Annotated in this window: 53 protein-coding genes and 2 tRNA genes (2 of these 55 only partly in view); 39 read left to right on the plus strand and 16 right to left on the minus strand. The window is 71.3% G+C overall.

Annotated elements, in window-relative coordinates; translation table 11 throughout:
• The 8 genes from ACIQMR_RS21930 to ACIQMR_RS21965 all read left to right on the plus strand — a co-directional run.
• Positions 1–207 carry the 3' end of a hydroxymethylglutaryl-CoA lyase gene (locus ACIQMR_RS21930; protein WP_401390299.1) on the plus strand. Its footprint begins 729 nt before the window's first position, so only the last 207 of its 936 coding nucleotides appear in the window; its start codon lies off the left edge, out of view; its stop codon occupies positions 205–207.
• Between the two features lie 2 nt (positions 208–209).
• Positions 210–1,376, plus strand: coding sequence for an acyl-CoA dehydrogenase family protein (locus ACIQMR_RS21935; protein ID WP_358669550.1), 1,167 nt, complete (start codon positions 210–212; stop codon positions 1,374–1,376).
• A 168-nt stretch (positions 1,377–1,544) separates the two neighbouring features.
• Complete coding sequence (locus ACIQMR_RS21940; RefSeq protein ID WP_401389736.1) at positions 1,545–2,585, plus strand: ABC transporter substrate-binding protein; 1,041 nt, start codon at positions 1,545–1,547, stop codon at positions 2,583–2,585.
• A gap of 2 nt (positions 2,586–2,587) precedes the next feature.
• Positions 2,588–3,433 (plus strand): siderophore-interacting protein, encoded by an 846-nt coding sequence (locus ACIQMR_RS21945; RefSeq protein WP_401389739.1) that lies wholly within the window; start codon positions 2,588–2,590, stop codon positions 3,431–3,433.
• A 275-nt stretch (positions 3,434–3,708) separates the two neighbouring features.
• Positions 3,709–5,151, plus strand: coding sequence for a pyridoxal phosphate-dependent decarboxylase family protein (locus tag ACIQMR_RS21950; protein WP_401389742.1), 1,443 nt, complete (start codon positions 3,709–3,711; stop codon positions 5,149–5,151).
• Positions 5,135–6,415, plus strand: a complete 1,281-nt coding sequence (locus ACIQMR_RS21955; RefSeq protein ID WP_401389745.1) for a lysine N(6)-hydroxylase/L-ornithine N(5)-oxygenase family protein — start codon at positions 5,135–5,137, stop codon at positions 6,413–6,415. Before ACIQMR_RS21950 ends, ACIQMR_RS21955 begins: the two co-directional genes overlap by 17 nt.
• Positions 6,412–6,969, plus strand: a complete 558-nt coding sequence (locus ACIQMR_RS21960) for a GNAT family N-acetyltransferase (RefSeq protein ID WP_401389748.1) — start codon at positions 6,412–6,414, stop codon at positions 6,967–6,969. The genes ACIQMR_RS21955 and ACIQMR_RS21960 overlap by 4 nt, the downstream gene beginning before the upstream one ends.
• On the plus strand, positions 6,966–8,744 hold the full coding sequence (locus tag ACIQMR_RS21965; protein ID WP_401389751.1) for an IucA/IucC family protein: 1,779 nt from the start codon (positions 6,966–6,968) through the stop codon (positions 8,742–8,744). Before ACIQMR_RS21960 ends, ACIQMR_RS21965 begins: the two co-directional genes overlap by 4 nt.
• Before the next feature lie 75 nt (positions 8,745–8,819).
• Here the strand turns inward: ACIQMR_RS21965 and ACIQMR_RS21970 are convergent, their stop codons facing one another.
• Entirely contained in the window at positions 8,820–10,424 is a 1,605-nt protein-coding gene (locus ACIQMR_RS21970) for a beta-N-acetylhexosaminidase (RefSeq protein ID WP_401389754.1), read from the minus strand.
• A gap of 161 nt (positions 10,425–10,585) precedes the next feature.
• Between ACIQMR_RS21970 and ACIQMR_RS21975 the strand changes: the two genes are divergently transcribed.
• From ACIQMR_RS21975 to glmS, 3 genes are all read left to right on the plus strand, one after another.
• Positions 10,586–11,506, plus strand: coding sequence for a DUF4429 domain-containing protein (locus tag ACIQMR_RS21975; protein WP_401389757.1), 921 nt, complete (start codon positions 10,586–10,588; stop codon positions 11,504–11,506).
• Between the two features lie 113 nt (positions 11,507–11,619).
• Positions 11,620–11,895, plus strand: a complete 276-nt coding sequence (locus tag ACIQMR_RS21980) for a hypothetical protein (RefSeq protein ID WP_385477926.1) — start codon at positions 11,620–11,622, stop codon at positions 11,893–11,895.
• A gap of 37 nt (positions 11,896–11,932) precedes the next feature.
• Complete coding sequence (glmS, locus tag ACIQMR_RS21985; RefSeq protein WP_401389760.1) at positions 11,933–13,750, plus strand: glutamine--fructose-6-phosphate transaminase (isomerizing); 1,818 nt, start codon at positions 11,933–11,935, stop codon at positions 13,748–13,750.
• 137 nt (positions 13,751–13,887) lie between these two features.
• Here the strand turns inward: glmS and ACIQMR_RS21990 are convergent, their stop codons facing one another.
• Together ACIQMR_RS21990 and ACIQMR_RS21995 are read right to left on the minus strand one after the other, a co-directional pair.
• Positions 13,888–14,457: an acetate uptake transporter gene (locus ACIQMR_RS21990; protein WP_266373989.1), complete on the minus strand. Its 570-nt coding sequence runs from the start codon at positions 14,455–14,457 to the stop codon at positions 13,888–13,890.
• Positions 14,458–14,636: 179 nt separating this feature from the next.
• Positions 14,637–15,158, minus strand: coding sequence for a universal stress protein (locus ACIQMR_RS21995; RefSeq protein ID WP_266373987.1), 522 nt, complete (start codon positions 15,156–15,158; stop codon positions 14,637–14,639).
• A gap of 340 nt (positions 15,159–15,498) precedes the next feature.
• On the opposite strand from ACIQMR_RS21995, the gene ACIQMR_RS22000 reads away from it, so the two are divergent.
• From ACIQMR_RS22000 to ACIQMR_RS22020, 5 genes are all read left to right on the plus strand, one after another.
• A complete protein-coding gene (locus ACIQMR_RS22000; protein ID WP_401389764.1) occupies positions 15,499–15,987 on the plus strand; it encodes a hypothetical protein in 489 nt (162 codons plus the stop codon).
• Positions 15,988–16,373: 386 nt separating this feature from the next.
• Positions 16,374–17,573 (plus strand): GlxA family transcriptional regulator, encoded by a 1,200-nt coding sequence (locus ACIQMR_RS22005; protein WP_401389767.1) that lies wholly within the window; start codon positions 16,374–16,376, stop codon positions 17,571–17,573.
• A 10-nt stretch (positions 17,574–17,583) separates the two neighbouring features.
• Positions 17,584–18,189 carry an oligoribonuclease gene (gene orn / locus ACIQMR_RS22010; protein ID WP_358669529.1) on the plus strand — a complete coding sequence of 202 codons (606 nt, stop codon included), beginning with the start codon at positions 17,584–17,586 and terminating at the stop codon, positions 18,187–18,189.
• 114 nt (positions 18,190–18,303) lie between these two features.
• Positions 18,304–18,376: transfer RNA gene (locus tag ACIQMR_RS22015), tRNA-His, on the plus strand.
• Between the two features lie 297 nt (positions 18,377–18,673).
• On the plus strand, positions 18,674–19,336 hold the full coding sequence (locus ACIQMR_RS22020; RefSeq protein ID WP_401389770.1) for an HAD family hydrolase: 663 nt from the start codon (positions 18,674–18,676) through the stop codon (positions 19,334–19,336).
• Here the strand turns inward: ACIQMR_RS22020 and ACIQMR_RS22025 are convergent.
• Positions 19,317–20,561, minus strand: a complete 1,245-nt coding sequence (locus ACIQMR_RS22025) for a transcriptional regulator (RefSeq protein WP_401389773.1) — start codon at positions 20,559–20,561, stop codon at positions 19,317–19,319. The genes ACIQMR_RS22020 and ACIQMR_RS22025 overlap by 20 nt on opposite strands.
• A gap of 195 nt (positions 20,562–20,756) precedes the next feature.
• Here ACIQMR_RS22025 and ACIQMR_RS22030 point away from each other — a divergent pair, with 195 nt between their 5' ends.
• From ACIQMR_RS22030 to ACIQMR_RS22055, 6 genes are all read left to right on the plus strand, one after another.
• Positions 20,757–21,146: a hypothetical protein gene (locus tag ACIQMR_RS22030; protein WP_401389775.1), complete on the plus strand. Its 390-nt coding sequence runs from the start codon at positions 20,757–20,759 to the stop codon at positions 21,144–21,146.
• The gene (locus ACIQMR_RS22035; protein WP_401389778.1) at positions 21,143–21,352 is read left to right on the plus strand and encodes a hypothetical protein; all 210 of its coding nucleotides are present in this window, start codon (positions 21,143–21,145) and stop codon (positions 21,350–21,352) included. The genes ACIQMR_RS22030 and ACIQMR_RS22035 overlap by 4 nt, the downstream gene beginning before the upstream one ends.
• Positions 21,349–21,525 (plus strand): hypothetical protein, encoded by a 177-nt coding sequence (locus tag ACIQMR_RS22040; protein WP_401389781.1) that lies wholly within the window; start codon positions 21,349–21,351, stop codon positions 21,523–21,525. The genes ACIQMR_RS22035 and ACIQMR_RS22040 overlap by 4 nt, the downstream gene beginning before the upstream one ends.
• A gap of 172 nt (positions 21,526–21,697) precedes the next feature.
• Entirely contained in the window at positions 21,698–22,132 is a 435-nt protein-coding gene (locus tag ACIQMR_RS22045; RefSeq protein ID WP_401389784.1) for a hypothetical protein, read from the plus strand.
• A gap of 72 nt (positions 22,133–22,204) precedes the next feature.
• On the plus strand, positions 22,205–22,603 hold the full coding sequence (locus ACIQMR_RS22050; RefSeq protein ID WP_401389787.1) for a hypothetical protein: 399 nt from the start codon (positions 22,205–22,207) through the stop codon (positions 22,601–22,603).
• Positions 22,604–23,158: 555 nt separating this feature from the next.
• The gene (locus ACIQMR_RS22055; protein WP_401389790.1) at positions 23,159–24,772 is read left to right on the plus strand and encodes a TROVE domain-containing protein; all 1,614 of its coding nucleotides are present in this window, start codon (positions 23,159–23,161) and stop codon (positions 24,770–24,772) included.
• A gap of 161 nt (positions 24,773–24,933) precedes the next feature.
• Here ACIQMR_RS22055 and ACIQMR_RS22060 read toward each other — a convergent pair whose 3' ends face one another.
• A complete protein-coding gene (locus tag ACIQMR_RS22060) occupies positions 24,934–26,010 on the minus strand; it encodes a LacI family DNA-binding transcriptional regulator (RefSeq protein WP_401389793.1) in 1,077 nt (358 codons plus the stop codon).
• Between the two features lie 223 nt (positions 26,011–26,233).
• On the opposite strand from ACIQMR_RS22060, the gene ACIQMR_RS22065 reads away from it, so the two are divergent.
• The 4 genes from ACIQMR_RS22065 (at position 26,234) to ACIQMR_RS22080 (ending at position 31,029) form a co-directional block, all read left to right on the plus strand.
• Entirely contained in the window at positions 26,234–27,547 is a 1,314-nt protein-coding gene (locus tag ACIQMR_RS22065) for an extracellular solute-binding protein (protein ID WP_401389796.1), read from the plus strand.
• Positions 27,548–27,576: 29 nt separating this feature from the next.
• Positions 27,577–28,590: a carbohydrate ABC transporter permease gene (locus tag ACIQMR_RS22070; protein WP_401389799.1), complete on the plus strand. Its 1,014-nt coding sequence runs from the start codon at positions 27,577–27,579 to the stop codon at positions 28,588–28,590.
• A gap of 12 nt (positions 28,591–28,602) precedes the next feature.
• The gene (locus ACIQMR_RS22075; protein ID WP_401390302.1) at positions 28,603–29,502 is read left to right on the plus strand and encodes a carbohydrate ABC transporter permease; all 900 of its coding nucleotides are present in this window, start codon (positions 28,603–28,605) and stop codon (positions 29,500–29,502) included.
• 117 nt (positions 29,503–29,619) lie between these two features.
• On the plus strand, positions 29,620–31,029 hold the full coding sequence (locus tag ACIQMR_RS22080) for a GH1 family beta-glucosidase (protein WP_401389802.1): 1,410 nt from the start codon (positions 29,620–29,622) through the stop codon (positions 31,027–31,029).
• Between the two features lie 142 nt (positions 31,030–31,171).
• On the opposite strand, the gene ACIQMR_RS22085 is transcribed toward ACIQMR_RS22080, so the two are convergent.
• The 3 genes from ACIQMR_RS22085 to ACIQMR_RS22095 all read right to left on the minus strand — a co-directional run bounded on the left by ACIQMR_RS22085 (position 31,172) and on the right by ACIQMR_RS22095 (position 34,895).
• Positions 31,172–32,665, minus strand: a complete 1,494-nt coding sequence (locus tag ACIQMR_RS22085; RefSeq protein WP_401389805.1) for a cellulose binding domain-containing protein — start codon at positions 32,663–32,665, stop codon at positions 31,172–31,174.
• Between the two features lie 107 nt (positions 32,666–32,772).
• Positions 32,773–34,209 carry a sensor histidine kinase gene (locus tag ACIQMR_RS22090; protein WP_401389808.1) on the minus strand — a complete coding sequence of 479 codons (1,437 nt, stop codon included), beginning with the start codon at positions 34,207–34,209 and terminating at the stop codon, positions 32,773–32,775.
• Entirely contained in the window at positions 34,206–34,895 is a 690-nt protein-coding gene (locus ACIQMR_RS22095) for a response regulator transcription factor (RefSeq protein WP_358669505.1), read from the minus strand. Before ACIQMR_RS22095 ends, ACIQMR_RS22090 begins: the two co-directional genes overlap by 4 nt.
• Before the next feature lie 69 nt (positions 34,896–34,964).
• On the opposite strand from ACIQMR_RS22095, the gene ACIQMR_RS22100 reads away from it, so the two are divergent.
• Complete coding sequence (locus tag ACIQMR_RS22100; RefSeq protein ID WP_401389811.1) at positions 34,965–35,522, plus strand: hypothetical protein; 558 nt, start codon at positions 34,965–34,967, stop codon at positions 35,520–35,522.
• A gap of 52 nt (positions 35,523–35,574) precedes the next feature.
• On the opposite strand, the gene ACIQMR_RS22105 is transcribed toward ACIQMR_RS22100, so the two are convergent.
• Complete coding sequence (locus ACIQMR_RS22105; RefSeq protein ID WP_401389814.1) at positions 35,575–36,441, minus strand: spermidine synthase; 867 nt, start codon at positions 36,439–36,441, stop codon at positions 35,575–35,577.
• Between the two features lie 196 nt (positions 36,442–36,637).
• Positions 36,638–37,099, minus strand: coding sequence for a hypothetical protein (locus ACIQMR_RS22110; RefSeq protein ID WP_401389817.1), 462 nt, complete (start codon positions 37,097–37,099; stop codon positions 36,638–36,640).
• Positions 37,100–37,415: 316 nt separating this feature from the next.
• Here ACIQMR_RS22110 and ACIQMR_RS22115 point away from each other — a divergent pair, with 316 nt between their 5' ends.
• Positions 37,416–38,795 (plus strand): tetratricopeptide repeat protein, encoded by a 1,380-nt coding sequence (locus ACIQMR_RS22115; RefSeq protein WP_401389820.1) that lies wholly within the window; start codon positions 37,416–37,418, stop codon positions 38,793–38,795.
• Between the two features lie 7 nt (positions 38,796–38,802).
• Here ACIQMR_RS22115 and ACIQMR_RS22120 read toward each other — a convergent pair whose 3' ends face one another.
• Positions 38,803–39,423, minus strand: coding sequence for a histidine phosphatase family protein (locus ACIQMR_RS22120; protein WP_401389823.1), 621 nt, complete (start codon positions 39,421–39,423; stop codon positions 38,803–38,805).
• A 752-nt stretch (positions 39,424–40,175) separates the two neighbouring features.
• Here ACIQMR_RS22120 and ACIQMR_RS22125 point away from each other — a divergent pair.
• The 6 genes from ACIQMR_RS22125 (at position 40,176) to ACIQMR_RS22150 (ending at position 45,755) form a co-directional block, all read left to right on the plus strand.
• A complete protein-coding gene (locus tag ACIQMR_RS22125; protein ID WP_401389826.1) occupies positions 40,176–41,312 on the plus strand; it encodes a hypothetical protein in 1,137 nt (378 codons plus the stop codon).
• Positions 41,313–41,451: 139 nt separating this feature from the next.
• Complete coding sequence (locus tag ACIQMR_RS22130) at positions 41,452–43,041, plus strand: hypothetical protein (protein ID WP_401389829.1); 1,590 nt, start codon at positions 41,452–41,454, stop codon at positions 43,039–43,041.
• A gap of 8 nt (positions 43,042–43,049) precedes the next feature.
• The gene (locus ACIQMR_RS22135) at positions 43,050–44,384 is read left to right on the plus strand and encodes an AAA family ATPase (protein WP_401390304.1); all 1,335 of its coding nucleotides are present in this window, start codon (positions 43,050–43,052) and stop codon (positions 44,382–44,384) included.
• Between the two features lie 95 nt (positions 44,385–44,479).
• The gene (locus tag ACIQMR_RS22140) at positions 44,480–44,848 is read left to right on the plus strand and encodes a hypothetical protein (protein WP_401389832.1); all 369 of its coding nucleotides are present in this window, start codon (positions 44,480–44,482) and stop codon (positions 44,846–44,848) included.
• A gap of 180 nt (positions 44,849–45,028) precedes the next feature.
• Positions 45,029–45,691, plus strand: a complete 663-nt coding sequence (locus ACIQMR_RS22145) for a bifunctional DNA primase/polymerase (protein WP_401389835.1) — start codon at positions 45,029–45,031, stop codon at positions 45,689–45,691.
• Positions 45,682–45,755, plus strand: a tRNA-Lys gene (locus tag ACIQMR_RS22150). Before ACIQMR_RS22145 ends, ACIQMR_RS22150 begins: the two co-directional genes overlap by 10 nt.
• Before the next feature lie 120 nt (positions 45,756–45,875).
• Here ACIQMR_RS22150 and ACIQMR_RS22155 read toward each other — a convergent pair.
• Positions 45,876–47,093, minus strand: coding sequence for a M6 family metalloprotease domain-containing protein (locus ACIQMR_RS22155; protein WP_401389838.1), 1,218 nt, complete (start codon positions 47,091–47,093; stop codon positions 45,876–45,878).
• Positions 47,094–47,773: 680 nt separating this feature from the next.
• On the opposite strand from ACIQMR_RS22155, the gene ACIQMR_RS22160 reads away from it, so the two are divergent.
• A complete protein-coding gene (locus ACIQMR_RS22160; RefSeq protein ID WP_401390307.1) occupies positions 47,774–49,447 on the plus strand; it encodes a putative bifunctional diguanylate cyclase/phosphodiesterase in 1,674 nt (557 codons plus the stop codon).
• 21 nt (positions 49,448–49,468) lie between these two features.
• Here the strand turns inward: ACIQMR_RS22160 and ACIQMR_RS22165 are convergent, their stop codons facing one another.
• Positions 49,469–50,587, minus strand: coding sequence for an LLM class flavin-dependent oxidoreductase (locus tag ACIQMR_RS22165; protein WP_401389841.1), 1,119 nt, complete (start codon positions 50,585–50,587; stop codon positions 49,469–49,471).
• Between the two features lie 129 nt (positions 50,588–50,716).
• Between ACIQMR_RS22165 and ACIQMR_RS22170 the strand changes: the two genes are divergently transcribed.
• Complete coding sequence (locus ACIQMR_RS22170) at positions 50,717–51,124, plus strand: MazG nucleotide pyrophosphohydrolase domain-containing protein (RefSeq protein WP_401389844.1); 408 nt, start codon at positions 50,717–50,719, stop codon at positions 51,122–51,124.
• A gap of 174 nt (positions 51,125–51,298) precedes the next feature.
• Here the strand turns inward: ACIQMR_RS22170 and ACIQMR_RS22175 are convergent, their stop codons facing one another.
• Together ACIQMR_RS22175 and ACIQMR_RS22180 are read right to left on the minus strand one after the other, a co-directional pair.
• Entirely contained in the window at positions 51,299–52,036 is a 738-nt protein-coding gene (locus ACIQMR_RS22175; protein WP_401389847.1) for a decarboxylase, read from the minus strand.
• The gene (locus ACIQMR_RS22180) at positions 52,033–52,890 is read right to left on the minus strand and encodes a decarboxylase (RefSeq protein WP_266373928.1); all 858 of its coding nucleotides are present in this window, start codon (positions 52,888–52,890) and stop codon (positions 52,033–52,035) included. The genes ACIQMR_RS22175 and ACIQMR_RS22180 overlap by 4 nt, the downstream gene beginning before the upstream one ends.
• A gap of 98 nt (positions 52,891–52,988) precedes the next feature.
• Here ACIQMR_RS22180 and ACIQMR_RS22185 point away from each other — a divergent pair, with 98 nt between their 5' ends.
• Positions 52,989–53,942, plus strand: a complete 954-nt coding sequence (locus tag ACIQMR_RS22185; protein WP_401389850.1) for a D-2-hydroxyacid dehydrogenase — start codon at positions 52,989–52,991, stop codon at positions 53,940–53,942.
• Positions 53,932–55,347 carry an amidase gene (locus ACIQMR_RS22190; protein WP_401389853.1) on the plus strand — a complete coding sequence of 472 codons (1,416 nt, stop codon included), beginning with the start codon at positions 53,932–53,934 and terminating at the stop codon, positions 55,345–55,347. Before ACIQMR_RS22185 ends, ACIQMR_RS22190 begins: the two co-directional genes overlap by 11 nt.
• Positions 55,348–55,420: 73 nt before the next feature.
• Here ACIQMR_RS22190 and ACIQMR_RS22195 read toward each other — a convergent pair whose 3' ends face one another.
• Positions 55,421–55,912: a DUF3830 family protein gene (locus tag ACIQMR_RS22195; protein ID WP_328725342.1), complete on the minus strand. Its 492-nt coding sequence runs from the start codon at positions 55,910–55,912 to the stop codon at positions 55,421–55,423.
• Positions 55,913–55,954: 42 nt separating this feature from the next.
• On the opposite strand from ACIQMR_RS22195, the gene ehuB reads away from it, so the two are divergent.
• Positions 55,955–56,002 carry the beginning of an ectoine/hydroxyectoine ABC transporter substrate-binding protein EhuB gene (gene ehuB, locus ACIQMR_RS22200; RefSeq protein WP_401389858.1) on the plus strand. The gene runs 846 nt beyond the window's last position, so only the first 48 of its 894 coding nucleotides appear in the window; it begins with the start codon at positions 55,955–55,957; the stop codon falls past the right edge of the window.

The following is a 56,002-nucleotide window of genomic DNA, read 5'->3' on the forward strand; positions in this document are numbered from 1 at the left end:
GGCGGCTGCCCGTACGCGAAGAGCGCCACCGGAAACCTCGCCACCGAAGACCTCGTGTGGATGCTCCACGGCCTCGGCATCGAAACCGGGGTCGACCTCGGCCGGCTCACCGCCACCAGCGTGTGGATGGCCGAGCAGCTGGGCCGTCCCAGCCCCTCCCGCACCGTTCGCGCCCTTGCGGGCACGGCTTCCCACAAGGAGTCCTAGCCATGTCGCTCGACCACCGCCTCACCCCTGAGCACGAGGAACTCCGCCGCACCGTCGAGGAGTTCGCCCACGACGTGGTCGCCCCGAAGATCGGCGACTTCTACGAGCGGCACGAGTTCCCGTACGAAATCGTCCGCGAGATGGGCCGGATGGGCCTGTTCGGCCTGCCCTTCCCCGAGGAGTACGGCGGCATGGGCGGCGACTACCTCGCCCTCGGTATCGCCCTGGAGGAGCTGGCCCGTGTCGACTCCTCGGTCGCGATCACCCTGGAGGCCGGGGTGTCGCTGGGCGCCATGCCCCTCCACCTCTTCGGCACCGAGGAGCAGAAGCGCGAGTGGCTGCCCCGGCTGTGCTCCGGTGAGATGCTCGGCGCCTTCGGGCTGACCGAGCCGGACGCCGGTTCCGACGCGGGCGGCACGAAGACCACGGCCGTGCGCGACGAGAAGACCGGCGAGTGGGTGATCAACGGCTCCAAGTGCTTCATCACCAACTCCGGTACGGACATCACGGGCCTGGTCACGGTCACCGCGGTCACCGGCCGCACCCCCGAGGGCAAGCCGCTCATCTCCTCGATCATCGTCCCGTCCGGCACCCCCGGCTTCACCGTCGCCGCCCCGTACTCGAAGGTCGGGTGGAACGCGTCGGACACCCGGGAGTTGTCGTTCTCCGACGTCCGTGTGCCCTTCGCGAACCTGCTGGGCGAGGAGGGCCGTGGCTACGCCCAGTTCCTGCGCATCCTCGACGAGGGCCGGATCGCGATCGCCGCGCTCGCCACGGGCCTGGCCCAGGGCTGTGTGGACGAGTCCGTGAAGTACGCGAAGGAGCGCCACGCCTTCGGCCGCCCGATCGCCGGCAACCAGGCCATCCAGTTCAAGATCGCCGACATGGAGATGCGGGCGCACATGGCGAGGATCGGCTGGCGGGACGCGGCGTCCCGGCTCGTCCTCGGTGAGCCCTTCAAGAAGGAGGCGGCGGTGGCGAAGCTGTACTCCTCGACGGTCGCCGTCGACAACGCGCGCGAGGCCACCCAGATCCACGGCGGGTACGGCTTCATGAACGAGTACCCGGTGGCCAGGATGTGGCGGGACTCCAAGATCCTGGAGATCGGCGAGGGCACGAGCGAGGTCCAGCGCATGCTGATCGCAAGGGAGTTGGGCCTGACCGGGTAGTCCGCACCCGGACGCCGCGGCGGCGATCGCCCGGGGACGGTCCCGACCGTCCCCGGGCGGTGATCAGCGTCACGGGGGGCCGCCCATGGACATGATCTGAGGTTAGGCTAACCTACCTTCGACTTGCCCAGAGGCCGCCACACGGCACGCACCGAAAGCGAAACCCTCATGCCCAATGCCCGTGCTTCCCACCTCACCCGCCGCGGCCTGCTCGCCGCGGGCGGCGCCATCGGCCTCGGCGCCGCACTCACCGCCTGCGGCTCCGACAACAAGAGCGACTCGGCTTCCGACGCGAAGAAGAGCGGCCCCTGGGAGTTCAAGGACGACCGCGGGCAGGTCGCCAAGACGAAGGCCGCCCCCAAGAACATCGTCGCCTTCACCGGCATGGCGGCCGCGCTCCACGACTTCGGCATCGAGGTGAAGGGCGTCTTCGGCCCGACGTACGTCGAGGACAAGGCGAAGGGCACCAAGACGCCGGACGTCCAGGCGGGCGACCTCGACATCAACAAGGTCAAGGTCCTCGGCAACGTGTGGGGCGAGTTCAACGTCGAGCAGTACGCGGCGCTCGCGCCGGACGTGCTGATCACCGACATGTGGGAGAAGAACGCCCTCTGGTACGTGCCGGACCAGTCCAAGGACAAGATCCTCAAGCTGGCCCCGAGCGTCGCCCTGTGGGCCTCGGACTACTCGATGCCGAAGGTCCTGCAGCGCCACGTCGACCTGGCCGAGTCCCTCGGCGCCGACGTCAAGGCCAAGAAGGTCACCGACGCCAAGGCCGCCTTCGAGAAGGCCGCCGCCCGGCTGCGCGCCGCCGCGAAGGCCAAGCCCGAGATCAAGGTGCTCATCGGCTCCGCGAGCGCCGACCTGTTCTACATCTCCACCCCGGCCCGGCCGACCGACACGCTCTACTTCAAGGAGCTCGGCGTCAACTTCGTGACGCCCACCAAGCTCGACGCCGGCGGCTGGTTCGAGGGCCTCAGCTGGGAGAACGTCGACAAGTACAAGGCCGACATCATCATGATGGACAACCGCGCCTCGGCCCTTCAGCCCGACGCCCTGAAGTCCAAGCCGACCTGGGCCCAGCTGCCCGCCGTCAAGGCCGGCCAGGTCATCCCTCGCGTCACCGAGCCGATCTACTCGTACGAGAAGTGCACGCCGATCCTCGAGGACCTGGCGAAGGCCATCGAGACCGCGAAGAAGGTCGCCTGACCATGTCGACAGCCGTGGCCGCCCCGTTCCGTTTCTTCCCCCTTCAGGTCGTACGGACGCGGCGGCTCGGCCCGTCGCTGGTACGCGTCACGTTCGGAGGGGAAGCCCTGAAGGACTTCGCATCCGGAGGGCGCGATCAGTCCCTGTCGCTCTTCCTGCCGCACCCCGGCCAGGACGAACCGGTCGTGCCGGTCGCCGAGGACGGGGACATGTACGCCACGCTCGGCGCCTGGCGGGCGCTGCCCGACGACGTACGGGCCGTGATGCGCTCGTACTCCGTTCGCGAGCAGCGCCCCGATGCCGGTGAACACGGCGAGGTCGACATCGACTTCGCCGTCCACGAGGACGGCGGCCCGGCCTGCCGGTGGGCGCAGAAAGCTTCCTGCGGAGACCGGGTCACCGTTCTCGGCCCCGCGGTCGCCGACAACACCGCCGTGCGCTTCCGGCTGCCCGAGGACGCCGACTCGGTGCTGATCTGGGCGGACGAGACGGCGCTCCCCGCCGCTTCGGCGATCCTGGAGTCGCTGCCCGCCGGTCTGCGCGCACAGGTCTGGCTCGAGGTCCCGACGGCCGGCGACCCGCTGGAGCCCGCGACGGCCGCCGACGCCACCCTCACCTGGCTCGTGCGGGACGAGGGAGCGCCGTCGGCGGTCGAGGCGGTGCGCGCCGCCGAGTTCACCGGCTCGACGCCGTACGCCTGGATCGCGGGCGAGTCCGGCTCCGTCAAGGCGCTGCGGCGGCACCTCGTGAACGAGCGCGAACTCGACCGCCGGCGCGTCACGTTCGTCGGCTACTGGCGCAAGGGCGTCAGCGAGGACGCCCTGCGCGAGACTCCCGACGACGCATAGCGTCCCTCTGCCGGGCCGGGGCCTCGCCGAGCCGAGCCCGGCCGACCGGGCCGGATCGGCATGCGGGGTCCGGCCCTCAACTGCGCCGCCCCGCACGGCAGTCGCACTCCGCCCCGCCGTGCCCCGAAATGTGATCCACCTCGCTGTGCCCCCTGGGAAGCAGGGGGCGAGTGGTGTCTGAAATTAGGTTAGGCTAACCTAAGTTCGAACTCGCCCCCACCCCTCACCTGTCCCCGGGGGGCGACCCCGTCCCCGTACCCGGGAGGACCCTCGCCATGCGCTCGCACCTGCTCAACGACACAACGGCGGAGCACTATCGGCGCTCCGTGACCGAAGGAGTCGAGCGGGTGGCGAACAAACTCGCCACGACCCGGCGGCCGTTCACCGGAGTGACCCCCGACGAACTCGCCCCCACGATCGCCGCCGTCGACCTCGACCAGCCGCTCGGGAACGCGACCGCCGCGCTCGACGAGCTGGAGGAGGTCTATCTGCGCGACGCGGTCTACTTCCACCACCCCCGCTACCTCGGCCACCTCAACTGCCCGGTCGTCATCCCCGCCGTCCTGGGCGAGGCCGTTCTCTCCGCCGTCAACTCCTCGCTCGACACCTGGGACCAGAGCGCCGGCGGCACCCTGATCGAGCGCCGGCTCGTCGACTGGACGACCGGCCGGATCGGCCTCGGCCCCGCCGCCGACGGCGTGTTCACCAGCGGTGGCACCCAGTCCAACCTCCAGGCGATGCTGCTGGCCCGTGAGGAGGCCAAGACCGACGACCTGTCGAAACTGCGCATCTTCTCCTCCGAGTGCAGCCACTTCAGCGTCCAGAAGTCCGCGACCCTCCTCGGCCTCGGCCGCGACGCCGTCGTCTCCGTCCCGGCCGACCGTGACCGCCGCATGCAGACCGTGGCCCTCGCCGCCGAGCTGGAGAAGTGCAAGCGCGCCGGGCTGGTCCCGATGGCGGTCGTCGCCACCGCCGGCACCACCGACTTCGGCTCCATCGACCCGCTGCCCGAGATCGCCGGGCTGTGCGAGGAGTACGGGGCCTGGATGCACGTCGACGCGGCCTACGGCTGCGGCCTGCTCGCCTCCCCCACCCGCCGCCACCGTCTGGACGGCATCGAGCACGCCGACTCGGTCACCGTCGACTACCACAAGTCCTTCTTCCAGCCGGTGAGTTCCTCGGCCCTGCTGGTCCGGGACGGGGTCACGCTGCGGCACGCCACGTACCACGCGGACTACCTCAACCCCCGGCGCACCATCGAGGAGCGCATCCCCAACCAGGTCGACAAGTCCCTGCAGACCACCCGCCGCTTCGACGCGCTGAAGCTGTGGATGACGCTGCGCGTGATGGGCGCCGACGGCGTCGGCAGCCTCTTCGACGAGGTGTGCGACCTGGCCGCCGAGGGCTGGCAGCTGCTCGCGGGCGACCCGCGCTACGACGTCGTGGTGGAGCCCCAGCTGTCCACCCTGGTCTTCCGCTACATCCCGGCCCAGGTCACCTCGCCCGCCGAGATCGACCGCGCCAACCTCTACGCCCGCAAGGCCCTGTTCGCCTCCGGCGAGGCCGTCGTCGCCGGAACCAAGGTCGACGGCCGCCAGTACCTCAAATTCACCCTGCTGAACCCCGAGACGACCGTGCACGACATCGCCGCCGTCCTCGACCTGATAGCCGGCCACGCCGAGCAGTACCTTGGAGAGAACCTTGTCCACGCCTCCTGAGCACCGTGACATCCACGATTTCATCGGTATCGGACTCGGTCCGTTCAACCTCGGCCTCGCCTGCCTCACCGAGCCCATCGACGAACTGAACGGTGTCTTCCTGGAGTCCAAGCCGGACTTCGAATGGCACTCGGGCATGTTCCTCGACGGCGCGCATCTGCAGACGCCCTTCATGTCGGACCTGGTCACCCTCGCCGACCCGACCTCCCCGTACTCCTTCCTCAACTATCTGAAGGAGAAGGGGCGGCTCTACTCGTTCTACATCCGCGAGAACTTCTATCCGCTGCGCACCGAGTACAACGACTACTGCCGCTGGGCCGCCGCCAAGCTGAGCAGCATCCGCTTCAGCACCACGGTGACCAAGGTCGAGTACGAGGCCGAGGGCGAGCTGTACGCCGTGCACACCACCGGCGGCGAGACGTTCCGCGCCCGCCGGCTCGTCCTGGGCACCGGCACCCCGCCGTTCGTCCCGGACGCCTGCCAGGGCCTCGGCGGCGACTTCGTCCACAACTCCCGCTACCTCCAGTCCAAGGAGGAGCTGCAGAAGAAGAAGTCGATCACGCTGGTGGGCAGCGGCCAGAGCGCCGCCGAGATCTACTACGACCTCCTCGCCGAGATCGACGTGCACGGCTACCGGCTCAACTGGGTCACCCGCTCCCCGCGGTTCTTCCCGCTGGAGTACACCAAGCTGACCCTGGAGATGACCTCTCCCGAGTACATCGACTACTTCCACGCGCTGCCGGAGACCACCCGCTACCGGCTGGAGTCGGAGCAGAAGAACCTCTTCAAGGGCATCGACGGCGAACTCATCAACGAGATCTTCGACCTGCTCTACCAGAAGAACCTCGGCGGCCCGGTCCCGACGCGGCTGCTCACCAACACCGCGCTCCACTCGGCCTCGTACGAGGACGGCACGTACACCCTGGGGCTGCGCCAGGAGGAGCAGGAGAAGGACTTCGCGCTCGACACCGAGGGCCTGATCCTGGCCACCGGCTACAAGTACGTCACTCCTGAGTTCCTGGAGCCGGTGCGCGACCGGATCCGCTGGGACGGCCAGGGCCGCTTCGACGTCGCCCGCAACTACGCGGTCGACACCACCGGGCGCGGCATCTTCCTGCAGAACGCCGGGGTGCACACGCACTCGATCACCTCGCCCGACCTGGGCATGGGCGCGTACCGCAACGCGTACATCATCGGTGAGCTGCTCGGCAGCGAGTACTACCCCGTAGAGAAGACGATCGCGTTCCAGGAGTTCTCCGTATGAGCACCACCGCCCCCGCCCTGGGGACGTTCTCCGTCCGTCCCCTCGACCCGATGGCCGACGCCGAGCTGCTGCACGGCTGGGTCACCCACCCCAAGGCCGCGTTCTGGATGATGCAGGACGCCAAACTCCACGACGTCGAGCGGGAGTACATGGCGATCGCGGCCGCCGAGCACCACGACGCGTTCATCGGCCTGCATGACGGCGAGCCCGCGTTCCTGATGGAGCGGTACGACCCGAAGTACGTCGAGCTGGTCGGGCTGTACGAGCCCGAGCCCGGCGATGTCGGCATGCACTTCCTGGTCGCTCCGACCGAGAACCCGGTGCACGGATTCACCCGTGCCGTGATCACGGCGGTGATGCGGGAGCTGTTCGCGGACCCGGCGACCCGGCGCGTCGTCGTCGAGCCCGACGTCTCGAACAAGGCCGTGCACGCGCTCAACGAGGCCGTCGGCTTCGTGCCCGAGCGTGAGATCGACAAGCCCGAGAAGAGGGCGCTGCTCAGCTTCTGCACCCGGGAGCAGTTCGAGGCCGCGGTGGGAGGCGAGGTCCGGTGAACCCCGTCGAGAGCGTCTCCCACCTCACCCCCGAGCTGTGGGCCGAGGCCAACCGCCTGCTGATCCGCAAGGGCCTCGCCGAGTTCACCCACGAGCGGCTGCTCACGCCCGGTGACCTGGGCGAGGGCCGGTACGTGGTGTCGAGCGACGACGGCAGGACCGAGTACCGGTTCACCGCCGGCCGGCTCGCGCTCGACCACTGGCAGGTCGACGCCGGCTCCATATCCCGCCACCGCGACGGTGCGGAGCTGCCGCTGGACGCCCTGGAGTTCTTCACCGAACTGCGCGGCGCGCTCGGCCTGTCCGACGCGATCCTGCCGGTCTACCTGGAGGAGATCTCCTCCACGCTGTCGGGTACGGCGTACAAGCTCACCAAGCCCGAGGTGTCCGCCGCCTCGCTCGCCGCGGCGGACTTCCAGGCCATCGAGACGGGGATGACCGAGGGGCACCCGTGCTTCGTCGCCAACAACGGACGGCTCGGCTTCGGCATCCACGAGTACCACCGCTACGCCCCGGAGGCCGCGGCCCCGGTCCGGCTGCTGTGGGTCGCCGCGCACCGCTCCCGCGCGACCTTCACCTCCTGCACGGACCTCGGCTACGAGAACCTGATGCGGGCCGAGCTGGGCCAGGAGACCCTGGACCGCTTCGACGCCCGGCTGCGCGGCCTCGGTCTGGATCCGGACGACTATCTGCTGATGCCGGTCCACCCCTGGCAGTGGTGGAACAAGCTCTCCGTCACCTTCGCCGCCGAGGTGGCCCAGCGCCGGCTGGTCGCGCTCGGCGAGGGCGAGGACGCGTACCTGGCCCAGCAGTCGATCCGTACGTTCTTCAACACCAGCGACCCGGCCAAGCACTATGTGAAGACGGCCATGTCCGTCATCAACATGGGCTTCATGCGCGGCCTTTCGGCCGCGTACATGGAGGCCACGCCCGCCATCAACGACTGGCTGGCCTCGCTCATCGCGAGCGACGACGTCCTGCGGGCGGCCCGCTTCTCGATCATCCGCGAGCGCGCGGCGGTGGGCTACCGGCACCTGGAGTACGAGGCGGCCACGGACCGCTTCTCGCCCTACCGCAAGATGCTCGCCGCGCTCTGGCGCGAGAGCCCGGTGAACACGATCCAGGACGGTGAGCGGCTGGCCACGATGGCCTCGCTGCTGCACACCGACCGGTCGGGCAAGTCGTTGGCGGGTGCGCTGATCACCGAGTCGGGGCAGGCGCCCGAGGTGTGGCTGCGCCGCTATCTGGACGCCTATCTGCTGCCGGTGCTGCACTGCTTCTACGCGTACGACCTCGTCTACATGCCGCACGGCGAGAACGTCATCCTCGTCCTCGACGAGGACGGCTCGGTGCAGCGCGCGATCTTCAAGGACATCGCCGAGGAGATCTGTGTGATGGACCCGGACGCGGTCCTTCCGCCGATGGTGGAGCGGGTCCGCGCCGAGGTCCCCGAGGACATGAAGCTGCTGTCGGTCTTCACGGACGTCTTCGACTGCTTCTTCCGGTTCCTCGGCGCCACGCTGGCGACGGAGGGCGTACTGGACGAGGACGCGTTCTGGCGGACGGTCGCCGAGTGCGTCACCGCGTACCAGGAGTCGATGCCGCATCTGGCCGACAAGTTCGCCCAGTACGACATGTTCACCGAGGAGTTCGCGCTGTCCTGCCTCAACAGGCTGCAGCTGCGGGACAACAAGCAGATGGTGGATCTGGCGGACCCGTCGGGCGCGCTCCAGCTGGTGGGCACCCTGGAGAACCCGATCGCACGGTTCCGGTAGTCGGGACGACAAGCCGGCGGGCGCCCTGCGGAGTACGGTCCTCCGCGGGGCGCCCGCTTCGTCGTTCCCCGTGACCTATCCGGCGGGCCAGGGCACCTGCGGCGAGCGGTAGTAGTCGATGCCGAGCGCCTCCATCCGCGGCCCCTGCGCCGCGAGCCGCACCTTGTAGGCGTCCCAGTCGTGCGTGGACGCCGGGGACCAGCCGAGTTCCGCGACCCCGGGCAGCCTCGGGAAGGCCATGAACTCGATGTGGTCGCTGGTCGAGATCGTCTCGGACCACAGCGGCGCCTCGACCCCGGCGATCGACGACGCGGGAGCGCCGGGCAGATACGCGCCCGGGTCCCAGTCGTAGGAGCGCTGCACCTCGACGTAGCCGGCCCAGGCCAGGCCCAGCGGGGTGTCCTTGTCGTACTTCATGTCGAGGTAGAGCCGGTCGGCGGGCGACAGGACCAGCTTGGTGCCGCTCTGCGCGGCCTTGACGACCTGGGCCTTCTCCGCGGCGCTGGTGCCGTCCAGACCCCAGTACTGGGCGACCGCGCCCTCGACGGGCTTCGCGCCGGTCAGCTGGTGCCAGCCGACCACGGTCTTGCCGTACCTGGCGACGACGGCCTGTGCCTTGTCCATGAACGCCACATAGTCCTCGTGGCTGGTGGAGTGGGCCTCGTCACCGCCGATGTGGAGGTACTTGCCGGGGGTGAGCGCGGCCAGTTCGCGGACGACGTCGTCCACGAAGTCGTACGTCACGGCCTTCGGCACGCACAGCGAGCTGAAGCCGACGGCCGTGCCGGTGTAGAGCGGCGGGGCGACGCCGTCGCAGTTCAGCTCCGCGTACGAGGACAGCGCGGCGTTGGTGTGGCCGGGCATGTCGATCTCCGGGATCACCTCCAGATAGCGGGAGGCGGCGTGGGCGAGGATCTCCTTGTACTGGGCCTTGGTGTAGTACCCGCCGGGGCCGCCGCCGACCTGGGTGGAACCGCCGTGGGTGGCGAGCCGCGGCCAGGAGTCGATGGCGATGCGCCAGCCCTGGTCGTCGGAGAGGTGCAGATGCAGCTTGTTGATCTTGTAGAGCGCGAGCTGGTCGATGTAGAGCTTGACCTGGTCGACGGTGAAGAAGTGCCGTGAGACGTCGAGCATCGCGCCGCGGTGGCCGAAGCGCGGGGAGTCGGTGATGGTGCCGCCCGGAATCCGCCACGGGCCGGCCTGGCGCGTGTCCTTCTCCACGGCGGCGGGCAGCAGCTGGCGGAGCGTCTGGACGCCGTGGACGAGGCCCGCCGGCTTGCGGGCGGTGATGGTGACCCCGCCGCGTCCCGACTCCAGCCGGTAGCCCTCCTCGCCGAGGCTCCTGTCGCGCGAACCGAGCGCGAGACGGATGCCGCCGCGGCCGTGATCGTCGGTGACCGGCAGCGCGTAGCCGGTGGACGGGCGCAGTACGGCGGCGAGATAGGAGCCGATGCGGCGGGCATCGCGCGAATCGTCGTCGACCCGGATCCGGGTGGCGGCGGTGAGGGTGTACGGCGAGCCGGCCGGCCGTACGGAGGCGGGTGCCGGGACGATCTCACCGAGCGGTCTTGCGGCGGTGGTCTGCGCCGGAGCGGGGGCGGCTCCGACGCAGGAGATGCCCGCCGCGGCGACCAGCAGCAGCGAACCGAGAAGACGGGGGAACGTTCTGCGCTGTCTCACAGGCTGGATCCCTTCCGAGGGGCGTCACGACTGTGGTGCTGAGCAACCGAACGGTCACCATGCGTACCGTGCGCCTCAGACGTGGTCAAGGTGTAGACCACTTCCCGGGACCGGCTCTGCGGAGCCGGAGCCTCCGCGGAGCGGGTGCGACAATCGCACGCATGGCGGAAATCCTCCAGAAGGACGGCACTTGGGCCTTCGACGGCGACGTGGTCCGGATCGTGCCCGGCAGCGGCGGCAAGACGCATCCCGTGCGGCAGGCCCTCGGTGAACTCGCCGTACCGCTCGAGGCGTTGGCCGGCGTCGCGTTCGAACCGGGGCGGCGCAGCGGACGGCTGCGGCTGAAGCTGCGCGACGGCAGCGACCCTCTCCTGCTGGCCGCCGACGGCCGGCTGCCCGAGACCGCCGATCCGTACCGGCTGACCGTCGACAACGACCGGACCGGCGTGGCCGAGTACTTCGTGGACGAGCTGCGCAACGCCCTGCTGCTGGACCAGGTCCCTGAAGGACCGGTGGACCGCTTCCTGCTGCCCGGCCCCGCCGTGCCCGTCTCCGGCGGCGGGGGTGACGGCACCGCGGCCTTCGACGGCGAGGCGATCAGGCTCTCGTGGAACTGGAAGGCCGAGGAGTCCAAGAGCACGTCCGGCGCGAGCACCTTCCCGCTCGCCGAGGTGACCGGGGTGCGGTGGCTGCCCGCGATCGGCCTGGAGAACGGCCATCTGCGCTTCACCCTGCGCGGCCGGCCCGCCTCCGGGCCCGCCAAGTACGACCCGTACGCCCTCGACCTGTGGGGGCTCTCCCGCAAGGAGCACACCGCCGTCCTGGTCGCCGCCGCCGTGATCGCCCGGCTTCCGCACCCGAATGCCCCCGGCGCCCTGCGCGCATGGGGTGACCCCCAGCAGGACGCGACCCCGCCGCGCGAGCTGCCCGCGTCGACGTCGGCGGCACCCGTGCCCCCGGCCGCAGACGATCATGACGTACTGCTGCGCCGACTGCGTGAGCTGGGAGAACTGCACCTGGCGGGGATCCTGACCGAGGAGGAGTTCTCCGCGGCCAAGCAGGCCGTCCTCAAACGCATGTGAGACGGCCCGTAAAGCTGCCGTAAATACCGACTGTAACCATGATCACGCAGGTTTCTGCCCGAAATCGGGCAGGAATGTTGCGTTGAGGCCGGCAGTGACCCCAATATCTACGGGTGCTCGAACGCCGCTCGTCTCATGACGATCTCATCGACCACCTGGTGCGCAGCACCGCGCTCCAGCGCGGTGAAGCGGCCCGGGTGGTGCTCGATGTGCTGGCGTTCTTCGACGAGACCACCGAGGAATTCGTCCGTCGGCGCCACCGCGAGCTCCAGTCCGGAGGGGCCGTGAACACGGACATCTTCGAGCGGATCGCGGCCGAGCTGCCGCACCGCGCCGTGGCACCCCCGGAGCTGTCGCTGCGGCAGCTGCGCCGCATCGTCTACGGCTGAGCACACACCTGAACGTCATCGGAGGGGCAGAGACTCTATGTGCGGAATCGTCGGTTACATCGGGAAGCGCGATGTCGCGCCGCTGCTGCTGGAAGGACTGGCGCGGCTGGAATACCGGGGCTACGACTCCGCGGGCATGGTGATCAGCAGCCCGAAGTCCGCCGGGCTGAAGATGGTCAAGGCCAAGGGCCGCGTCCGTGACCTGGAGGCCCGCGTCCCCAAGCGCTTCGCCGGCACCACCGGCATCGCCCACACCCGCTGGGCCACGCACGGAGCCCCCAGCGACGTCAACTCGCACCCGCACCTGGACCCCGAGAACAAGGTCGCTGTCGTCCACAACGGCATCGTCGACAACGCGTCCGAGCTGCGCGCCAAGCTGGAGGCCGACGGCGTCGTCTTCGCCTCCGAGACCGACACCGAGGTGCTCACCCACCTGATCGCCCGCTCCCAGGCCGACTCCCTGGAGGAGAAGGTCCGCGAGGCGCTCAAGGTCGTCGAGGGCACGTACGGCATCGCCGTCATGCACGCCGACTTCAGCGACCGCATCGTCGTCGCCCGCAACGGCTCACCCGTCATCCTCGGCATCGGCGAGAAGGAGATGCTCGTCGCATCCGACGTCGCCGCGCTGATCGCCCACACCCGCCAGGTCGTCACCCTGAACGACGGCGAGATGGCCACCCTGAAGGCCGACGACTTCCGCACCTACACGACCGAGGGTTCGCGGACCACCGCCACCCCCGAGACCGTCGAGTGGGAAGCCGCCTCCTACGACATGGGCGGCCACGACACGTACATGCACAAGGAGATCTCCGAGCAGCCCGACGCCGTGGACCGCGTGCTGCGCGGCCGCATCGACGACCGGTTCTCCACCGTGCACCTGGGCGGCCTCAACCTGGACGCCCGCGAGGCCCGCGGCATCCGCCGCGTCAAGATCCTCGGCTGCGGCACCTCGTACCACGCGGGCCTGATCGGCGCCGGGCTCATCGAGTCCCTGGCCCGTATCCCCGCGGACTCCGAGCCCGCCTCCGAGTTCCGCTACCGCAACCCGGTCGTGGACCCCGACACCCTCTACATCGCCGTCTCGCAGTCCGGTGAGACGTACGACGTGCTCGCGGCCGTCCAGGAGCTCAAGCGCAAGGGCGCGCGGGTCCTGGGTGTGGTGAACGTGGTCGGCTCCGCGATCGCCCGTGAGACGGACGGCGGCGTGTACGTGCACGCCGGCCCCGAGGTCTGCGTGGTCTCCACCAAGTGCTTCACCAACACGGTCGTCGCCTTCGCGCTGCTCGCGCTGCACCTGGGCCGCATCCGTGACCTCTCCGTCGCCGACGGCAAGCGGATCATCGAGGGCCTGCGCAAGCTGCCCGCGCAGATCTCCGAGATCCTCGAGAACGAGGACGAGATCAAGAAGCTCGCCGCCGAGTACGCCGAGGCCAAGTCGATGATGTTCATCGGCCGGGTGCGCGGCTACCCCGTGGCGCTGGAGGCCTCCCTGAAGCTCAAGGAGATCTCCTACATCCACGCCGAGGCCTACCCGGCCTCCGAGCTGAAGCACGGCCCGCTGGCGCTGATCGAGCCCGCGCTGCCGACCGTCGCCATCGTCCCGAACGACGAGCTGCTGGAGAAGAACCGCGCCGCCCTGGAGGAGATCAAGGCCCGCAGCGGCAAGATCCTCGCGGTCGCGCACCAGGAGCAGGAGAAGGCCGACCACACGATCCTCGTCCCGAAGAACGAGGACGAGCTGGACCCGATCCTCATGGGCATCCCGCTCCAGCTCCTCGCGTACCACACGGCCCTGTCCCTCGGCCGCGACATCGACAAGCCGCGCAACCTCGCCAAGTCGGTGACGGTGGAGTAGTTCCGCCCGTCTTCGACGGCCGAGGAGAAGGCCGGAGAAACGACTGAGGCGACCCCCTCGCGCACGCCACCAGTAGCGCGAGGGGGTCGCCTCTTTTCCGTTGCCGGCGCCGTCAAGATCACGCCGGCTGTGGCCGCTCAGCCGGTGGCCGTCACCCCCCGGCCGGCAGCACGCCCGGTGAAGGTGGGCCAGTGCGCCAGCGCCGCGGTGGCGCCGTACCAGGCGGCGAGCCCCGCGACGGCGCCGACCCAGCCGCCGGCCTTGGCGAGACCGTCGTTCTGCGCGAACGACGCGATGGCGAGGAGCAGCATCGAGACGAACAGCAGCCCGTAGACGCCCTGTCCGAAGACTCCGCTGCCCGCGGAGGCGGCGGTGAGGGTGAGTGCCAGCAGCGCGAACAGCAGCAGGAAGAGTCCCGCGGCCTCCGCCGAGACCTCCGCGCCCGCGCCGGTGCCCCAGGTGAACCAGAAGGCGCCGAGGCCCGCAAAGGCCGTACCCGTACCGCCGTTGCCCGCACGGAACTCGAGCAACCCGACGATGAACAGTGCGACCCCGCCCACCCAGGTCGCGAGCGATGCGGCGTCGGACGCCGCGACATTGTCGATCACACCGGTGTTGCCGACGCCGAAGGCCAGCAGAGTCAGACCCAGTGCGAGGTGGCCGAGAGTAGTTGACGTGGCGCTTCCCGCGGAGACTTCGTTGTCCACGGCGGGCTCCCTTCATGCGCGCGTTGATGCTGTGTCCCAGCCACCCTTACGTACCCTTCACAAGCGCACAATCCACCTGTACGGACGAGTAGTTTTGACGGTCGTCAAAAAGTTATGAAAGGTGGCCCGACCTGGAAGGACCCGACCGAACGAGGGGTGGCGCGAGGGTCTGGCGAGGCTCAGGGAATGACGACGACCGGACGCTGCGCACGACGCGCGAGCCGGCCGGCGACCGACCCGAAGATCCGTCCGACGATGCCGTGCGTGGAGCCGACCACGATCGCGTCCGCCGAATACTCTCGGCCGACTTCCTCGAGCTCGTGGCAGATGTCGCCGCCGCGCTCCACGAGGATCCACGGCACCTCGGACAGGTAGTCGGCGCAGGCCAGTTCAAGCCCCAGCACCTCGGTGCGATGGTCCGGTACGTCGACGAAGACCGGCGGTTCGCAGCCCGCCCACACGGTGGTGGGGAGGCGGTTGGCGACATGCACGATGATCAGGCCCGAACCGGAGCGCCTGGCCATGCCGATGGCGTACGCGAGCGCCCGCTCACTGGATGTCGATCCGTCGAAACCGACCACGACTCCGTGCCGGAAGGCGGGATCGCAGGAATGACGTGACTGTGCCGCCGCCTGCAGATCCGACGAGGGGTCGGCGACCTGCTTGCGGTCCGCGGGTTCGGGAAATTCGTGACCGGCCATCGGTTTTCTCGGCGTTCAGATCCTCAAGGGGAGGACGACGGTTGGCAGCGGAGCTCTGTCCGGGAATCATCTTCCCAACCCCATACCCCCAAGGGTACGGCGACACTCCTCGCCTGCCCAGAGCTCGTAGCCCTACTCGCGGCGCGCCAAGGAGCAGGCGTTCCAGGGAGCATGCACGAGCACGCTCTGTATGGCAATGGCGCCTGCACCGTACAGGCTTCGCCCCGGGGCGGCAGCTCACGGTCCGATGGCCCGCGGCACCCGCGGTGCGGGCGCAGTGACCGCGGGACTCCGGTCCTCGTTGGTACACGGACCCCCGCCCCCGCCGCCTGGAGCTTCCGTGCCCGTACCCCCGGCCCGTCGCGCCTCCGCCCCGACGCCCGCCCGGGCCCCGGCAAGGGGCCGTCGCAGGGCGTCGCGGCCGGCGGCCCCGCCCGTGGCGCCCTCCGGGGTGCCGGCGGCCCGGCCGGGCCAGGAGGACGCCACGGGCCGCACGGGCTCCCGCGGCTCCGGGGCTCCGCGCAGCGCCGGCGGAGGCGGTGGAGAGGGCGGTCGCGGTGGCGGCGGTGCGGCGGTGCAGGCCACGGCGGGCGACTCCGTGGGCGAGGTGGTCCGCTGGGCGACTTTCAGCTGTGCCCTGGTCCCGGTCGTTCTTGTGGCGTGCGGCACACCCGTCGGAGGGGCCGTCGCGGTCGCGCTCGGCCTGGCGGCCGTGACCACCGCCTGCGCGGCGCTGATGCGCCGGTCCGAGCGCGCCGCGGCACGTCCCGTACGGACGAGGGGGCGCAGAGGCGCGGGCAGGCGCGCACGGAGGACTCCGGAGAGCTGACGGGTTCGCACGCACGCACCCGTATATTTTCAGCCAACTTCCCGGCTGCGGTGATTCCTTGGGGAAATGACCCGTCAACCCCCGTGCGACCAGGGAAGAAAGGACCGCACGCACCGCACGCACCCTACGGGGATGGGCCATGAGCGCGACGCGCACTTCCCTGCGCGGCCCGTGGATGAAACGCTTCGTGATCGAATGCTTCGCGCCAAGTTGCCTTGTCGACAATGTGCCGGATCGAGAACTTGTCACGCCGGCACCACGGGACGCAGTAGATTCGATCATGAGTATCGAAGGCTGGGGACTCGTGCAGAACCGAGGGGAAACGTGCAGGAGCGACAGGCCCGACAAGAACGGGGAGACGCGAACACCGAGGGGGGCTTAGCGTCATGAGTCAGGACTCCGCCGCGCCGGAGGCCGTACGGAAGCTGTCCGGGCGCCGCCGCCGAGAAGTCGTCGCGGTGCTGCTGTTCAGTGGCGGCCCGATCTTCGAGAGTTCCATTCCGCTCTCGGTGTTCGGAATCGACCGCCAGGATGCCGGAGTTCCCCGCTACCGGCTGCTCGTATGCGCCGGAGAGGAGGGCCCCCTGCGGACCACAGGGGGACTCGAACTCACCGCGCCGTACGGGCTGGAGGCGATCGGAAGGGCCGGCACCGTCGTGGTACCGGCCTGGCGGTCCATCACCTCACCACCGCCACCGGAAGCGCTCGACGCGCTACGCCGCGCCCACGAGGAAGGGGCCCGCATCGTCGGGCTGTGCACCGGGGCGTTCGTACTGGCGGCAGCGGGGCTGCTGGACGGCCGTCCGGCGACCACACACTGGATGTACGCGCCGACACTGGCCAAGCGCTATCCGTCGGTCCACGTCGACCCGCGTGAGCTCTTCGTCGACGACAGCGACGTGCTGACCTCCGCCGGGACCGCGGCAGGCATCGACCTCTGCCTGCACATCGTCCGGACGGACCACGGCGTGGAGGCCGCCGGGGCACTGGCCCGCCGGCTGGTCGTCCCACCACGGCGCAGCGGCGGGCAGGAGCGCTACCTCGACAGATCTTTACCCGAGGAGATCGGCTCCGACCCGCTCGCCGAGGTCGTGGCCTGGGCGCTGGAGCACCTCCACGAGCAGTTCGACGTGGAGACCCTGGCGGCGCGCGCGTACATGAGCAGGCGGACCTTCGACCGCAGGTTCCGCTCACTCACCGGCAGCGCTCCCCTGCAGTGGCTGATCACCCAGCGGGTGCTGCAGGCGCAGCGACTGCTGGAGACCTCCGACTACTCCGTCGACGAGGTCGCGGGCCGCTGCGGCTTCCGCTCCCCGGTGGCGCTGCGCGGCCACTTCCGCCGCCAGCTGGGCTCCTCCCCGGCCGCGTACCGGGCCGCCTACCGGGCCAGGCGCCCGCAGGGCGAGTCCGGTGGGCCTCCGGGGCCGGAGCATCCGGTGGTTCCGGCACAGACCTCCGGTGCACAGTCGAGGCGGCCCCCGGCCGCCGCGGCGGCGCCCGGGGGACCTCCGGAACCGGGCAAACCGGGCTCCGACGCCTGCGCTCCCGGCCGTCCGGCGCTCCCGGGTCAGCGGAGTGCGCCATAAGGTAGGACGCATGAACGATCGCATGGTGTGGATCGACTGCGAGATGACCGGGCTCTCGCTGGCCGACGACGCACTCATCGAGGTGGCCGCCCTGGTCACCGACTCGGAACTGAACGTGCTCGGTGAAGGGGTGGACATCGTGATCCGCCCGCCGGACGCGGCGCTGGAGACCATGCCCGAGGTGGTGCGGCAGATGCACACCACCTCGGGCCTGCTCGACGAGCTCGCGGCCGGCACGACCCTCGCCGACGCCGAGGAGCAGGTCCTCGCGTACGTACGTGAACACGTCAAGGAGCCGGGCAAGGCCCCGCTGTGCGGAAACTCGGTCGGCACCGACCGCGGCTTCCTGCTCCGCGACATGCCGAAGGTGGAGGAGTACCTCCACTACCGGATCGTCGATGTCTCCTCGGTCAAGGAGCTGGCCCGCCGCTGGTACCCGAGGGCGTACTTCAACAGTCCGGAGAAGAACGGCAACCACCGGGCGCTCGCCGACATCCGCGAGTCCATCGCCGAGCTGCGCTACTACCGCGAGGCGATCTTCGTCCCCCACCCCGGCCCCGACTCCGACACGGCGAAGACGATCGCGGCACGCCACGTCCTGCCCGCGTCCCCTTAGGACCCGGGCACCCGTGTACAGGGTCCCGCGACAGGAGCACGTAAACGCGGGCGCGAGCACCCTCTCGGACCCTGTACACTTTTTCTCGGCCGGTCGGGAAAGCGACCGGTCATGGTGGGTGTAGCTCAGCTGGCAGAGCACCTGGTTGTGGTCCAGGATGTCGCGGGTTCAAGTCCCGTCACTCACCCTGAATGATCAAGGGGTGGCCCGTGGAAACGCGAGCCACCCCTTGATCTTTATTGTTTGGGCCGAACGACAGCCAAACGCGTTTGGTTCGACCGGCGTACGGTCCCCACCGTGGCGAGCATCAGGAAGCGCGAGAAGAAGGACGGCACCGCCACCTGCACCGCGATCTCTTCGTTGATCGCCGCGGCAGAACGCGCGGCACCATGCGGTTCGCGTTCAGGAGGGCACGACACAAGGCTATCGGCCGACTCCGACAGTCCCTGCGAATGACCACGTGCCCGGGCCTACGATCGAACCCATGATTCGCGCAGTGGTTTTCGACGTCGGTGAGTGCCTGGTGGACGAGACCCGGGAGTACGGCACCTGGGCAGACTGGCTCAACGTCCCGAGGCACACATTTGCCTCGATGTTCGGTGCCGTTATCGCCCAGGGACGCGATTACCGCGAGACCTTTCAGGAGTTCCAGCCCGGGTTCGACCTCTACGAGCAGCGCGAAGCCCGCGCCGCCGCGGGCAAGCCCGAGTGGTTCGGCGAAGACGACCTCTACCCCGACGTCCGCCCCGCCCTCGCCGCGCTCCGCGAGGCCGGCCTGTGGCTGGGCATCGCCGGAAACCAGACCGTTCGCGCCGGCGGCATCCTGCGCGAGCTGTTCACCAAGGACGTCGACCTCATCGGCACCTCGGACGACTGGGGCGCCAGCAAGCCCGACCCCGAGTTCTTCGTCCGCGTCGCCGAGGTCGTCCCTTTCACGAACGACGAGATCCTCTACGTCGGCGACCGGATCGACAACGACATCCGCCCCGCCATCGCGGCCGGCATGCCCACCGCGCTGGTCCGCCGCGGGCCGTGGGCGACGATCCAGTGGAACACCGAGGATGCGAAGAGGCTGCCGACCATGAGGGTCGACAACCTCTTGGAGCTCCCGGAGCAGATCGCCAAGTTCAACCAGTCAGCGCGCTGACCGTTGTACCCCATCCGTACAACTGCTCGTCCAGTTCGCGGACGCAGCTCTCGTTCTGCCACGGGGCGAGAGCTCGCCGCACCTCCCGTACCCGATCCATGCCGGTCGCGTACCAGGTGACGCCCAGCTGCTCCAGCGCGCGCACCGCGTAGCCGCACGCCTCCTCCGGTTGCCCGGCTGCGGCCTCGACCGCCGCCAGATCCCCGAGGACCACGGTGCGCTGCTTCTCCTCGTCCGGCCGCAACTGGTCCAGCACGCCGAGCAGGGTCTCGCGCGCCTGCGGCAGATGCTTGGCCTTCAGCTGGGTGTTGCCCTTGAACGCCGCCAGCCGCACCGGGCTGAACCAGTCCATCCAGTCAGGGCTCTGGTTGTCGCTCCCGACAGCCAGGACATCCTCGGCGTGGCCGATCAGGTGCAGTGCCGTGCGGGGGTTGCCGCACCGCGTCTCGCACTCGGCCTCGACCGCATCCAGCCAAGCCAGGAACTCCGCCGATGCCGCGCCGCGGCGGGCGTACGTGCGCGCAGCCACCATCCGTTCGACCGCCTCCTCGCGGCGGCCGGCCCACCCGGGGATGAACGCGGTGTGCGCGAGGATCGCGCTGCCGAGGAGCGGATCGTCTGCCTCGCCCGCAGCCTGGAGCGCGCGGAGCAGGGTCTCGCCCGCACCGTCCGGCTGCCGCAGGTCGAAGAACTCGATGCGCCCGCACAGGAGATAGGTCTCGGCGAGCGCGGCGGACACGGTCTGCCGGGTGGCTCCGGCGGTCTCGGTGAGCAGGGCGATACCGAGGGAGGCGTGGGCGCTGGCGGCCGGGTGCAACGTCGCGGGGGCGACGCTCCAGTACAGGCGCCGGTGCGCGCGGGTGACGGCGTCGAAGTCGGTGCCGACGCTAGCCGGTTGCAGGGCCTTCGCCGTCTGGGCGGGGACCGAGGCCAGCCCGACGGCCGCAACGACGGCGCCAACGGGGGTGCGGCGCACGGGTCCTGCGTCCCGTCCGCTCGGTGGAGTGAACCCCAGGGCTTCGACGTCCTGGCCGAGGAGTCGGGTGAGAACCTGCTGGCAATCCGGGTGCGGCCACGGAGGATCAGCGGACTCCCACCGTCGGACCTGGCGTACGCCAACGGAGAGGCCCTGGGCGCTCATCGCACTCGCGAGGGCCTGCTGAGAGTGGTAACCGGCCGCGAGGCGAGCGGCCTTGAGGCGGGTGTTTCCTGAGGGTCGGGGCACGCTCAACCTCCGTGGCTCATGGGTGGTGCAGCGCCAGTGTCACAGCGAGTCCGCTCTACGGCCAGTATTCACCCTCACAGCCTGAAGAAAGTCCTCTTTCACGCGATCAAAAGCCCTCCCTAAGTCCTCGCTCTGCCGTGTGGTTGGCGCCACTCTGGACGCCCAGCCCACTTCACGACGAACGAGGAGCTCACGGTGCCCACCCCCTTAGCGCGGCCCCAGACGGGCTCTGTGCCCATGGCCGCCGGCCTGACCTGGGACGCCGTCCGCGTCCCGAGAAACGTAGGCCTCACCGCCCTCAGCATCCTCGGCTCCGGCTCCGGCGCAGTCCTCGAAGACCCGAGCGCACTCGCCCTGTACTGGTTCATCCCCGCGGGCGCGGGCGCCGACTGGGCTATCACCAACACCCGCGCTCTCGGCGCAGGCTCCTTCGTCGTCATCCCGCCGCGGCGCCGTACCCAGGGCCCCGGTCCGCACTGGCGCATCTGCCCCGGCGAGGGCGCATGGAAGACGGACCCCAACGCGCTCAAGGCCGCCATCGAGGACGCCCTCGACTCGGCGCGGGGCAGGGCGCGCGCCGTATGAGCAGCGAACCGAACTGCCTCCCCGCAGAGTCGAACTGCACCTTCTGCCCGGAGCCGAACACCACGCGGATGGCCTGCGTGTCCGCGTACGAGTCCAGCAGCGGTCCCGGCTGGGCGGCGTACGCCCACCCGGAGTGCGCGGCGGTGAACAGCGCGCCGGTCCTCTACACCGTCGACACCAACAAGACCGACCGGCAGTCCGCGTGAGCGCCCCGAAGGTGCCGTTCACGACGGACGACCGCGTGGTGATCCCCCACCACTGCTGGGTCCGTAAGCCGGGCACCGAGACCCGCTCCACCGAGGACCCGGGCCACCGGGACGACCACTACGACTGGGCGACCAACCAGAGCTGGCCCAACCGCGGCCCGGAACCCCAATGAGCGCCCGCCCGCTGCCGCCGACGGCGGAATGGCAGCGGGCGGGCCACAAGCTCACGCCTCGACCGTGGTCCTGCCAGGGAACGGCCGAGGTGGAGCGGGCCCCAAGGGCCCGGCAGGTGCACGACGGCACGGGGGCAGGCCCCGCGCCGAGCACACACCCAAGGAGCATCGCATGACCGCAGTAGCTGTGGAACTGCGCCGAGGCCGCGACCTCGTCGAGCCCAGGCTGTTCGACCGACTCGTCGCGTTCTGCGCCGACGAGTACGGCCTGGAGCGCGTCGTCGCCGAACGCGTGCAGGACCAGGCCATCGCACTGCTGTACGTGATGGGCACCACCAGGTCCGGCGACACCATGGCCCCGTCCGCGGCCGTGGACCCGGGCTGGCACACCTTCATGCTCCACAGCCCCGAGTACACCGAGTGGTGCCACAAGCACTTCGGCTACTACCTCCACCACGTGCCGAACTCCAAGACGCGGACCCGCGGCCTGATGGTCGACGTCGTCGGCAGGGTCCGCGAGGCCGGTTTCGTGATCGACGAAGCCCTGTGGGGAACCGCCGCCAGCTGCAACCCGCCGACGTGCTGCGGCGACGGCCCCTGCTGCTGACCGGCCCTCAGGGGCGGGCCGCGGCAGCACCTGCGGCCCGCCCGCTCCCCCACTCGCAGAACGGAAGCAGCGGTGCCGACGACAACCGAGATCAGAGGCTGCGGCCGCGTCACCATCTTCCCTCTGGAGGGGCTGACGGTGGCGTACACCACCCAGTCCAGCGACGAGCGCGGGCTCGGTGACATCGGCATCGTCGCCGTGACGGAACCGCACACGGACGGCGTGGCCGCAGGGACGGCCCTTTGGGTCCTTGCACGGAGCATGTGGGCGAGGAGGACCAACAGCCAAGAGGAGGCGCGATGGATCCTCACCCAGGCGTCCCGGGCCCGCGTGGTCAAGGCTCCCTCCTACGACGACCTTCGCCAGGTGGAGTGGACCGCAGAGGTGACCCGCCGCTTCCGGCTCGATGAGCTGTTCGCCAATCACGACGTCCTCTGCACCGGACACCTCACGCTGCGACGTCCCGCATGACCGCACCACCGTGCGATCCCTCATGGTCAGTACGGCTTTCGTCGTGACACCGGTGCCGTACGGGCTGCACAGCGGAACGGCCCGGCCGGAAAAACTCGCGCGACCGCGGATGACCTTCGTGGCTACAGTTGCGCTCAGCCCAGGTGCGAAGGAGCGGGTTACTTCCACTGTTAATGGGGTGGTTGTGGGTTCGAGTCCCACCGACGGCCGGAAGGCCGCCGTAGCTCAATCGGCAGAGCACCTTGTCACCTGCACCGAACTTGACCTCTGGGCGCACAACTTCACGCACCTCCCGGTGCGCAGGCACGCGGCTACTTCTTTGGGTGAACCACGCCGCGCGGCCGTTCTGGATCTCGGGAGGCACACAGCATCGGGGCGCCCGGTGCGCAGGCAACGGGTACTTCTCCTGTCAAGAGCGAGACGCAGGTTCGAATCCTGCCGCCGGCTTCGTGCCGGTGTCGTCCAGCGGCCCAGGACACGTACGTCCCCGTCGCCGACCCTGATCTCGGGCGCCCCCTTGCTGAGCCTCCCCTCCACAGTGAGGGGGACTTCTTCATGGCACGCTTCAACACCCGTACCGCCCGGCCCGTGGGCAGCTCGCCCGTGACCACCACCGGGCGGACGACCACGACGTACGAGGGCGCGACCGGGCACCTCCGGGACGCAAAGAGCGAACTCTTCCTCCTCTCGATCAGCAACCTCGTCGGCGTCGACACCTTCTACGAGGCGGGTGCCGAGCGCGACGACCGCTTCGAGCGGCTGGTCCGCCGGCTCGCGGTCGAGGACCCCGAGTGGACCGCCGGCCTGCTCGGGTGGCTGCGTACCGAGGGCAACATGCGTACCGCCGCGCTGGTCGGCGCGGCCGAGTTCACCGCCGAGCGCCTCCGGCGCCGGGCCCCGGGGCACTCGCGGCAGGTCATCGCCTCCGTCCTGCGGCGCGCGGACGAGCCGGGTGAGCTGCTCGGCTACTGGACCTCGCGCTACGGCCGGGCCATCCCCAAGCCCATGAAGCGCGGGATCGAAGACGCTCTCGGGCGCCTCTACACCGAGCGCGCTCTGCTCAAGTACGACACCGACTCGAAGGGCTACCGCTTCGGCGACGTCGTCGAGCTGGTCCATCCGAAGCCGGCGGCCGCCTGGCAGGGCGACCTGTTCAAGCACGCCATCGACCGGCGGCACGGCCGGGGCGAGGACATACCCGAGAGCCTGCGGGTGCTGCGCGCTCGCGCGCACCTGATGAGCCGGTCCGCCGAGGAGCGGCGCGCGCTCGTCGAGGAGCCGACGGCGCGAGAGTCGCTCAAGGACGCGGGCATGACGTGGGAGTCGCTGGCGGGCTGGCTCCAGGGGCCGATGGACGCCGCGGCCTGGGGAGCCGTGATCCCGTCCATGGGGCTGATGGCGCTCGTACGGAACCTGCGGAACATGGACCAGGCCGGGGTGTCCGACGAGATCGCCGCCCAGGTCGCGGCGAGGATCGCGGACCCGGAGCAGGTGCGCGCCTCGCGCATGTTCCCGTTCCGGTTCTGGGCGGCGTACAAGCACGCGCCCTCGCTTCGGTGGGCGCACGCCCTGGAGACGGCACTGCGGCACTCGCTGTCCAACGTGCCCGCGCTGCCGGGACGGACGCTGATCCTGGTCGACCGCTCGCCGTCCATGTTCCCGGGCTACGGCTACTCGACGCCGAACCGGTCGGACATCCCGCTCGCCGAGCAGGCCGCGGTCTTCGGCGCGGCCCTGGCGGTGCGCGCGGCCGCGCCGACGCTGGTGGAGTTCGGCATGACCAGCTCCGTGGTGGACGTACCCAAGGGCGGCAGCGTGCTCAGGCTGATAGAGCGCTTCGGCCAGATCCAGGGCACGGACATCCCGTCGGCGGTCAAGCGGCACTTCGCCGGGCACGACCGGGTCGTCATCGTCACCGACGAGCAGACCCGTGCGGGCTGGCTGCCGTCGAACTGCCACGGCCACTGGGGCGGCATGCCCGAGACGCGGATCGACGACCTGATCCCGAAGAGCGTGCCCGTCTACATGTGGAACATGGCGGGCTACAAGGCCGGGGCCATGCCGTCGGGTTCGGGGAACCGGCACACGCTGGGCGGGCTGACGGACTCGGCGTTCGGGCTGATTCCGCTGCTGGACGCGGGGCGGGACGCGCAGTGGCCGTGGGAGTAGCGGGCGGTCCGGCCGGGGGCCGCACGAGGGCTTGACGCCGGCCGACGGCGGTGCCCGGCGCGGGACGGCAGGCCACGCCGTACTTGCGGAGGTCGGCCTTCGGGTCGATGTCGCCGAACGCCCGTTCCGAAGTCCCCAGGCGGGGAAAGTGGTCGGGCCGGTCAGGACGAGTGGCGGACCACCAGCTCCGTCGGCAGCACGATCCTCGGGCGCTGCGGTCCGCTGCGGTCCGCGATCTCCTGAAGGAGGAGTCCGGCCATGGTGCGGCCCATGTCCTCGATCGGCTGGCGGACGCTGGTGAGCGCCGGGTCCATGTGGCGGGCCACGGCGGAGTCGTCGAAGCCGACCAGCGCGACGTCGTCGGGGATGCGGCGTCCCGACTCGCGCAGGACCTGGCGGGCGCCGGCCGCCATGACGTCGGAGGCGGCGAAGACCGCGTCGAGGGCGGGGCGGCGGTCCAGCAGGGCGCGCATGGCGCGGCGGCCGCCTTCCTCGGTGAAGTCGGCGGGGGCGACCAGTTGTTCGTCGGTGGCGACGCCTGCCGTGGCGAGGGCGTCCCGGTATCCGTCGAGGCGGCACTGGGCGCCGTAGACGTCGAGCCGGCCGGTGATCGTGGCGATGGTGCGGCGGCCGCGGGACAGGAGGTGGGTGACGGCCGCGCGGGCGCCCTCGGTGTTGTCGGAGTCGACGGCGGCGAGGGGTTCGTCGGCCGAGCGGCGGCCGCTGATGACGGCCGGGATCGCGAGCTGTTCCAGCAGGTCGGGCAGCGGGTCGTCGGCATGCACGGACACCAGCAGGACGCCGTCCACGCGTCCCGCGGCAAGGTACTCGGCGAGCCTGCGGCGTTTGCGGTCGGAGCCGGCGAAGGTCAGCAGCAGTTGCATGTCTGTGTCGGCCAGGACCGCACCGACACCGCGCACGATGTCGGAGAAGTACGGTTCCGCGAAGAAGCGCGCCTCGGGTTCGGGAACGACGAGGGCGATGGCGTCGGTGCGGTTGGCGGCGAGCGCGCGGGCCGCGCGGTTGGGTACGTAGCCGAGTTCGGCGACGGCCGCCTCGACGGCGGCCCGGGTCTCGTCGCTGACCCGTGGCGAGCCGTTGATCACCCGGGAGACCGTGCCGCGGCCGACTCCGGCCCGCGCGGCGACCTCTTCGAGGGTCGGCCGGCCGCCGCTTCTGCCTCCGGTACGGGCGCGCACAGCGCCGGCCCGGACACCGGCATTCCGGCGATCCACCATGATCCGCCTCCCGTGCTCCCCTGGCCGAGAACATTACGCGTCGGGTGGGTTGACACCCCTCCGGGGAGCCGCGACCCTTCAACACATCACTCATGGGAGCGCTCCCACCGTACCTGACTCATACAGAACCCGCACGTTCCCCGCCCGAGCCGCAGCTTCAACCAACGGGCGCACCGTGACAGTTGGCCGGGGGGTCGGCACGTCAGGGCACTAGGAGGACGCAATGCGCAGGACCGTAATCCTGGCGGTCGTCGCGGCGCTCGGCGCCGGACTGCTGGCCGGCTGTGCCGAGGACAGCGAGGAGCCCGGCGCAGGCTCCGCCGGCGGGGCCGGCGGCGGCAAGGGCAGAACCACGATCACGGTGGGGGTCTTCGGGGCCTTCGGTCTCAAGGAGGCCGGGCTCTACGACGAATACATGAAGCTCCACAAGAACATCGAGATCAAGCAGACCTCGATCGAGCGCAACGAGAACTACTACCCGCAGCTGCTCACCCACCTGGGCAGCGGCAGCGGCCTCGCCGACATCCAGGCCGTTGAGGTCAACAACATCGCCGAGATCACCACCACCCAGGCGGACAAGCTCGTCGACCTGGGCAGGACCGAGGGCGTCAGCAAGGACAGCTTCCTGCCGTGGAAGTGGGCCCAGGCCACGAACAAGGACGGGAAGACGATCGGCCTCGGCACCGACATCGGCCCGCAGGGCATCTGCTACCGCAAGGACCTCTTCGCCAAGGCGGGGCTGCCCACCGATCGTGAGGCCGTCGGCAAGCTCTGGGCCGGCGACTGGAACAAGTACCTCGCGGCGGGCAAGCAGTACAAGGCGAAAGCGCCCAAGGGCACCACCTTCGTGGACTCCGCGTCCGGGGTGATGGCGGCGATCACCGGCAGCAGCGCCAAGCGGTTCTACGACGAGAGCGGCGAGGTCGTCTACAAGACGAACCCGGCCGTGAAGGACGCCTTCGACACCGCCGCGGCCTTCGCGACCGAGGGCCTGAGCGGCAAGCTCCAGCAGTTCACGCCCGCCTGGGACCAGGGGTACGCCAACGGCACCTTCGCCACGGTCTCCTGCCCTGCCTGGATGCTCGGCTACATCCAGGACAAGGCGGGTCCGGCGGGCAAGGACAAGTGGGACGTCGCCCCGGCGCCGAAGCCCAGCAACTGGGGCGGCTCGTTCCTGATCGTCCCCGAGGCGGGCAAGAACAAGACCGAGGCGGCGAAGCTCGCGGCCTGGCTGACGGCGCCCGAGCAGCAGGCGAAGCTCTTCGAGAAGCGCGGCAGCTTCCCGAGCGCCCAGGCCGCCTATTCCCTGCCCGCGGTGTCCGGCGCCAAGCACGAGTACTTCGGCAACGCCCCGATCGGCCAGATCTTCTCCCAGGCCGCCGAGGGCATCCCGGTGACGATCGTCGGTCCGAAGGACCTGGTCATCGCCCAGAACCTGGCCGATGTCGGCATGCTCCAGGTCGACCAGAAGGGCAAGTCCCCCGAGGAAGGCTGGAACGCCGCCGTGAAGGCCATCGACAACGCGCTGGACCAGTGACGGGGCCGGTGACCCGTCAGGTGACCGGCATGGCGAGTGACATCCCTGCCGCCGCGCCCTCCCAGGGGGAGGAGGGCGCGGCCCCGGCGCGGCCGTCCCCGACGGGCGACGCCGCCGCGGCCGAACGGCGCCGGGCGCGCCGCAGCCGCTGGTACCGGCGGGACGTGCGGTGGAGCCCGTACGCCTTCGTCGCGCCGTTCTTCGTGTTCTTCGCGGCCTTCGGGCTCTTCCCGCTCCTCTACACCGGCTGGGCCTCGCTGCACCGGGTGGAACTGACCGCGCCGACCGACATGGAGTGGGTGGGGCTGCGCAACTTCTCCCGGCTGCTGGAGGACGAGTTCTTCTGGAACGCGCTGAAGAACACGTTCACCATCGGTGTCATATCGACGGTGCCCCAGCTGCTGATCGCCCTGGGCATCGCCCATCTGCTCAACTACCGGCTGCGCGCCTCGATGTTCTTCCGGGTCGCGGCGCTCACTCCGTACGCCACGTCCGTGGCCGCGGCGACGCTTGTCTTCGTGCTGCTCTTCGGGCGCGACTACGGAATGATCAACTGGGCGCTGGGGCTGGCCGGGATCAACCCCGTCGACTGGCAGAACGGCGAGTGGACCTCCCAGATCGCGGTCTCGACGATCGTCATCTGGCGCTGGACCGGCTACAACGCGCTGATCTATCTGGCGGCGATGCAGGCCATCCCGAACGATCTGTACGAGTCGGCGGCGCTCGACGGGGCCTCCCGGTGGCAGCAGTTCGTGCATGTGACCGTTCCGTCGCTGCGGCCGACGATCCTCTTCACCTGTGTGGTGTCGACGATCGGCGCGACGCAGCTGTTCGGCGAGCCGCTGCTGTTCAACGGCAGCGCGGGGGCGACGGGCGGCGCCGACCACCAGTTCCAGACGCTCGGGCTCTATCTGTACGAGCAGGGCTGGGTGAACCTCCATCTCGGCCGGGCCTCGGCGATCGCCTGGACCATGTTCCTGATCCTGCTGGTGATCGGCGCCGTGAACTGGCTGCTCGTCCGCCGGCTCCGCAAGAGCGCGTAGGGGGCTGAAGTGCTGACGACGACCACCACCGATCCGACGGCCGCCGCCAGGCCGACGACGAACGCCAAACCGGCGCGGGTCCGGGCCGGAAGGCAGTTGCACGGCGGGCGGATCGCCCATGCCGTGCTGATCGTGTTCACCGTGGGCTCGCTCTTCCCGTTGGTGTGGACGGCGATCGCGGCGTCCCGCAACAACACCCGGCTCGCACAGACTCCCCCGCCGTTCTGGTTCGGCGGCAATCTCTTCAAGAACCTCGAGATCGCCTGGACCGACGCCAACATGGGGACGGCGCTGCTCAACACGACCGTCGTGGCGGGCTCGGTAGCGGCGGGCACGGTCGTCTTCTCGACGCTCGCAGGATTCGCCTTCGCCAAACTCCGCTTCCGGTTCAAGAACCTCCTCATGGTGCTCGTGATCGGCACGATGATGGTGCCGCCGCAGCTCAGCGTCGTGCCGCTGTACATGCTCATCGCCGAACTGTCGTGGACCGACCAGCTGCAGTCCGTCATCCTTCCGATGCTCGTCAGCGCCTTCGGCGTGTTCTTCATGCGGCAGTACCTCAGCGAGGCTCTGCCGACGGAGCTGATCGAGGCGGCCCGGGTGGACGGGGCGAGCAGCTGGCGCGTGGTGTGGCATGTCGTCTTCCCGGCCGCGCGGCCGGCGATGGCGGTCCTCGGCATGCTGACGTTCGTGATGGCCTGGAACGACTTCTTCTGGCCGATCATCGCGCTCACGCAGAACGGCAGCCCGACCGTGCAGGTGGCTCTGACCGGACTCGGCCGCGGTTTCATCCCCGACCAGTCGGTGATCATGGCCGGTGCGCTGCTGGGCACGCTACCGCTGCTGCTCGCCTTCGTGATCTTCGGCAAACAGATCGTGGGCGGCATCATGCAGGGCGCCGTCAAGGGCTGACCTCACTGCCGGCCTCGATGCCCGGCCTCACCGCCGGCCTCGCTGCCGACGTCACGGCCGGCATCGCCTCGTCCTCCCTCGTCCTCCCCTTCCTTCCGTACACGTTGGGAGCTCCTCATGTCTGTCAGCTTTCCGCCCGGATTCCTGTGGGGCACCGCCACCGCCGCGTACCAGATCGAGGGCGCCGTACGAGAGGACGGCCGTACGCCGTCGATCTGGGACACCTTCAGCCACACCCCGGGCAAGGTGGAGAACGGGGACACCGGTGACATCGCCGTCGACCACTTCCACCGCCGCACGCAGGACGTGCGGCTCATGGCGCAGCTGGGCGTCAACGCGTACCGCTTCTCGGTCTCCTGGCCGCGGGTCCAGCCCACCGGCCGGGGCCCGGCCGTCCAGCGCGGCCTCGACTTCTACCGTGGACTCGTCGACGACCTGCTGGAACACGGCATCACGCCCCTGCTCACGCTCTACCACTGGGATCTGCCGCAGGAGCTGGAGACCGCGGGCGGCTGGCCGGAGCGGGACACGGCGCACCGCTTCGCCGACTACGCCCGTATCGTCGCCGAGGCGCTGGGCGACCGGGTGGTGCGGTGGACCACCCTCAACGAGCCCTGGTGCAGCGCCTTTCTCGGATACGGGTCGGGCGTGCACGCGCCGGGTCGCACCGACCCGGTCGCCGCGCTGCGCGCCGCCCACCATCTCAATCTGGGCCACGGCCTGGCCGCACAGGCGCTGCGCACCCAGCTGCCGGCCCGCGCCCAGGTGTCGGTGAGCATCAATCCCAGTGCCGTCAGGGCCCGGACGCAGTCACCGGCCGATCTGGACGCCCGGCGCAGGATCGACGCGCTGGCCAATCGCGTCTTCACCGACCCGATGCTCCACGGCTCGTACCCCGCGGATCTCCTCGCCGACACGGAACGCCTCACGGACTGGTCCTTCGTCCACGGCGACGACCTGGCCGTCATCCGGCACCCCCTCGACTCGCTCGGCATCAACTACTACTCACCGTCAGTTGTATCGTCCACCACTGACAGTGACGGTCCGGCGCTCGAGCGGAACGACGGTCACGGCGCGAGCGAGCACTCGCCGTGGCCGGGCGCCGACTCCGTCGCCTTCCACCAGCCGCCCGGCGACGTCACGGAGATGGGCTGGACGATCGACCCGACCGGGCTGTACGACCTGCTGATGCGCTACAGCCGCGAGGCCCCGCGCCTGCCGCTCGTGATCACCGAGAACGGCGCCGCGTATCCCGACAAGCCGGCCGCGGACGGCAGCGTCCACGACCCCGAGCGGATCCGCTATCTGCACGGCCATCTGTCCGCGGTGTACCGCGCGATGGCCGACGGGGCGGACGTCCGGGGCTACTTCCTGTGGTCCCTGATGGACAACTTCGAGTGGGCCTACGGCTACGGCAAGCGCTTCGGCGCGGTGTACGTCGACTACGACACGCAGGCCCGCACCCCGAAGTCCAGCGCGCGCTGGTACGGCGAGCTGGCGAGGACAGGGGTGCTGCCCGACTGCTGACGACCGACGACGGGTCCGGCTGTGGTCCGAGCACACCAGGCGGGCGAGGCCGTCGTCGGCAGACGCACGCCCCGGCCGGATGGAGGGAGCCGGCCGGGGCGCGCTGTGGGGGGATGGAGGGGGGCTCTGTGCGGGGGCGCGGCTACTTGTAGGCCGCGAACGCCTTCGTGAAGGCCAGCGGTTCCTGGAGGATCGAGCTGCAGGTCGCGTCGGCGGAGTTCTGCGCGCCGCCCGGGCACTGCTTGTCGCGGGTCGAGGACCACATCGCCAGCCAGCCGATGCCCTTCGACCTGGCGAAGTCGACCAGTTGGGTCGCGTCGTCGACCTTGAAGATCTCCGTCGTGACGTCGTTGACGCCGATCATCGGGGTGACGGCGACGGTCTGCCATGCGGCGGCGTCCGAGAGCCCGAGCACGCCCTTGATCTGCGCCTGGGTCGCGGTGGCCGCCTGGACCGCGTATGTGCCCATGTCTGCGCTGTAGGCCGGTCCGTAGTCCATGGCCATGATGTTGACGGCGCCGATCGTGACGCCGTTCTTCTTCGCGTCGGCGAGCAGGTCGACGCCGGGCTGGGTCAGGCCCTCCGGCATGACGGGCAGCGTGAACGCGACGTCCAGGCCGGGGTGTTCCTTCTGGAGCCGGGCGATCGCCTGCGCGCGGCGGGTGTTGGCCGCGGTGTCCGGCAGCGCCGCGCCTTCGATGTCGAAGTCGACCTTGGTGAGCTTGTACTGGTCGATGACCTTGCCGTACGCCGCGGCGAGTTCGCCGGACGAGGAGCAGTTGAGGGCCAGCTCATGGCCGGCCGCGCCACCGAACGAGACCCTGACGTCACCGCCCTTGGCGCGCAGCGCGGATATCTGGGCCGCGACCTTGTCGTCGGCGAGGCCCGTGACACCGCCCCACAGGGGTGCGCAGCCGCCGCCGGAGGTGATGAAGGCGAGCGTGAAGTCCTTCACGCCGGTCTTGGCGGCGGTGTCGAGCATGTCGTACGCCGGGTAGAGGGAGGTGTCGATGTACGGCGCGAACTTCCCGCCACCGGCGGCCGGGGGCGGGGCGGTCGCCGTGGCCGAAGGCGTCGCCGTGGCCGTGGCCGTCTGCGTCGGCGTTCCCGTGGGGCTCGGGGGGTTCGTCGGAGTGGTCGCCGTCGGTGTCGGGCTGGGCTGCTCGGTCGGCCGGCCGCTCGGCCGGGGCGTCGCGCCCGTGTCGACCGAGCAGGTGGCGTTGTTGATGAGGCAGCCGGACGGGTCACCCGCCGTGCCGCTCGCGGAGGTCACGAAGCCGACGGTGACGGAGGCGCCGGGTGCCAGCTCCTTGTTCCAGCTCGCGGGCTTGACGGTGATGTGCCGCCCGTCGGCGGTGTGGTCGCCGTTCCACAGGGAACCGATCCTCGTGCCCGCCGGCAGATCGAACTCGAGGGTCCAGCCCGACTGCGCCTTGCCGGTGTCGTTGGTGATGACGTACTGCCCGGTGTAGCCGCCGTCCCACGAACTGGTCCTGGTGTACGCGGCGCCGACGGCGGCCGCCTGCGCCGTCCCGGTGAAGACGAACGCCGCGCCGCCGATGACCGCGGCGGCCACGACCGCGCCGATCGTCTTCGTCCTGCCGCCCGCCCTGCGCCGGTGCGTGCTGGTGCCCATCGCGTGCCTGCCTCTGCGTTACGGAAGTGGGGTGCGGCAGCACGCTAGCGACACGAGAACGGACAAACGGCAGTTCACGGACGGCGGTCGATGTTCTTAGGGCGCGCTTAAGGGCGGCATCGGAGGCGGTTAATGGTTAAGCCCCCGGGGCCCCTGCGGCTGCCGGAACCGCTCTTGGCACGCCGCTTCATGCGGTGCCCGAGCTGTCCCTGCCGGCCGCGCGCACCGCCGAGGCCGATCCAGATCCGCACCTCCGTACCGCCGAGCACCGAGTGCCCGATGCGCACGTCGCCGCCGGTCGACTCGGCGACCCGGCGCACGATGTCCAGGCCGAGGCCCGTCGAGCCGTCCCTGTCGCCGCTGTTGCCGCGGATCAGCGCCGCCTCGGGGTCGGAGATCCCGGGGCCGGCGTCCGAGACGAGCACGATCACGGCGTCCTCGCCGTTGTGCACGTCCACCGAGAAGGCGGTGCCCTCCGGGGTGTGCCGGAAGACGTTGCCGAGCAGCGCGTCCAGGGCCGCGGCGAGTTCGGGCCTGGCCACCGGTATCGGCACGGGGCGCTCCACGCCCGCGAGCCGGACCTCGCGCCCCTCGTCCTCCGCGAGCGCCGACCAGAACTCCATGCGCTGCCGGACGACTTCCGACACGTCGCAGCCCGCGCCGGGAGCCGTCGCCTGGGTCTGGGGCTTCGCCTCGCGCGCCGTACGGATGATGGTGTCGACCTCGCGTTCCAGTTGCTCCACGGCGGACCTGGTCTGGTCGGCGGCCGGGCCCGTGCCCAGCGAGGCGGCGTTGAGCCTGAGCACCGTGAGGGGCGTACGCAGCCGGTGCGAGAGATCTGCGGCCAGCTCCCGTTCGTTGGCGAGCAGCTGGACCACCTGGTCTGCCATGGAGTTGAAGGCGACGGCGGCCGAGCGCAGCTCGGTCGGTCCCTCCTCCTTGACCCGCGCCCCGAGCTTGCCCTCGCCGAGGTCGTGCGCGGCGCCCGCGAGCCGCTGGGCGGGCCGCACCATCCGGACGCCGAGCCGGTCGGCGACCGCGATGGAGCCGAGGATCAGCGCCACGCCGACCCCCGCGAGCACCAGCCAGGCGGTGGTCACACCGTTGCTGACCTCGCCCTCGGGGACGAACACCTCGACGATCGCGATCTTTCCGGAGCTGAGCGCGGTGGGCTGGAGCAGCGCGGAGCCGTCGGTGACCTCGCTGATGGACGCGCGCCCCAGGCGCTGCGTGGTGACGAGGTCCTTCACGGCGGCCCGCCGGGTGCCGATCTCCAGATCCTGGCCGCCGGTCTCGTCGGACGCGGGGACGTGCACCGCCATCCGGCCCTCGGCACCGGCCTTGGTGGAGGCGACGGCGCGCTCCAGCTGACCGCGGTCGGTGGTGATGGAGAGCGTGGGGCCGATGGCGGCGGCCTGTCGCTCGGCGTTGGAGAACGCCCGGTCCCTGGCCATCTCCTGGATGACGATCCCGAGCGGGACGGCGAAGGCGACCACGACCATCGTCGTGACCGCCAGGCAGACTCTGACCAGCGCCCATCTCATCTCGGCGGCTCCAGCTTCACTCCGACACCCCGAAGGGTGTGCAGGTATCGGGGACGGGCGGCGGTCTCTCCCAGCTTCCTTCGCAGCCAGGACAGATGGACGTCGATGGTCTGGTCGTCGCCGTAGGACTGCTGCCACACCTCCGCGAGCAGTTCCTTGCGGGGTACGACGACGCCCGGCCGGCCGGCGAGGAAGGCGAGCAGGTCGAACTCGCGCCGGGTCAGATCGAGTCGGCTGCCGTCCAGTTCGGCCTGCCGGCGGAGCGGGTCGATCGAGAGCCCGCCCACCTGGATGACCCTGCTGGGCGGGGCCTCGCCCACGGCGGCCCGGGAGCGGCGCAGCACGGCCGACATCCGTGCCGAGAGGTGCTCGACGGAGAACGGCTTGATGAGGTAGTCGTCGGCGCCGTCGTTGAGGAGCCGGACGATTTCCGTCTCGTCGTCCCGTGCCGTCGCGATGATCACCGGTACGTCGGTGATGCCGCGCAGCATCTTCAGCGCCTCGGACCCGTCGAGATCCGGCAGCCCGAGGTCCAGAATGACCACGTCGAACCGGAAATGGGCCACCTCGCGCAGCGCCTCCAGGGCCGTCCCGACGCTCCGTACGGTGTGGGAGGCCTCGGTCAAGTGCCGGATGAGGGCGGAGCGCACGAACTGGTCGTCCTCGACCACGAGCACACTTGCCATGGGCGGCACCGTACGCCATGCGGTCGACCCCGGTCCCCCCTGGGACGGCGTCGGCACGCGTGGTGCAGTATGGCCCGGATGCAGAGAGGACTCGTACACGCTTTCGCGTGGTTGCTCGCCACGGGCGCGGCGGTCACGCTCTCGTGGTGGGGCGTACACACGGTGATGGCGGGCACGGCGTACGACCCGCCGCGCGCCCTGCCGATCACGACCGACGCCCGCAACACCCAGGGTTCCACGCCGCAGTCGTCCTCGACGCGGTTCCCCGGGAGCACGTCGGCGTCGTCGGCCTCGCCCGAGGACCCACCGGACAGCGGCAGCGACAAGTCGTCGGCCCCGCCTGCGTCCGAGCGGCCGAGCGGCGGCCCGAGCAAGAGCAAGCGCCCTTCGGCGCCGACAGCTTCGGGGACCGTGAAGAGCTACTCGGTCGAGGGCGGCCGGGTCGCCTACGACATCGGGCCCAGCTCGGCCGAGCTGGTCTCGGCGACTCCGGCCGGCGGCTGGACGATGCAGATCTGGAAGCAACCCACCTACATCCGGGTCACGTTCTCGCAGAACGACAGGGAGATCGACGTCTTCTGCACCTGGCACGACACGGCGCCGCGGGTCGAGATCGAGGAGCGGTGAGCACCGGCCGCGCGCGCTGACGCCCGGCGTCCGCCGCGGCGGACGCCGGGCGTCAGCGGAAGACCGACGGCGGCGGTACGGGAGAGGGTTTGGCGGCGGCGTCGGTCACGGCGGCGGCACCACCGGTGAAGTCGGCCAGGGCCTTGCCGTGTTCGACGCGTCCGGCGTGCGGGTCGCTCGCGACCCGGCGGGTCAGTTCGGCGACGGGCAGCGGCCGGTCGGAGGCGAGCAGGACGGCGTTGCCGAAGCGGCGGCCGCGCAGCACGGTCGGGTCGGCGGCGAGGGCGAGTTCGGGGAAGACGGTGGCCGCGGTGGCGATCTGGCCGCGCAGATGGGAGAGCGGCGGACCGTCCGCGAGATTGGCGGCGTAGTGCCCGCCGGGTTTCAGTACCCGGCGCACCTCCGCGAGGAACTCCGTACTGGTGAGGTGCGCGGGAGTGCGCGCCCCGCTGAAGACGTCCGCGATGACGAGATCCGCCCAGCCGTCCGGGACCTTGCCGAGCCCGGCACGGGCGTCGGTGGAACGGACCCGTATCCGGGCGCCCGGGTCGAGCGGGAGCCTGGCACGGACGAGCTCGACGAGCGGTCCGTCCACTTCGACGATCTGCTGGGTGGAACGCGGACGGGTCGCCGCGAGGTAACGCGCGAGGGTGAAAGCACCACCGCCGAGGTGGACGGCGTTCAGGGGCCGGCCGGCGGGAGCGGCGAGGTCGATGACATGGCCGAGGCGGCGCTGGTACTCGAAGGTGAGCAGGGCCGGGTCGTCGAGGTCCACATGGGACTGCGGTGCGCCGTCGATCAGCAGCGTCCAGCCACGCGGCCGGTCGCGATCGGGTATCAGCTCGGCGAGCCCGCCGTCCACGGCCTCGACGACCACCTCGGCCGCCGCCGACCGTCCACGCTGCTTGTTCCTCGCCACACGGCCATTATCCGGCGCCGGGCGACGGCGCGGTCACCGGGCGGTTCCGCACGCACCGGGCGGCGCCACAGGTACGGGGCCGGCCCGCGCACCCGGCGCTTCCGGGCCGCCGGACGCTGTCCCCCGACGCCGCCCCTGGACGCCGTCCGCGGCTCGACGCTGTCCGCGGAACGGCTCGACGCCGTCCGCGGCACGGCTAGATGCTGTCCGCGGCCTCGATCATGCGGGCCGCCTGGCCGAGCGCCTCGCGCAGGACGACCGGGTCGGTGACCGGGCCGGTGTCGCCGGGCGGCAGCAGCCAGCCCGAGCCGTTGACCGGAGGTTCCGCGGGACCTGCCGGGGTGCCCGGCTCGGCGGGGATGCGCAGTCCGCGGCCCGAGGTCTGCGTACACGCGCTGCCGGGCATGTCCCAGCCCGCCGCGGTGCCGGGCGGCACCAGGAAGCCGAGGGTGTCGCAGCTGCGGTCGTGGAGGACGGGACCCACGGCCGGGGCACAGCCGCGGCGCAGGATGTCCACCGCCTCCAGCCCCTGCCTGGTCGGCACGGTGACCAGGTCACACGGCTCCTCGGGGACCGTGCCGGCCGACCCCGGTGCCACGCTGTACTCCTCGGTGGGCAGGTGCTGAGCGCTCGTCCGCGAGCCGCTGCCTGTCTCCATGCCAGCCTCCAACAAGGGAACCCCTCCTCGCCGAGTAGGGACGGGTACTTCGTCCCCGCATGGTTCAACGCCCGTCGGCGTCAAGGGCTACGGCGGCACGCCGCCGCAAAGGGTGGCAGTTCATGGCAGATCGTGGGTGAGATATCCCGTTTGTAGCCAAACGCTGCGTACTCGAGCCGTCACAGCAGGTACGTTCTTGCCCCGCCGGAGCAAGGAATCTGGAACAAGGAATCTCGCGTCCGCAGGAAAGCTCGCGTCCGAAGGATCCGAAGGAAACCGAGAAGGCTCCGGCAGTACCACAGGAGAGGGCTCGGCCATGGCGTCGTCACGGGCAGTTCCCAACCTCATGTTCCGGCGGCTGCGCGGACAGCGGTCACCCGGTGAGTTCGCCGCGCTCGTCCGCCGTGCGGCACGGGAGATCGGCGAACAGGTCGCCTGCGACGCCCGCTACATCGGACGGGTGGAGGCGGGTGAGATCCGCTGCCCCAACTACGCCTACGAGCGCGTGTTCCTGCACATGTTCCCGGGTTTGGCCCTGGCGGATCTGGGGTTCTCGGCCCGGGAGACGGTACGCGGCCGTGCTTCCCGCGACCGAACACCACAGGCCTCCGATACGTACAACAGCAACAACGGCACCAACAGCACCTACAGCAACGAGGAGAGCGACGTGCTGCGTCGCGCGTTCATGACCAGCGGCACCGTCACCGTGGCGGCCGCATCCCTGGGCCTCGGCTCACTGCCCGGCACCGAGGCACTCCGTTCCGAGCTGCCCAGACAGCGGGTCGGCGCGTCCGAGGTCAGCGCCGTCGAGGAGGCGGTACGGCAGATCCGGCTGCTCGACGACCGGCACGGCGCGGACGGGCTCTACAAGCGGGCCGCCCAGCCGCTGCGCGCCGCGTACGCACTGCTCGACGCCGGTGCCACCACACGGAGTTCGACCGCCGGACGGCTCGCGACGGGCGCGGGTGAACTGGCCATCTCGGTCGGCTGGCTGGCCCATGACTCCGGCCGGCTGGACGACGCCCGCTCGCACTACGCGGAAGCGCTGGCGACGGCGCGGGTCGCCGCGGACCCGGCACTGGAGGCCCACGCCTTCTGCAACACGTCCTTCCTCGCCCGGGACGCCGGCCGGCACCGTGAGGCAGTACGCGCCGCGCAGGCGGGACAACGCGCGGCCGGACAGCTCGGCTCCGACCGGCTGCTGGCCCTGCTCACCCTCCGCGAGGCGGGCGGCTGGGCCGGGCTCGGCGACCGCGGCGGCTGCGAGCGGGCACTGTCCCGCGCCCACACGCTCTTCGGCCGCGGCCCCTCGGACAAGGACCCGGAGTGGATGTCCTTCTTCGGTGAGCCGGAGCTCCAGACCCTGGAGGCACAGTGCTGGTCGGCCCTCGGCGACTGGTCGCGGGCGGCACGCCACGCACATCGTGCGACGACCCTCCAGAACCCGCACTTCGCCCGCAACCTCGCCCTCTACCGAGCGCAACTGGCCTCGGACCTGGCCCGTGCCGGTGCGCCCGCCGAAGCCGCCGCGGTCGGTGAGCAGGTCCTCGACGTCCTGGACACCGACGTCCAGTCGTCCCGTATCCGTGTGATGCTCGCCGACACCGCGGCCGTGCTGAGGCCCCTGCGGCGGGCGGCGGGCGTGGCGCCCTTCCTGAACCGCTACGCGATGACGGCGGCCACCGCCGGAGCCTGAGGCACGCTCAGGTGCCCAGGTGGCCCGTGTCGTTCCAGCGCTCGATCGCCGGGGCGCCGTAGGCCCAGCCGAGCGCCGACAGGCTCGTCGGGTCGAGCTTGATCCGGGCGGCGAAGGAGATGTCCTCGCCGAGCCAACGTGCGCACAGGACGCGCAGGATGTGGCCGTGCGCGAAGGCCAGGACGTCGCGGTCGGCCGAGCGTACGTACTCGACGATCCCGTCCGCACGGGCCGAGAGTTCCGCCATGGTCTCGCCCCGCGACCGCGCCCCGGGGGAACCCACGGGCACGCCGTCGCGCCAGATGAACCAGTCGGGGTCGATCGCGTGGATCTGGGCCTGCGTCATGCCCTCGTACGCCCCGTAGTCCCACTCCATCAAGGCGTCCCAGTCCTGCGCGCGGTCGGCGAATCCGGCGAGTTCGCAGGTCTCGCGGGCACGGGAGAGGGGGCTGGTGCGGATCTCGGCGTCCGGGAGTCCGTCCCAGGGGGACCTGTGCAGCCGCTCCCCCAGCAGTTTCGCTCCGCGGCGGCCCTCGTCCAGGAGGGGGATGTCCGTCCGGCCGGTGTGCCTGCCGAGCATGGACCATTCGGTCTGGCCGTGCCGGGCGAGGAATATTCGCGGTGCCATACGTCCATCATCGCCCAGATGGACGACGGGTGACGCGGCGTGGCCCGGCGGTGCGGGCCCGCACCGGACCGAGGGCCCGCGGCGAGGACGCTGGGGCGCGCGGGTCTGCGCTGGTCACCGTGGTGGTCGTGCCGGGTCCGGCGAGCCACCGCTCCTTCGGCGCGGTGACCGGGGTTGCGGTGACGGGATCGCTGTGGTGGGGCGGGGTGCCGGGGGTGGGGTCGCTGCTCGCCGTACCCGCGACGCGCCTCGCGGGCACGGCGAGGCCGGGCCGGGGCCCAAGGAAGCCCGATCGGTTCAGGGCGGGGCGCTTCGCGCAGGCCGACGTCGCGGTCGTACCCCGGCGAGGCCGGGCCGGTGCCTGGCCGGGCAGGTGCCTGGCCGGGCAGGTCCCGTCGCGACCACGAGCAGGATCGTCGAGGTGTTCGACTTCTTCTGCCGACGGCGGTCCGGACGGTCGTCGTAACCGCCGTAACCGCCGTCGTCCGGGCGTCCGATCGGTTCAGGGCGGGGCGGTCGCACAGGTCACGTCCCGGTCGTACCGGTCGTACCTGCCGGGCCGGGCCCGATCAGGTCAGGGTCGTCGGCGCGGGCTCGTTTGCGGGGGCCGGTGCACCGGCTTTGCCCGCCCCGTTCCCGCCCCGCTGTTCCCGCCCTGCCGTTCCCGCCGGGGCCGGCCGGCTTAGGCGTCGGATGGGCCCGGATCGGTGACTCGTGCCCGGTTGTCACTGGCGGATGCGAGACTTCCGCGGGTGAGCACATCCCTGGACAGCGGACCTCCTCCCCAGGCGCCGGTGACAGCGCTCCGGCAGCGACTGGCCGAGCTGCGCGGGCCGGCCACCGCGCCGCATCCGCTCGACGCCCGGGCGCTGGCGGCCCTCGCCGCCAATCCCGGCTGCAAGCGGCGCGCGCTCCTGGACGGCGCCGGGGTGGACAAGGCCGCCCTCGCCCGGTCGCTGGGCGCGCCCGCGCCGTTCGGCCAGTCCCAGTTCGCCTTCATGCGGGGCAACGCGTTCGAGGCACGGGTCAAGGCCGACGGCGGTACGGAACTGCTGAGGCTGCTCGGCGTCGCCGATCCCTACGCGGCGCGGGTCCCCGATCTGACGGCGGCCGGTCCCGAGGGGCGCGCCGCGCGCACCTCGCTGGCCCTGCGGGAGGCCACGGGCGTCGCGGAGTGGACTCTGCTGGACCATCCGATGCTGGCGCTGGAGGTGGCCGGCTCACCGGCGTATCTGGAGCCCGACGCCGTCGTGGTGCATCCCGACGGCCGGTGGACGGTCGTTGAGATCAAGTCCTTCCCGATGATCGACGACTCGGCGGACGCGTCGAAGGTCGGCGCGGCCGCGCGCCAGGCCGCGGTGTACGTGCTGGCGCTGGAGCGGGTGGCGGCGCTCACGGAGGGCGCGTCGGTGGACCACTCGGTGCTGCTCGTCTGCCCGAAGGACTTCTCCAATCTGCCGGCCGCGTCGGTGGTCGACGTACGCAAGCAGTTGTCCGTGACCCGGCGGCAGCTGGCCCGGCTGACCCGGGTCGAGGACATCGCGTCGGCGCTCCCGGACGACGTCAGCTTCGATGTGGAGAGCTGCTCACCCGGCGAACTGACGTCGGCGGTCGACTCCGTCCCCTCCGCCTACGCCCCGGAGTGTCTGTCCGCCTGCGAGCTCGCCTTCCACTGCCGCGAGCGCGCACGTGACGCCGGCGCGGTGGAGGCGCTCGGCCGTTCGGTACGGGGCGAACTGGGCGGACTGACAGGAGTCGCCGAGGTCCTCTCGGCAGCCCGCGGCGCATCGGGCGACCCGGCGGACCCGACGGTCGAGGCGCTGCGCAGGGCCGCGGCACTGCGCGCGGAGGCGCTCGGCGCGGCGGTTGCGGACAGGGGGCCGGCGTGAGCACCGGGTCCGGGCTCGGGTCCGCGTACGGCTGCGGATCCGGGCACAGGTCTACGTACGGCTGTGGATCGCGGGCCGGGGCGGGCCGCCACCTTCGGCCGGCGGGCGGCTCCCCGGAGACCGGGCCGGGGAGGAAGACGTGTCGCTGATCAGTACGCTCGCCCGGCTGGAGGCCGTGGAGCGCGGGCGGGCGCAGCCGCTCGCCACCGTGCGGCACCGCCATCTGTCGGCGCGGCCGCTGGTGTTCGTGCCGCTCACGACGGCCGGTGAGGCGGGTGCCCCGCTCGGCGCGCTCGTCGGGACGGAGCGGGAGGCTCCGCGGCTGCTGACCGTGGCGCAGCCGCGCGACCGTGATCTGCGGTTCGCGTTTCTCGCCGAGCTGGCGGAGGCCGTGCTTCCGTATCTGGACGGGTACGCGGACGACGTCGAGCCCGCCGAGCGCAACGAGACGGATCCGGAGACCGGGAAACGCGTCAAGGTCGAGGTCGAGCTGTGCGCGGACGCCCCGCAGCTGATCGTGCCGTCCCGACCCGGCGTCGAATTCGTACGGCTGCTCGGGCGGTCGATGCGCTTCCGGCGGACGGCCGAGCAGGATCCTGACACGCCCTATCCGGCGCCACCTCGCGTGCCGCTGCTCGGACGCTGGCTGACGCACTACGGCGAGCGGGCCCGGGTGCCCGGCTCCGCGCTGCTGCCGGCGATGACGGATCTACTCGGCCGGCACTGGGCGACCGGACAGTCCCATCTGGAGGACCAGCACCTGGGCGCGTTGCTCGCCTGGATCGACCCTCCCGAGGGCACATCGGGCGCCGAGGCGGCGCTGCGCGCGGAGGTGGGCCGGGACCGCGAGGGCCAACTGGTGTGCCCGCCGGCCGGCCCCGCGACGGATCCGGCGTTCGACAACAGGCTGCTGTCGCCCGCGATGGAGCGGCACGACCGCGCCCGCCAGGCCCTCGCCGCCGCCGAGGACGGCGCCGCCGCCGACGAGCAACTGGCGCGGCTGAGCGCGGCCGAGCGGGAGATCCGCACGCTGCTGGCGGGAGTGCTGCGCCCCACCTGGGACGCGGTGTGGCAGGGCCTGGACCTGCTGCGGGAGCTGCCCGAGGGCCCACGCGCCGCCGACCGCTGGACCCGTGACCGCTGGTCGTTCACCGGTCACCGCGACCGGGTCCGGGCGGGCGAGCCGCCGCAGCCCCGCCGCGACGACGCGGTGACCGCCGCGCAGAAGCTCGCGGCCCGCGAGACGGCTCAGGCGCAACTGGAGGCGCAGGAGGCGCTCGACGACCCCCTGGTGCTCGCCGGACGGCGGCTCGCGGGCGAGGCGTTCGTCGGCGAGGTCACCGACGTGACCATGGCCTGGTCGGAGTCAAAACGGCCCTCGCCACGGCCGCTGCTGACCGTGCGTACGAACGACCGCCCGCACCTCGGCGCGGGCGTGAAGGCGTACCGCTCGCTGGAGGGCAAGCCGCAGTCGGCCGAGTTCGTGCGGTACGAGGAGGACGGCGCGGTCGTCCTGCGACTGCTCGACCGCATGGGCCGGTCCAGGGACCCGGCCGAGGGCTCGGTGCCGGAAACCGGCGTGTCCCTCGCCTGGACCCTCTTCGAGCACGAACAGCGCGGCGGGCCGAAACTGCCCGAGCCCGAGGACACGCCGTGGACGCACGGTGGTCCGCCGCGCGGCGACGCCGCCGAGAGCCCCGACACCGTGACCCCGGAGGAACTGCTGTGACGGGCACCGTGACCCCGCTGTTCGACCCCGGCGCGGAGGCCGGGCGGGCCACCGCGCGGATCCTCGACGACACCCTCCACGGGGACGCGCGGGGTGTGGTCGTGGACTCACCGCCGGGCGCCGGCAAGTCGACGCTCGTGGTGCGGGCCGCACTGGAACTGGCCGCGGCCGGGCGGCCGTTGATGGTCGTCGCGCAGACCAACGCGCAGGTCGACGATCTGGTGCTGCGGCTCGCCGAGAAGGAGCCGGAGCTGCCGGTCGGCCGGCTGCACAGCAACGACCCCGATCCGTACGACAAGGCGCTCGACGAGCTGCCGAGCGTACGGAAGTCGGCGAAGGTCGGCGATCTCGCCGGCCTGGACGTGGTGATCTCGACCGCCGCGAAATGGGCGCACGTCAAGGGCGTCGAGCCATGGCGGCACGCGATCGTGGACGAGGCGTACCAGATGCGGTCGGACGCGCTGCTCGCCGTCGCCGGGCTCTTCGAGCGGGCGCTGTTCGTCGGCGACCCCGGCCAGCTCGACCCGTTCTCGGTGGTCGGGGCCGAGCAGTGGGCGGGGCTGTCGTACGACCCGTCGGCGAGCGCGGTCTCCACGCTGCTCGCGCACAACCCGGAACTGCCGCAGCACCGGCTGCCGGTGTCCTGGCGGCTGCCTGCCTCGGCCGCGCCGCTGGTCTCCGGCGCGTTCTACCCGTACACGCCGTTCCGCAGCGGCACGGCAGGAGGCGACCGGCGGCTCGCCTTCGGGGTTCCGTCGGACGGTTCGGCTCCCGACCGGGTCCTGGACGAGGCGGCCGAGTCGGGCTGGGGCCTGCTGGAGCTGCCCGCCCGGCACACGCCGCGCACGGACCCGGAGGCGGTCAGGGCCGTGGCCCTGGTGGTGCGCAGGCTGCTGGACCGGGGCGGGGCCTCGGTCTCGGAGCGCTCCCCGGACCCGGCGCCGCTGGCCCCGGACCGGATCGCCGTCGGCACGGCCCACCGCGATCAGGCGGCGGCGGTGCGGGCGGCGCTCGCGGAGCTGGGGGTCGCGGGGGTCACCGTGGACACGGCGAACCGGCTCCAGGGCCGTGAGTACGACGTCACAGTCGTCCTCCATCCGCTCTCGGGCCGCCCGGACGCGACGGCGTTCCATCTGGAGACGGGCCGTCTGTGCGTGCTGGCGTCCCGCCACCGGCACGCCTGCATCGTGGTGTGCCGGGCGGGTGTCGCGGAGCTGCTCGACGAGCATCCGTCCACGGAGCCGGTGCAGCTGGGGGTCACGGTGAAGTTCCCGGACGGCTGGGAGGCCAACCACGCGGTGCTCTCGCACCTGGCCGAGCACCGGGTGGTGTGGACGCCGTAGCGAAGGGCGCGGCGAAGGCCCGGCCGCTCCTCATGGACCCCCTTGTGCGGGGCGGGACAATGGGGTGGTCGGGAAGTACGAGGATGGAGACACGCATGGCGGAGTCGTCGGGGCGGAGCGAGCGGCGGGTACGGCCTTCTCCGCTGCTCTTCGAGCCCACGGAGGTCGCCTCCGATCCGGAGCACTTCTTCGATCTGGAGTCGATCGAGGACCCCCGGGACCTGCTGTCCCGCGCGACGGAACTGACGCTGGCCTTCCAGGCGGCGACCGACCGCGCCCTGGAGTTCCAGGCCGTCGCGGCCGCTCAGCTCGCCGATCCGCGCCGTTTCGACCGCCTGACGGCGGCGGAGATCGCGCGGCGGGCGGAGTGGAGCGAGGACTACGCGAAGCGCATGATCGACTTCGGCCGGGACCTTCTTCGCGGTCCGGATCCGGATCCGCAGACGACGCGCCGGCGGCCGTGACCCGGCGGTAGCGGCCCGGTTCGGGGACAGCCGCCCGCCGCGCACCGGCAACCCCGCCGTGCACCGGGCAACATCGACTCGGCATATGCCGGGGGGCAAGATACCCCTCCCGGGCCCCCCTGTCCCGCGTTTCGGCAACTCGTGGAAACCGCGCGGTGACTCCCCGTACATGTAGATGCCATGAGCACTTGGCCGAGAGACGAGACGCCCCTCAGCCCCGCCGCCGACGAGGAGCGCAGGCGGGACATCTTCGCCTTCCTCCGGGACGGAGGGCAGCACCACGTCGCCCAGATCACCGCGCAGGGCGCGGACTGGCTCGCGTCCGCCAGTGCGTGCCCGCGGTCCACGCTCACGCTGTGGGAGTCGCGGCCGGGTGCGCCGGTCGTCGTGTCGTGCGGCGGGGGCGTCTTCGACGTCGTGAACGTGCCCGCGATCTTCGGGCGCCGGATGCTCGACCGGCTGTGGTCGGAGGGTCCCGGCTCCGGCCCGGTCGCCTTCCACCGCGGGCGGATGCTGCTGTTCGCCGCCCCGGGCACCGCTCAGCGGCTACCGAGCCTCCTCGGCTGGGAGGAGTGGGGCAGTGCCGTGCCGCCGCTCCTCTGCCACGGCAGCGGCGACGCGATCACCGTCCCGCCACTCTCCCCGCCGCCCGCCGCCAACGGCACGGGACCGCGCTGGGTGGTCGCTCCCGACACCCGGCACCCCTGGCTCCCGGGGCCCGAGGTTCTGCTCTGGGCCTGCGTCCGGGCGGCCCGGGCGACCTCCGCCGCGAGGGTCCGTATATCGATTTTTCCTCCCGCCGATCAGGATGCTAAGGTCTACGACGTCAGCAGGCGCCGCTAGCTCAGTTGGTTAGAGCAGCTGACTCTTAATCAGCGGGTCCGGGGTTCGAGTCCCTGGCGGCGCACAGACGGAAGAAGCCCCTCGCGGAAGCGAGGGGCTTCTTCGTTGACCGCGGGCTTCCTCGTTGACCGCGGACGACGAACGCGGGCTCTTCGGCGGACGCGGGCTCTTCGGCGGACCCGGCTCACCGCACCATCGCGAGCTTCACCGTCCACGCCCCCGTCCGTGTGCGGTCCTTCACCTCCACCCGCAACCGCGCCTCCGGCACCGTGAACGTCTCCCCCACCCCCAGCGGTGCGTCCGCCAGCTGCGGGTAGACCGACCGGTCCCAGCACGCGCCGCTCTCCGGATGGGTGTCGATCACCTCGACGGGCCCTGCCCCGGACGCCGCCTCGTTGCGTACGCGGTAGATCAGCACCCCCTCCTTGCAGGTCCCCAGGTCGTTGCCCGCCGCTCCCCGTGCCTCGATCGCCAGCGCGCTGTTCTCGCCCGTCCTGACGACGGCGAGCCGCGTTCCCACGGAGCCACCGGGGGCGGGCGGCGCCCCGAGCGGCTCCAGGGTGACCAACCGGTCGGCCGCCCCCCTCACACAGCGCACCTGCCGCCGGTCCAGCCAGCCCAGCTTCCACTTGTGCCAGCCGAAGAACTCGGGGGCGAGCCCGAACTGGCTGCCCATCACATCCCAGTCCCCGACGTGGGTGTCCCAGTCGCCCTTGCCGTCCACCGGCCGGTTGTAGAGGTCCGGCAGGTCGAACACGTGCCCTGTCTCATGGGCCAGCACATGGCGGTCCGGGGGATGCCGCTCGAAGACGGTGACGGCCCGCTTGAGATCGACCCCGTCGGCGCTCGTGGGCTCCTCGAAGTTGACCACCTTCGTCGCGTCGGAGTCGACGCCCGGCGCGTCCGGATCGGCGACCAGATAGACGACGTCGTAGCGCGAGAAGTCGACCACCGGGTCCGCGGCGGCGACCGCGTCCCGCAGATAGGCGGTGCGCCGCTCGGGCTCCCAGTCCCGCCTTATCCGGTAGTCCGTCGACGCCTTGGGCATCCGGATCCACCGGGCGACGGGGTGCGGCCGCAGGGTGAACTTCCCGTACGACGCCTGACGAAAGAAGTCACTGGTCGCGGGGAAGTGGTCCGCGGTCAGTTGCCGCGGTGTGGTCAGCGGGGTGGCGTCCGGGAAGGAGAGGAAGACCAGGACCGCGTCGAGGGCCCGGTTCGGACGCGGATACGAGGAGTTCCAGGTGTCCAGGCCCAGCGAATGGTGGGCAGCGGTGCGGGGCAGCGCGCAGGGACCCTCGGGGGTGTCGGCGAAGGCGGGGCCCGCCACGAGGGAGGTGGCGACGAGGGCCACCAGGGACGTGAACGCGGCCGCCGCGGCACGCAGGGTCGGCCGTTCCACCCCCCCGGGTGTTCCCTCGTGCGGCTGCTGACCCTCCACGTGCGACCTCCGGCTGCGGAATGCAGGACACCGCACCCAGCTTGTGTGCTTTTCAGAGGATTCGCACTGTTCCGCTGCCCCGGTCGGGTGAGGCTCGAGGCGACACCCCGACGACGCACGGAAAGTCACAACCGGTCACGAGAGCTCTGGCCAGGGTCTAAGCCGTGCAGAAACGATCGGTCCGGACCATCCGGCGCTCCCGGTCGCCACCGAGAAGCTGGAACGGTCGCCCGGCCAGCCTCTATGATCGGCACACTTTCCCGACTTCCCGGCCCCGGCCAGACCTGAACGACACGACTGCACTGCGGGAGCGAGCGGTGAGCGGAAACACGAAAGGACGGGGTCCCGCGGCCGTCGCGGCTCCCGGGAGCACCCACCCTCCGGTCACGGAGCGTGATGCTTCCACCGCGCCTTCCCCTGTACCTTCCACCGCGCCGTCCAGCGCATCGGTCACGGCGCCGGACGCCGCGCGGGACCTCGCCGCGAGCGTTGCGCGTGACCTCGCCACGGCCATGGCGCGGGACCTGGCGCCGACCGGCCCGACCGCCCCGACGGCCGTCGCCCCCGAGTCCGCCGACCGGCCCGCTCCCGCCTCCCAACTCGCCGATTATCGCGCCGCGTTCAACGCCGCCCAGCTCGCCATGGCCCTCGTCGACCACGAGGGCCTCGTCGTCACCGCGAACGACGCACTCGCCGCGCTCCTCGGCACCGAACCCGACGCCCTGTGCCGGCAGCCCGCCGCCGGTCTCGTCGACCTCGCCACCGACGGCCGTACGTGGCAGGCGTACCGCGAGGTGCTGGGCGGACGGCGCTCCCGTTTCCGCTGCACCCGCCGCCTCAAACACGCCGACGGGCATCCGGTCTGGGCCGAGGTCACCGTCGTCCCCGCACCGGACGGCCGGCGCGTGCTGCTCTCCGTCGCGGACATCAGCGACCGGCGCGAACTCCAGGCGCGTCTGCGCCATCTCCAGATGCACGATCCGGTGACCCGGCTGCCCAACCGCACGCTGTTCTTCGAGCGGCTCAGCGCGGCGCTCGACTCCTCGTCGTACGAGCACGGCGGCACGGGCCGCATCGGACTGTGCTACCTCGACCTCGACGGCTTCAAGGCCGTCAACGACACGCTCGGCCACCGCGTCGGCGACCGGCTGCTCACGGCGGTGGCGGGCCGGCTCACCGAGTGCGCGGAGGGCGACGGCCAGACGCGCGGGGGCAGCCATCTCGTGGCACGGCTCGGCGGCGACGAGTTCGCGATCCTGGTCGAGGACTCCACCGGTACGGAACAGCTCGCCGATCTGGCCCGTTCCGTACTGGCCGCGCTTCAGCACCCGTTCGACCTCTCCGGGCAGCGGCTGTCGGTCTCGGCCTCCATCGGTGTCGTCGAGCGCGCGGCCGACGGCACGAGCGCGACCGGGCTGATGCAGGACGCGGACACGACGCTGTACTGGGCGAAGGCGGACGGCAAGGCTCGCTGGACCCTCTTCGACCCGGAGCGCAACGCCCACCGGATGACCCGTCAGGCACTGTCGTCGACCCTGCGGCCGGCCGTCGAGCGGGGGGAGTTCTCGCTGGAGTACCAGCCGCTGGTGTGCATGGCGGACGGGGCGGTGCGGGGTGTGGAGGCCCTGGTCCGCTGGATCCATCCGCAGTTCGGCACGCTGGCGCCGAATCGGTTCATCGGGATCGCGGAGGAGGACGGCTCGATCGTCCAGCTCGGGCGCTGGATCCTGCGCACGGCATGCCGGCAGGCCCGCCAGTGGCAGACCGACCACCCCGCGGACACACCGATCTTCGTCAGCGTCAATGTCGCGGTACGCCAGGTCTGGGACTCCGACCTGGTCGCCGACGTCGCCGGGATCCTGGCGGAGACGGGCCTCGCGCCGCATCTGCTGCAGCTCGAACTCACCGAGTCCGCGGTGATGGGCTCGGCCGGCCGGCCGCTCCAGGCACTCCAGGCGCTGAGCGACATGGGCGTCCGGATCGCGATCGACGACTTCGGGACGGGGTACTCCAACCTCGCCTATCTGAGCCGTCTTCCGGTGTCCGTACTGAAACTCGACGGATCGTTTGTTCGCGGCTTCCGCTACGACGACGGGACGCATCCGAACCCTGCGGACGAGACGATCGTCGAGGCGATGGTCCAGCTGGCGCACCGGCTCGGACTGACGGTCACCGCGGAGTGCGTGGAGACGGCGGGCCAGGCGGAACGGCTGCGGCGCATCGGTTGCGACACGGGGCAGGGGTGGTTGTACTCGCGCGCGGTGGCGCCCGACCGGATCGCGGGGATGATCGGCGTCAGCCCCCTGGCGGTCTGACCGCCAGGGGGACCGTGCACGTTACTGCTCCGGCAGTCCGTACGCGTCCGCGATCAGCTCGTACGAACGCACCCGCGCCTCGCCGCCGTGCGCGTTGGCCGTGATCATCAGTTCGTCGGCTCCCGTACGCTTCCGCAGGTCGTCCAGGCCCGTACGGACCTCGTCCGGCGTGCCGTGGACGACGTTGCCGAGCCAGCTGTCCACGAACTCCCGCTCCAGCGGGCTGAACCCGTAGGCCTCGGCCTCCTCCGGCGTCGGGACCAGACCCGGGCGTCCGGTGCGCAGCCGCAGCATCGACAGGGCGCCGGTCATGACCTGGCGGCGCGCCTCGCGGGCGTCGTCGGAGGCGAGGGCGGCGACGCCGATCAGGGCGTAGGGCTCGGCCAGCACGGCCGAGGGGCGGAAGGTGTCCCGGTAGAGGTCGAGCGCCGGGACGGTGTTCTGCGCCGAGAAGTGGTGGGCGAACGCGAACGGCAGGCCGAGCGTTCCGGCCAGCCGGGCGCTGAAGCCGGAGGAGCCGAGCAGCCAGATCGGCGGCCGGGCCGGGGACTGGACCCCGCCCGGAGCGGTGGCCTGAACGGGACCCGGGACCGCGTGGATTCGGGCGTACGGGTGGCCGTCGGGGAAGTCGTCGTCCAGGAAGCGGGTCAGCTCGACGAGCTGCTGCGGGAAGTCGTCGGCGCCTTCGTTCAGCCGCTCGGTGCGGCGGAGCGCGGCGGCGGTGGCACCGTCCGTGCCGGGTGCGCGGCCGAGTCCGAGGTCGATGCGGCCCGGTGCGAGGGCCTCCAGGGTGCCGAACTGCTCGGCGATCACCAGGGGCGCGTGGTTCGGCAGCATGACACCGCCGGAGCCGAGGCGGATGCGCTCGGTGTGGGCGGCGAGATGGGCGAGGATCACGGCCGGGGAGGACGAGGCGACCCCGGGCATCGAGTGGTGCTCCGCCACCCAGTGACGGTGGTAGCCGCGCCGCTCGGCGAGGCGGGCGATGTCCACGCTGGTGCGCAGCGCCTGCCCGGCGGTGCGGCCGCTGCCGACGGTGACCAGGTCCAGCACCGACAGGGGTACGGGGGCGGTTCCGCGCGCCGTCCCCCGGATCTCGTCGCCGGTCTCCGGTGCGTCCGGTACGTCCGGTGCGTCCACGGGTGGGCCTCCTGCCTTGTCGTGCGTGTCCTTATCCCCGAAACTAACAGGAGGCCCTCTCCGGTTATTCCGTACGGGGGTACGCGCCCGGCGCCAGAGCGCGATCGGCGGGCGATAGCATCGGCCGCGATGCAGCCATCGATCCAGCACCTCGTACGGGAATTCCACGTGGCGTGCGGCCTGGACGCCCCGGCACGGCCGGCGCCGGTTTCTCCCGAACTCGCGGCCCACCGCCAGGAACTGCTCCACGAGGAGGTGCAGGAACTGGCCGAGGCCGCCGAGAGCGGCCCTCTGGAACACATCGCGCACGAACTCGCCGACGTGGTCTACATCGCCTACGGCACCGCCGTGGTCCACGGCATCGATCTGGACGCGGTGATCCGTGAGATCCACCGGGCCAACATGTCCAAGCTGGGGCCGGACGGACGCCCGGCGCGGCGAAGCGACGGCAAAATCCTCAAGGGCGACGCCTACCAGCCGCCGGACGTCGCCGCCGTGCTCCGCGCACAGGGGTGGGCACCCGGCGGTCACGAGTGAGGCCCACCGGACCCGGAACCCGGCGTCCGGGCCCGTGACCTCGCCGGCTCCCGATGAGCCGTCGCGACCGGGACCGCCCACCGCGGTCCGAAGACGTCCCGCGCGGGCAGCCCTGCTCGCCGTCCGGCCAGTCGTCGGGACGCGCCGCCCTGCTCGCCGTCGGCGCGGGCCGCCCTACTCGCCTTCCGGCCAGTCGCCGGGACGCGCGAACAGCCTGCCCAGGCCGTCCGCCCACGCCTTGCGCTCCGCCAGGCGCAGCCCTTCCCACACCGTCACCTGGTTCGCCGTGAGGACCGGCTTGCCCAGCGCCTCCTCCAGTTCCGCCAGATGCGCCGCCGTGTGCAGCGCGGTGTCCGGCAGGAGCACCGCCTCCGCCCGCGGGTCGTCGCCCGCGCGGGCGAGCTCAAGCACCTGGTCGCGCTCCCATGTGCCGACCTCGGCGGCCGTGACGATCCCGCTCGCCCTCGCCGCGGTCACCTCGATCCCGGCGGCACCGAGGAACTCCGCGAAGGACTCGGTCACGTCCTGCGGATACGTCGCCGCCACCGCGACCCGGCCCGCGCCCAGCGCCTGCGCCGCGTGGACGAACGCGAACGACGTGCTCGACGCCGGCAGCCCGGCCGTCTGCGCCAGCTCCCGGATCTGCTGCTGCGCGCCGTCAAAGCCGCGGATGAAGCTTCCGCTCGTACAGGCCCACACCAGCGATTCCGATCCGGCCATCCGCAGCTCCTCGACCCCGGCCGCCAGCCGGTCCGCCGCGCCCATCTCGATCAGCGCGTCCTCGCGGTGCGCGTCCTCGCCGATGTCGGTGTGGAAGAGCGGCAGCCGGATGTCGCTGTCGAGCAGGACGGCGATCCTCGGGTAGTCGTCCTCGGCGGAGTGCCCCGGATAGAGGAGTCCGACAGTCGTCATGTCCATCCTTCCTGTTCCTCGGACTGGGTGACCGGGGGCGCGACCGGCGGCGCGGAGGCGGCCGGTGGCGCCGGCGGGGCCGGGGGCGGCGGCTCCTCGTGCGGCCCGGCGGTGTCCATGAGGAGAGCCTGGTACGGGCCGACCGCGTAGACGCCGATCCGGCGGAGCGCGGCCCACATCGTGACCTGGTTGGCGGAGAGCACCGGCATCCGCAGTTCCGCCTCCAGCTGGGGTATCGCGTCGTACGTCGGAAGATTCGTGCAGCTGATGAAGAGCGCGTCCGCCGCGCCCACCACGGCCTGGCGGGCCATGTCCACCACCGACCGGTACGGCACCTTCCAGATGTACCGGGTCAGTCCCAGGAAGGCGCGGCCCGTGACCGCTACCCCGGCCTCACCGAGATAGTCCTCCAGCGCCCGGGTCACCGAATCCGTGTACGGGGTGACCACGGCGATACGGCGGGCGCCCAGCTCTTCGAGGGCTTCGAGCAGCGCGCCGGAGGTGGTCAGCGAGGCGACCTCGCCCGCGGACGTCATCGCCTCGCACATGGCCCGCTCGCCCGCCACTCCGCCGACGAAGCTGCCGCTGGTGCAGGCGTACGCGATGACCTCCGGCTCGGACGCGGACAGCGCCCGCACCGCCTCACCGAGCGTCTCGTGCTCGCTGACGATCCGGGCGAGGTCGAGGGAGACCTCGACGGGCACGTACGGCGTACGGGTGAGACGCAGCGAGACGTCATCGGGCACCCATCGCCACAGCTCACGGTCCAGCGCGAAGTCGAACGGGGCGACCACACCGATCCCGCGCTGCGGGGCGGGTCCGCCCAGGAACGAGACTTCGAGGGACACATCCATCACAGGCCCCCTTTTGACGTCTTGTTGACGACGGTAGGTTGGGGTGCGAGCGTGGGTCAATCCGTACATGTCAGACGTTCAGAAACGGTTTCCCCGCGATGTCCGTCCCGATTCTTCTCGTACTGGAAGCGGACCCTCCGCCACGGCTCGGACGGCTCACCGGCCGCGCCGAGATCCGGTACGCCGACGACCGCTCGCTCGCCGCGGAACTCCCGCACGCCGACGCTCTGCTGGTGTGGGACTTCACCTCCGACGCGGTACGCCACGCCTGGCCCGGAGGCGGCCCGAGACCGCGCTGGGTGCACACCCCGAGCGCGGGCGTCGACCGGCTGATCTGCCCCGAGTTCACCGCCTCCGACACGGTCCTGACCAATGCCCGGGGGATCTTCGAGCAGCCCATCGCCGAGTACGTGGCCGCCCTCGTGCTGGCGATGGCCAAGGACGTGCCCGGCACCCTGGAGCTCCAGCGGCAGCGCCGATGGCGCCACCGGGAGTCCCTGCCGGTGGCGGGCAGCCGGGCCGTCGTCGTCGGCGCGGGCCCGATCGGCCAGGCGATCGCGCGCACCTTGCGGGCGCTGGACGTGGAGGTGGCCCTCACCGGGCGCACGGCCCGGACCGGGGTGCACGGCGCCGAGGACCTGGACCGGCTGCTGACCCTCGCCGACTGGGTCGTGTGCGCGGCGCCGCTGACGGAGGCGACCCGGGGCATGTTCGGTGCCCGGCGATTCGCGCTGATGCGGCCCTCGGCCCGGTTCGTCAACGTGGGGCGGGGCGCGCTGGTGGTCGAGGACGAGCTGGTCACGGCGCTCACCGAGCGGCAGATCGCGGGCGCGGCCCTGGACGTCTTCGAGGAGGAGCCGCTCGGGCCCGACGACCGGCTGTGGGACGTTCCGGGGCTGGTCGTCTCGCCGCACATGAGCGGTGACACGGTGGGCTGGCGGGACCGGCTGGGTGAGCAGTTCGTCGGACTCTTCGAGCTGTGGTCGGCCGGAAAGCCGCTGCCGAACGTGGTCGACAAGAAACGTGGGTACGTCCCCTCCCATGACTCCTGAGCCGAACGACCTGAGTGCCCTGACCGCACGTCATCTCATCGCCGGCTACGAGCGGGGCGACTTCTCCCCGGTGGAGGCGGCCCGCGCGGTCCTCGAGCGGGCCGATGAGGCGCAGCGCCTCACCAACGCGTTCGTCCGGATCGACGGCGAGCAGGCGCTGGCGCAGGCGGAGGCGGCCACCGAGCGCCGCCGCAGAAGGGAGCCCCTGGGTCCGCTCGACGGCGTGCCCGTGACGGTCAAGGACATCCTGCTGCAGGCGGGCGCGCCGACGCTGCGCGGTTCCAGGACCGTGCGTCCCGCCGCCTCGGCCTGGGACGAGGACGCCCCGGCCGTGGCCCGGCTGCGGGAGCAGGGCGCGGTGTTCATCGGCAAGACGACGACACCGGAGTTCGGCTGGAAGGGCGTCACGGACTCCCCGCTGACCGGGGTCACCCGCAACCCGTACGACCCGTCGCGCACGGCCGGTGGATCCAGCGGCGGGAGCGCGGCCGCTGTCGCGCTGGGCGCGGCGCCGCTGTCGATCGGGACGGACGGGGGTGGATCGGTCCGTATCCCGGCATCGTTCTGCGGGATCTTCGGGCTGAAGCCGACGTACGGCCGGATCCCGCTGTTCCCGTCGAGCCCCTTCGGCACGCTGGCCCACGCCGGGCCGATGACGCGGGACGCCGCGGACGCGGCGCTGCTGCTGGATGTGATCAGCGGGCCCGACTGGCGCGACTGGTCCCAGCTGTCGCCCGCGCCGAGGACCGCGGAGGGCCTGGCCGAGGGCGTGAAGGGCCTGCGGATCGCGTACTCCCCGTCGCTAGGCGGCCAGGTCGCGGTACGGCCCGCGGTCGCTTCCGCGGTGCGCGCGGCGGTGGGCCGGCTCGCGGAGCTGGGCGCGTACATCGAGGAGGCCGACCCGGACATCGCGGACCCGGTGGAGGCCTTCCACACGCTGTGGTTCAGCGGGGCGGCCCGGCTGGTGCAGCACTTCGGTGCGGAGCAGCGGGAGCTGCTCGACCCGGGGCTGCGGGAGATCTGCGAGGCGGGTGCGCGGGCGTCGGCTCTGGACTACCTCGCGGCCGTGGACGTCCGGATGGACCTGGGGCGGCGGATGGGCCGGTTCCATACGGCGTACGACCTGCTGGTCACGCCGACGCTGCCGATCACCGCGTTCGAGGCGGGTGCGGAGGTGCCCCGCGAATCCGGACACCGGCGCTGGACGGGGTGGACCCCGTTCACGTACCCGTTCAACCTCACCCAGCAGCCGGCCGCGACGGTGCCGTGCGGGGTGGACGAGGACGGCCTTCCCATCGGCGTCCAGCTCGTCGCACCCCGGCACGGCGACGCCCTGGTCCTGCGGGCGGCGCACGCGTTGTACGAGTCAGGGTCGGCGGCGCTCCCGTCACCGGTGGCCTCGTAGCGGGAGGGCTCGAACTCCCCACGCTCCTGACGGGCGTGGGGAGTTCGAGGCGCGGGGCGGCGGAAGGGAGGTCTCACGCCCGCCGGAACGTCAGCGTCTCCCCCAGCGCCCCCGCCCGCCAGAGGTCCTGGCACGCGTCGGCCATCCGGTCCAGCCCTTCGACCACCTGACCCCACACGATCCCCGGCACCCAGCCCGTGTCGCCGTTGAGCAGCAGGTTGTTGCGTTCGTAGAAGAGAGCGAGGTCGACGGTCACCGGCCGGGAGAGGTCGCGGTCGTAGCCGTACGCCGCGGTCCCCAGCTCCGTACCACTGAAGGTGAAGTAGCAGAGGTCCCCCGGGATCGGCGTCACCGTGGGGTTCTCCAGCGGTGGCTCCCGGTCCGCGAAGGCGGGGAACAGGGCATAGATCTCGTTGCGGGCGTACTTCGCGTGGTACACGTCGCCGCCGAGCGGCAGCGCGTCCCACACCGCCCGGCAGGTCACGGGCGCCCGGTCGTCGAGGAGCCGCGCGGTGCAGTGCACTCCGCGCTTTGCGAGCGAAACGTCAATGAAGCGATCAGCCATTGTGTACGCATACCCCGACTGAGGCCGGGTAGCCGCGCGCCCATGGCTCCACACGCGGCTCCACACACCAGACAGGCGATACGGCGGCGC

This window comes from Streptomyces sp. NPDC091376, from assembly GCF_044757085.1.
Classification (GTDB): Bacteria; Actinomycetota; Actinomycetes; order Streptomycetales; family Streptomycetaceae; genus Streptomyces; species Streptomyces pratisoli.

Bases quoted from the DNA above. Each gene is read 5' to 3' on its own strand.
- ACIQMR_RS22190 (WP_401389853.1), top strand. From the start codon at position 53,932: ATGACTCCTGAGCCGAACGACCTGAGTGCCCTGACCGCACGTCATCTC.
- ACIQMR_RS21945 (WP_401389739.1), top strand. From the start codon at position 2,588: ATGTCGACAGCCGTGGCCGCCCCGTTCCGTTTCTTCCCCCTTCAGGTC.
- ACIQMR_RS22090 (WP_401389808.1), bottom strand. From the start codon at position 34,209: ATGAGATGGGCGCTGGTCAGAGTCTGCCTGGCGGTCACGACGATGGTC.
- ACIQMR_RS22195 (WP_328725342.1), bottom strand. From the start codon at position 55,912: ATGGCTGATCGCTTCATTGACGTTTCGCTCGCAAAGCGCGGAGTGCAC.
- ACIQMR_RS21995 (WP_266373987.1), bottom strand. From the start codon at position 15,158: ATGGCCGGTCACGAATTTCCCGAACCCGCGGACCGCAAGCAGGTCGCC.
- ACIQMR_RS21935 (WP_358669550.1), top strand. From the start codon at position 210: ATGTCGCTCGACCACCGCCTCACCCCTGAGCACGAGGAACTCCGCCGC.
- ACIQMR_RS22145 (WP_401389835.1), top strand. From the start codon at position 45,029: ATGAGCACTTGGCCGAGAGACGAGACGCCCCTCAGCCCCGCCGCCGAC.
- ACIQMR_RS22065 (WP_401389796.1), top strand. From the start codon at position 26,234: ATGCGCAGGACCGTAATCCTGGCGGTCGTCGCGGCGCTCGGCGCCGGA.
- ACIQMR_RS22095 (WP_358669505.1), bottom strand. From the start codon at position 34,895: ATGGCAAGTGTGCTCGTGGTCGAGGACGACCAGTTCGTGCGCTCCGCC.
- ACIQMR_RS22085 (WP_401389805.1), bottom strand. From the start codon at position 32,665: ATGGGCACCAGCACGCACCGGCGCAGGGCGGGCGGCAGGACGAAGACG.
- ACIQMR_RS22060 (WP_401389793.1), bottom strand. From the start codon at position 26,010: ATGGTGGATCGCCGGAATGCCGGTGTCCGGGCCGGCGCTGTGCGCGCC.
- ACIQMR_RS22175 (WP_401389847.1), bottom strand. From the start codon at position 52,036: ATGACGACTGTCGGACTCCTCTATCCGGGGCACTCCGCCGAGGACGAC.
- ACIQMR_RS21975 (WP_401389757.1), top strand. From the start codon at position 10,586: ATGGCGGAAATCCTCCAGAAGGACGGCACTTGGGCCTTCGACGGCGAC.
- ACIQMR_RS22045 (WP_401389784.1), top strand. From the start codon at position 21,698: ATGACCGCAGTAGCTGTGGAACTGCGCCGAGGCCGCGACCTCGTCGAG.
- ACIQMR_RS22140 (WP_401389832.1), top strand. From the start codon at position 44,480: ATGGCGGAGTCGTCGGGGCGGAGCGAGCGGCGGGTACGGCCTTCTCCG.
- ACIQMR_RS21960 (WP_401389748.1), top strand. From the start codon at position 6,412: ATGAGCACCACCGCCCCCGCCCTGGGGACGTTCTCCGTCCGTCCCCTC.
- glmS (WP_401389760.1), top strand. From the start codon at position 11,933: ATGTGCGGAATCGTCGGTTACATCGGGAAGCGCGATGTCGCGCCGCTG.
- ACIQMR_RS22185 (WP_401389850.1), top strand. From the start codon at position 52,989: ATGTCCGTCCCGATTCTTCTCGTACTGGAAGCGGACCCTCCGCCACGG.
- ACIQMR_RS22115 (WP_401389820.1), top strand. From the start codon at position 37,416: ATGGCGTCGTCACGGGCAGTTCCCAACCTCATGTTCCGGCGGCTGCGC.
- orn (WP_358669529.1), top strand. From the start codon at position 17,584: ATGAACGATCGCATGGTGTGGATCGACTGCGAGATGACCGGGCTCTCG.
- ACIQMR_RS22070 (WP_401389799.1), top strand. From the start codon at position 27,577: ATGGCGAGTGACATCCCTGCCGCCGCGCCCTCCCAGGGGGAGGAGGGC.
- ACIQMR_RS22005 (WP_401389767.1), top strand. From the start codon at position 16,374: ATGAGTCAGGACTCCGCCGCGCCGGAGGCCGTACGGAAGCTGTCCGGG.
- ACIQMR_RS22035 (WP_401389778.1), top strand. From the start codon at position 21,143: ATGAGCAGCGAACCGAACTGCCTCCCCGCAGAGTCGAACTGCACCTTC.
- ACIQMR_RS22055 (WP_401389790.1), top strand. From the start codon at position 23,159: ATGGCACGCTTCAACACCCGTACCGCCCGGCCCGTGGGCAGCTCGCCC.
- ACIQMR_RS22180 (WP_266373928.1), bottom strand. From the start codon at position 52,890: ATGGATGTGTCCCTCGAAGTCTCGTTCCTGGGCGGACCCGCCCCGCAG.
- ACIQMR_RS22160 (WP_401390307.1), top strand. From the start codon at position 47,774: ATGGCCCTCGTCGACCACGAGGGCCTCGTCGTCACCGCGAACGACGCA.
- ACIQMR_RS22080 (WP_401389802.1), top strand. From the start codon at position 29,620: ATGTCTGTCAGCTTTCCGCCCGGATTCCTGTGGGGCACCGCCACCGCC.
- ACIQMR_RS22100 (WP_401389811.1), top strand. From the start codon at position 34,965: ATGGCCCGGATGCAGAGAGGACTCGTACACGCTTTCGCGTGGTTGCTC.
- ACIQMR_RS22120 (WP_401389823.1), bottom strand. From the start codon at position 39,423: ATGGCACCGCGAATATTCCTCGCCCGGCACGGCCAGACCGAATGGTCC.
- ACIQMR_RS21940 (WP_401389736.1), top strand. From the start codon at position 1,545: ATGCCCAATGCCCGTGCTTCCCACCTCACCCGCCGCGGCCTGCTCGCC.
- ACIQMR_RS22110 (WP_401389817.1), bottom strand. From the start codon at position 37,099: ATGGAGACAGGCAGCGGCTCGCGGACGAGCGCTCAGCACCTGCCCACC.
- ACIQMR_RS21950 (WP_401389742.1), top strand. From the start codon at position 3,709: ATGCGCTCGCACCTGCTCAACGACACAACGGCGGAGCACTATCGGCGC.
- ACIQMR_RS22170 (WP_401389844.1), top strand. From the start codon at position 50,717: ATGCAGCCATCGATCCAGCACCTCGTACGGGAATTCCACGTGGCGTGC.
- ACIQMR_RS22020 (WP_401389770.1), top strand. From the start codon at position 18,674: ATGATTCGCGCAGTGGTTTTCGACGTCGGTGAGTGCCTGGTGGACGAG.